This is a genomic window from Streptomyces coelicoflavus (assembly GCF_003112555.1).
Classification (GTDB): Bacteria; Actinomycetota; Actinomycetes; order Streptomycetales; family Streptomycetaceae; genus Streptomyces; species Streptomyces coelicoflavus.
The window spans coordinates 169094-224214 of sequence record NZ_BEWB01000010.1 but is presented as its reverse complement, the minus strand read 5'-3'; the positions used below and the strand labels follow the sequence as shown (position 1 = coordinate 224214).

Below are 55121 nucleotides of genomic sequence, written 5' to 3'. Positions count from 1 at the left end.
GACCCCCTGCGGCCGGGCGGGCTCGCGGCGGTCGTCTCGGCGGCGGGGGCGGCGGAACTGGCCGTGGCGACGTCCGGCTCCGCGGAACGGGGCGCGCACGTCGTCGACCCGCGCACCGGACTCTCGGCGGTGACCGACCTGTTGTCCGTGACGGTGGTGGCGCCCGGACTCACGTGGGCGGACTGCTGGGCGACGGCGGCGTTCGCGATGGGGGCGCGGGAGGGGCTGCGGTGGCTGGAGTCGCTGCCCGGCGTCGAGGGGCTGCTGATCACGGCGGGGGACGAGGTGCGGTGTACTGGAGGCTTGGCGGCGTGGCTGGGCTGACCCCGGCCGACGGGTGACCGGCGCCGCCGGGCAGACGTCCGTACGTGGGAGGAGCGCGGGATGGCGGAAGTGCGCGGTATCGAGGTCGTCGTGTGCGACGTGCTCGGCACCATGGTCAACGAACCGGGGGGACTGCGGGCCGCGTTGCGCGAGGCGGTGCCCGGCGCCGCCGGGGCGTCCGTCGACCGGTGGCTCACGGTGTGGCAGGAGCACGTCGAGCAGGAGACACGGCGCGTCAACGCCGGGGAACGGCCGTACGCCGACTCCGGGGTCATGGACCGCGAGGCGGCGGAGCGGGTCGCCGGGCACGCGGGGCTCACCGACGCGGACGCCGTCGCGCGGCTGGCCACCGCGGGGCGGCGCCTGGAGCCGTGGGACGACTCCGTCTCCGGACTCGCGCGGCTGGCCGAGCGCTTCCCGGTCGTGGGCCTGTCCAACGCCTCCCGCGCGACTCTCTTCCGCCTCAACGCACACGCCGGGCTGCGCTGGCACCAGGCCCTGTCAGCCGAGGACGCCCGCGCGTACAAGCCCGCGCCGGAGGTCTACCGGCTCGCCCTCACCGCGGCCGGCTGCCCGCCCGAGCGGGTGCTGATGGTCGCCGCCCACGCCTGGGACCTCCGCGGCGCCCGGGCCGTGGGGATGCGCACCGCCTACGTCGCACGCCCGGTCGGCGACCCGCCGAGGCCCACGGACGCCTTCGACTGGGCCGTGGACGGTCTGGACGAACTGGCCGCGGCGCTCACGGAGGGGTAGCGCCGCGCCCCCGCTCAGCCCCCGTTCTGGGCCAACCGCAGCAGATGATCCGCCAGGGCCTGCCCGCCCGCGGGCTCCCGGCTGATCAGCATCAGCGTGTCGTCGCCCGCGATCGTCCCCAGGATGTCGTGCAGCTCCGCCTGGTCGATCGCCGAGGCAAGGAACTGCGCCGCCCCCGGAGGGGTCCGCAGGACCACGAGGTTCGCCGACGCCTCCGCGGAGATCAGCAGCTCCGCGGAGAGCCGCCGCATCCGCTCCTCCTTGGCCGACTCCCCGAGCGGCGCCCGCGGGGTGCGGAAACCGCCCTCGCTGGGCACCGCGTAGATGAGGTCGCCGTCGGTGTTGCGGATCTTGACCGCGTTCAGCTCGTCCAGGTCCCGGGAGAGCGTCGCCTGGGTGACGGTGAGCCCGTCGTCGGCGAGCAGCTTCGCCAGCTGGCTCTGCGAGCGGACCGCCTGCCGGTTGAGGATGTCCACGATCCGGCGGTGGCGTGCGGTGCGGGTCTGCGGCAGGGCGGGCCCTGCCGTCTGCTCGTGCTCCTGCGCGTGGCTCATCGTCGTCTCATTCTCCGGATCGTCCGTCCCCGTGGGCCGTCTCGGCGGCCTGGTCAAGGATGCCGGGCAGCGCCCCGAGGAACGCCTCCACCACGTCGTCGCCGAGGTTCAGCGCGGGCATCAGCCGTACGACATCGGGCGCGGGCGCGTTCACCAGGATTCCGGCGTCCTGAGCCGCCTGCTGCACCTGGGCGGCGAGCGGCTCGGTGAGCACGATACCCAGGAGGAGTCCGGCGCCCCGGACGTGGGCGACCAGCGGGTGGCCCAGGCCCTCGACCCCGTCCCGGAGCTTCTCGCTCTGCCGCTTGACGTTGTCCAGCAGTCCCTCGTCGGCGATGGTGTCGAGGACGGCGAGTCCGGCGGCGCAGGCGACCGGGTTGCCGCCGAAGGTGGTGCCGTGGTGGCCGGGCCGGAGGAGGTCGGCGGCGCGGCCGAAGGCAACCGTCGCGCCCAGCGGCAGTCCGCCGCCGAGGCCCTTGGCGAGGGTGACGACGTCCGGCAGGACGCCCTCGTGGGCCTGGTACTCGAACCAGTGCCCGGTCCGGCCGACGCCGGTCTGCACCTCGTCCAGGACGAGCAGCGCACCGGTGGCGGCGGTGATGGCGCGGGCCGCCTTCAGGTAGCCGGGGGGCGGGACAACGACGCCGTTCTCGCCCTGGATCGGCTCGATGATCACCAGCGCCGTCTCCTCGGTGACCGCCGCGGCCAGCGCCTGCGGGTCGCCGTACGGCACGTGCGTGACGTCGCCGGGCAGCGGCAGGAACGGTTCCTGCTTGCCGGGCTGGCCGGTCAGGGCCAGGGCGCCCATGGTGCGGCCGTGGAAACCGCCCTCGGTGGCGACCATGTGCGGCCGTCCGGTCAGCCGGCCGATCTTGAAGGCGCCCTCGTTGGCCTCGGCGCCGGAGTTGCAGAAGTAGACCTTGCCGTCGCGGCCGAAGTGCTGGAGCAGCCGTTCGGCGAGGGCGACGGGCGGTTCGGCGATGAAGAGGTTGGAGACGTGGCCGAGGGAGGCGATCTGCCGGCTCACCGCTTCGACGACCGCCGGGTGGGCGTGCCCGAGCGCGTTGACCGCGATGCCGCCGACGAAGTCCAGGTACTCCTTGCCGTCGGCGTCCCAGAGCCGGGCGCCCTCGCCGCGCACCAGGGGCAGGCGCGGCGTGCCGTAGTTGTTCATGAGGGTGCCCTGCCACCGCTCGGTCAGCTCGGCGTTGCCCGCCGCTCCCGCGGCGGCCCCGGTGTTGCTCACGACTCCCCCTGTTCGTCCGGCACGACCATCGTGCCGATCCCCTCGTCGGTGAAGATCTCCAGCAGGATCGAGTGCTGGACCCGGCCGTCGATGACGCGGGCGGTGGTGACGCCGCCGCGCACGGCGTGCAGGCAGCCCTCCATCTTCGGCACCATGCCGCTGGAGAGGTCGGGCAGCAGTTTTTCCAGCTCGGACGCGGTGAGGCGGCTGATCACCTCGTCGGAGTTCGGCCAGTCCTCGTAGAGGCCCTCGACGTCGGTGAGGACCATGAGAGTCTCGGCGCCGAGCGCCGCAGCGAGTGCCGCAGCCGCCGTATCAGCATTGACGTTGTAGACATGGTGGTCGTCCTGGGAGCGGGCGATGGACGAGACGACCGGGATGCGGCCGTCGGCCAGCAGTGCCTCGATGGCGCCGGTGTCGATCTCGGTGATCTCGCCGACCCGGCCGATGTCGACGAGTTCGCCGTCGATCTCGGGCTGGTGCTTGGTGGCGGTGAGGGTGTGCGCGTCCTCGCCGGTGAGGCCGACGGCGAGCGGTCCGTGCTGGTTGAGCAGCCCGACCAGCTCCCGCTGCACCTGCCCGGCGAGCACCATCCGTACGACGTCCATGGCGTCCTCGGTGGTGACGCGCAGGCCGGCCTTGAACTCGCTGACGATGCCGTGCTTGTCGAGGGCGGCGCTGATCTGCGGTCCGCCGCCGTGCACGACGACGGGCTTGAGGCCGGCGTGGCGGAGGAAGACGACGTCCTGGGCGAAGGCGGCCTTGAGGTCCTCGTCGATCATGGCGTTGCCGCCGAACTTGATGACGACGGTCTTGCCGTGGTGCCGGGTCAGCCAGGGCAGCGCCTCGATGAGGATCTGGGCCTTGGGGAGCGCGGTGTGCTTCCGCGTGGGTGCGTTGCTCGTTCCGTTGCTCATGAGGAGTACGCGCTGTTCTCGTGGACGTAGTCGGCGGTGAGGTCGTTGGTCCAGATGGTGGCCGTGGCGTCGCCTGCGGCGAGGTCGGCGACGATGTGCACCTCGCGGTAGCGCATGTCGACCAGCTCGCGGTCCTCGCCGACGCCTCCGTTCTTGCAGACCCAGACGCCGTTGATGGCGACGTTCAACCGGTCGGGCTCGAAGGCCGCGTCGGTGGTGCCGATGGCGGAGAGCACGCGGCCCCAGTTGGGGTCCTCGCCGTGGATGGCGCACTTGAGCAGGTTGTTGCGGGCGATGGTGCGGCCCACCTGGACGGCCTCGTCCTCGGTCGCGGCGTTCACGACCTCGACCTTGATGTCCTTGCTGGCGCCCTCGGCGTCGCGGATGAGCTGCTGTCCGAGGTCGTCGCAGACCGTGCGGACGGCCTCGGCGAAGGCGTCGTACTCCGGGGTGACGCCGGAGGCGCCGGAGGCGAGCAGCAGCACGGTGTCGTTGGTGGACATGCAGCCGTCGGAGTCGACCCGGTCGAAGGTGACCTTGGTCGCGGCGCGCAGGGCGCGGTCCAGGGCCCCGGTCTCCAGGTCGGCGTCGGTGGTGATCACGACGAGCATGGTGGCGAGGCCGGGGGCGAGCATGCCCGCGCCCTTGGCCATGCCGCCGACGGTCCAGCCGTCCCTGCTGACGACCGAGGTCTTGTGCACGGTGTCGGTGGTCTTGATGGCGATGGCGGCCTTCTCGCCGCCGTGCTCGGAGAGCTGACCGGCGGCGGTCTCGACGCCCGGGAGCAGCTTGTCCATGGGCAGCAGCACCCCGATGAGCCCGGTGGAGCACACGGCGACCTCGCCCGCCCCGGTCCCGAGCACGTCGGCGACCTTCTCGGCCGTGGCGTGGGTGTCCTGGAAGCCCTTGGGGCCGGTGCAGGCGTTGGCGCCGCCGGAGTTGAGCACGACGGCGGTCAGCTCACCGCTCTTGAGCACCTGCTCGGACCACAGGACCGGCGCGGCCTTGACGCGGTTGGAGGTGAAGACGCCCGCGGCGGAGCGTCGGGGGCCGGTGTTGACCACGAGGGCCAGGTCGGGGTTGCCGCTCTCCTTGATCCCGGCGGTGATGCCCGCCGCCGTGAATCCCTTCGCTGCCGTCACGCTCACGGCGCAACTCCGATCGTCGTCAGTCCGGTGGTCTCGTCGAGACCGAGGGCGAGGTTCATGCTCTGGACGGCACCGCCCGCGGTGCCCTTGGCCAGGTTGTCGATGGCGCTGATCGCGATGATCCGGCCCGCGGCGGCGTCGTACGCGACCTGCACCTGGACGGCGTTGGAGCCGTACACGGAGGCGGTCGCGGGCCACTGTCCCTCGGGCAGCAGGTGCACGAAGGGCTCGTCGGCGAAGGCCTTCTCGTAGGCGGCGCGCACCGTCTCGGCGGTGACCCCGGGCTTCGCCTTCGCGGTGCAGGTGGCGAGGATGCCGCGCGGCATCGGGGCGAGGGTCGGGGTGAAGGAGACGGTGACGGGCTCCCCGGCGACCGCGCCGAGGTTCTGGATCATCTCGGGGGTGTGCCGGTGTCCGCCGCCGACGCCGTACGGCGACATGGAGCCCATGACCTCGCTGCCCAGCAGGTGCGGCTTGGCCGCCTTGCCCGCGCCGGACGTGCCGGAGGCGGCGACGATCACGGCCTCGGGCTCGGCCAGCGCCGCGGCGTACGCCGGGAAGAGGGCCAGGGACACCGCGGTGGGGTAGCAACCGGGTACCGCGATGCGCTTGGACCCCTCCAGCGCCGCGCGGGCACCCGGAAGTTCGGGGAGGCCGTAGGGCCAGGTACCGGCGTGCGGGGAGCCGTAGAACCGCTCCCAGTCACCAGCCTCCTTCAGCCGGAAGTCGGCGCCCATGTCGACGACGAGGACGTCCGGTCCGAGCTGCTCGGCGACGGCGGCGGACTGCCCGTGCGGCAGCGCGAGGAAGACGACGTCGTGCCCCGCGAGGACATCCGCCGTGGTCGGCTCCAGGACGCGGTCGGCCAGCGGCAGCAGGTGCGGCTGGAGCGCCCCCAGCCGCTGCCCCGCGTTGGAGTTGCCGGTCAGGGCGCCGATCTCGACCTCCGGGTGGGTCAGGAGCAGACGCAGCAGCTCACCGCCCGCATACCCGCTCGCTCCGGCCACCGCCGCACGTACCGCCATGGAAATACCCTCCTCCTAGAGAGCATGACTATACGTGTCGTTGCACGTTTATGCAACGCGCTGCGGCACGGCCCCGGGGTCCCGCCGCGGGCATCGGCTACCCTGCCCGCTTCCGAACCTTGAGGGCCGTGGGGGTGGACTGTGCGTTCGTGGATCGTCGGGCTGGTCGTGGGGCTGAGGTCGTGGCAGCGCGCCGCGCTCGTCGTGTCCCTGTGCGCCCTCGCACTCCCCCTGTGGTTCGCCGCGGGGAACACGGACCGGTACCGGCACGGACAGCCGGCCGTGACGGAGGGGTTCGTCGACTGCGAGTGGGACGGACCGTGCGAGGGCGCGTGGACGCTGGCGGACGGAGGCCGGGGCCGGGGCAGGATCGACGGCCTGGACTTCTACGCCGAGGAGGAGCTCGTCAAGAACATCCCGCTCTTCGGTGGCCGCGACTGGGCGGTCGCCGACCGCGGCACCCTGCTCCGCCACGCGGTGGCCCAGTACACGGTGGCTCCGGCCGGCGCGGCGCTCGTCATCTGGATCGCCCGGCGGCGCTCGAAGTACAACCAGGAGATGAGTGAGTTGATCAGGCGGTACCGCAGCCCTGCGCCTTGACGGCCTCCGCGATCCGCAGCGCCGCCTCGGCGGGCGTGAGGTGCGTGGTGTCGACGACCTCGGCCTCGGCGTGCAGCCAGGTGCGGGCGGCCTCGGCGTAGGGCTCGAGGTACTGGAGCCGGAACGGCGAGTTCGGCCCCAGTACGGTGTCCCCCGCGATGCGCCCCCGCAGGGTCTCCCGGTCGGCGTGGAGGACGAAGTGCCGTACGGGGACCCCGTGCGCGGCGAGGCCGCCCGCAATCTCCCTCCAGTACTCCTCGACCAGCACCGTCATCGGCATCACCAGGGTGCCCCCGGTGTAGTCGAGCACCCGGCGGGCGGTCTCGACGACGAGCGGCCGCCACGGCGCCCAGTGCTGGAAGTTGTCCGTGTCGGGCAGCCCCGGCGTGATGTCCATGAGCGTCTCGCCGACCTTCTCGGCGTCGAGCACACGGCTGTCCGGAAGCAGTTGCTGCACGAGTGCGGCGGTCGTCGTCTTGCCGGCCCCGTGGGTGCCGTTCAGCCATACGATCATGCGTCCCGAGGCTAGCGCCCGGACCGGCGACGCACACGGCTGTCGCCGGTCCGGGCCCCGGTCATCGCTGCCTGATCCGCAGGAAGGTCACCGAGTTCGCCGGGAAGGTGTACGTGAACTCGCTCGCCGCCCCAGAGAAGGTCGAGGTCACCGGGGTCACCGGTGCGTCCGTCTCGGTGTTGACCGCGTCCGGGCCGGCGGCCAGCGTGGTGACGCGGGCCCGGGGCGCGACCTCGGCGCCGCCGAGGTCGACGGCGGTGCGGGCGGCGGTGTCCTGGGCGTTGACGACCTTGACGATCAGCTCGCCGGTGCGGTCGTCGCGGGTGACGATCTGGCGGAACGGCTCGGCCGACTTGTCGTCGGTGAAGCTGCCCCATTCCTCGCCGTCGAGGTAGAGGGTGACCTGGCGGCCCCTGACCTTGACGTCGATGTCGTAGGCGCGGCCCGTCTCGATGGACCCGGCCTTGGACAGGAGCGTCGACTTGCCGCCGTCGGAGGCCTGCTCGACGGCGGACTGGGTGTTGTTCCAGCCGCCCAGGTTCCACCAGTAGTAGGTGCCGGTGTCCTTGACGCCGAAGGCGACGAGGAAGCCCTCCTTGCCGGACTTCTTCGTGGCCCTCACGTGCAGGTCGTAGTCGTGCCAGGCCGGGTCGCCCGCCGTGACCATGGTGTTCTCGGCGGCCGAGTCCGTCTGGACGTACTGGCCGTCCTGGACCGTCCAGCTGCCGGCGCCCGTGTGGGTCCACTGCGAGGCGTCGCCGGAGAAGTCGTCGGACAGGAGCGTCTCACCGTCGGCAGAGGTCACCCGCACGTCGTCGTACGCCGCGCCGGTCGCCCAGGTCGACAGGCCGACGGCGCCGGTGATGGGGCCGCTGACGGCGGGGGTGCCGGTGGCCGAGGAGGGGACGACGCGGTCGCCGGTGTTGTTCATGAACAGCTTCTGGACCTCGTAGTTGGCCGAGCCCCAGGACGCGTGGTTGTTGAACCAGATCAGGTCCGGGCTCCACTGCACGTAGTCCTCGTTGGACAGCAGCGGGGCGTAGGAGGCCAGCTTGACGACGTCGGCGTTGCGCTCCAGGCCGGTCATGAACGCGGCCTCGGCGAGGGCGTTCTTCCAGGCGTTGCCCTGGGAGGCGTACTCGCCGAGGAAGACCTTGGGGCCGTTCCGGTCGTAGGAGTCGTAGCGGTCGTTGTTCTGGAGGAACCACTGCGGGCTGTTGTAGTAGTGCTCGTCGACCATGTCGACGCCCGCGTCGCGGTTCAGCTGCCAGGCCGTGTCGAAGGTGGTGCCGGAGTCGTCGGGGCCGGAGTTGGAGACGACGGTGATGTCCGGGTACTCGGCCTCGATGGCGGCGCGGAACTGCTCGAAGCGGGCGAAGAACTCCTTGGGGAGGTTCTCCTCGTTGCCGACTTCCAGGTGGGTGAGGTGGAAGGGCTTGGGGTGGCCCATCTCGGCGCGCTTGCCGCCCCACTCGCTGGTGCGGGGGCCGTTGGCGAACTCGATGAGGTCCAGGGTGTCCTGGATGTGCCGCTTCAGCAGCGCGTCGTCGTCGACGGCCCGGTTCTGGCCGCAGCCGGTGACCAGGGCGGGGACGACGGGCAGCGGCATGGCGCCGATGTCCTCGGCGAAACGGAAGTACTCGTAGTAGCCGAGGCCGTAGCTCTGGTTGTAGCCCCAGAAGTTGGCGTTGGTGGCGCGCTCCTCGACCGGGCCGATCGTGTCCTTCCACTGGTAGGAGCGCTTGCGCTGCCAGCCGGAGTCCGCGCTGTAGTCCTCCATGGAGCCGGTGTTGACCAGGCAGCCGCCGGGGAAGCGCAGGAAGCCGGGGTCCAGGGCCTCGATCTTCTCGGCGAGGTCCTTGCGCAGGCCGTTCGGCTGGTGCCGGTAGGTGTCGCGCGGGAAGAGGGACACCATGTCGAGGGCCGCGGGGGCGGTGGTGGCGACGGCCAGGCGGCCGCGGTTGCTGGTGCGGGTCGCGGTGAAGGTGGCGGTGTACTTGCGCCACTTCCCCCTGGCGGCCACCTGGCGCACCTTCGCGAGCGGGCCCGCGGCGTCCCGCAGGGTGACGGCGAGGGTGGTGCCGTCGTCGGCGCGGGCCCAGACCGAGAAGTCGTACCTCTCGCCCTTCTCGACGTGGATGCCGGTGTTGTAGCCCGTGTTGGTCACGGTGGAGCCGGCGGCCAGGGAGAGGTAGTGGCGGTTGCGCTCGTTCAGCCGGCCGTCGTCGTTCAGCACCTCGGCCGGGCCGTCGGCCGTCCAGGCGGTGAGGGGTGTGTACGAGGCGTTGTCGGCGGTCGAGTACTCGAAGGACCGGTTCTGCACCAGCTCGGCGTACAGGCCGCCGTCGGCGGCGCGGTTGATGTCCTCGTAGAAGACGCCGTACATGGTGTCGTCGATCGCGGGGCCCCGGTCGGAGGGGTCGACGGTGATCGTGTAGTCGGCGACGGCCTCCGCGTGTGCCGGGGACGGCAGCAGGGCCGAGGCCGTCAGGAGGGCGGTGACGCTGAGACCGAGTCTCCAGCGGGTGCGTGACATGGATACTCCGCGGCTCTCACTAGGGGGCGTTCGAGTCGTAGCTGTTCGCGATGAGCTGTTCGGAATTAGCTGTTCGGGATATCGGACATTGGTCAGCACTTCGAACGGCAAGATAGGGAGGGGGACCAGGCGCGTCAATGGGTCGCGCGGCAACCCGTGGGCCGGAGTGGGAAAGCGAGTGGAAATGGGCGAGTTGTGGCCGGTGCCCGACGTACTGGCGTACCTCGCGGGGCACTGGCGCACCGAGCGGTCGGTGCGGGACCTGGCGAACGGCCTCGAGGGACGGTTCGAGGGGGTCACGGCGTTCGACGCGCTCGAGACCGGCGGGCTGATCGGCCGCGAGTCGGGCGCCTTCACCTGGCAGGGCGTGACGCGGCCCGCCGAGCGGACGCTGCGGTACGAACCGGGGAGCGGGCCGGGTCGCGCGGAGGTGCGCTTCGCGGACGGCCGCCCCTTCCACGGGCTGGATCTGACCTCGGGGCGTCATGTGGCCGATCACCCGTGCGCCGCCGACCTCTATCGCGGCGAGTTCACCGTGCGGGGCCCGGACCGCTGGCGGACGGTGTGGCGGGTGGGCGGACCGGCCAAGGACCTGCTGCTCACAACGGACTACCTCCGCCAGACGCCGGGTGCGTAGCCCCCTGGTCCGGCGCGCCCTCGAAGCGGAGGCTCCAACGGCCCGCGCGGCCGGTCACGGTGGTCGCCGACAGCGGGCGGACGTCCAGGTTCCAGTACGTTCCGGGCGGTGCCTTCAGCACGTAGACCAGCGCGGCCCGGATCACGGAGGGTTCGGCCACGGCGACGATGCGGTCGCCGTCGTCGCCGGGACGGGTGTCGAGCCAGCCGCCCACGCGGGTGATGAAGGCCAGCAGCGGCTCCCCGCCGTGCGGCGCCGACCGCGGATCGGCGAGCCAGGCGTCCACGGCCGCCGGTTCGCGGGCCATGGCCTCGCCGAGCGTCAGACCGCGCCACCGGCCCATGTCGCAGTCGCGCAGGGCGAGTTGGAGCAGCGGAGCGCAGCCGAGGGCGTCACCGGTGGCGCGGCTGCGGGGCGTGGGCGAGCAGTAGCGCAACTCGGCCGCCGCGAGCGGCCGGAGACGACCCGCGGCGTGCAGTACCTCGTCCCATCCGGCCTGGTCCAGCGGCCGCTCGTCGTCGAAGCGCTCCGCGAGCAGCGGTGAACTGCGTGCGGCCGCGACGAACGTGACCCGAAGCGCCATGCCGTGATGGTGGAGCGCGGAGGTGGGCAGGTCAAGGGGTGTTACCTGTGGGTCACCCAGGGTGTGCCCCGACTCACCGGCTGCTGGCCCGGGTCCGCGGCGTCCCGACCCGGGTCTCCGTCAGCCGCCCCACACCTCCAGGCAGGCGGTGCGCAGGCGGCGTACCCCCTCGGCGATCTCCCCGACGTTCGCGACCGCGGCGAAGCTCAGCCGGAAGTGGGCGGCCGGGGGTTCGGCGCTGAAGTACGGCCGGCCCGGGGTGATCGCGACGCCCGCGCGCAGGGCGGCCGCGGTCAGGGCGCTCTCGTCGGCGCCCTCCGGCAGGCGCGGCCACAGGTGGTAGCCGCCGGAGGGGACGTGCGCCAGGGAGACCTCGGGGAGACGCAGCCGCAGCGCGGAGGTCATCGCGTCCCGGCGGGCCTTCAACTCGGCGGAGACCGCGCGCAGGTGGCGCGGCCAGGCGGGCGAGCCGACGAGTTCCAGGGCCGCCTCCTGGAGCGGCCGGGGCACGAAGAAGGTGTCGACGACCTGGATGGCCCGCAGCCGCTCGAGCACCGGCCCGTGCGCGGCCAGGGCGCTCACCCGGAAGCTGGGCGAGGTGGCCTTGGTGAGCGAGCAGACGTGGACGACGACGCCGTCCGGGTCGTCGGCGGCGAGCGGGGCGGGCAGCGGGCCGGCGTCCTCGTGCACGAGCCGGCGCACGAAGTCGTCCTCCACGACGAAGGCACCGGCCGCCCGCGCGATGCGCAGCACCTCGCCGCGCCGCTCGGGGGCGAGCACGGCGCCGGTGGGGTTCTGGAACAGGGGCTGGCAGACGAAGACGCGGGCGCCGGTCGCCCGGAAGGCGTCGGCCAGCAGGGCGGGCCGCACACCGTCGGCGTCCACGGGGACGGGCACCGGGCGCAGGCCGGCCGCACGCGCGATGGCCAGCATGCCGGGGTAGGTCGGGGACTCGACGAGGACAGGGGTGCCGGGTGGGGCGAGGGCGCGCAGGGCGGTCGCCAGCGCGGACTGGCCGCCCGCGGTGATCAGCACCTCGGCCGCCGTGACGGCCCCGCCGATGCCCCGGGCGAACCACTCCCGCAGCTCCGGAAGCCCCTCCATCGGCGGCCGCCCCCAGGCTCCGGGGCGCCGCCCGGCCCGCGCCAGGGCGGCGGCCATGGCCCGCTCCGGTTGCAGGGAGGGGTGCAGATAGCCGCCGTTGAACTCCACGACACCGGGCGGCGGCGCGGCCAGCGAGACCAGTACGCCGGAGGCGTCCACGGAGCGCGGTACGAGGTCGGCGGCACCGTCGGCGCTCAGCGCGACCTCCTGCCAGGAGGTGTCCCCGGCGGGTACGGCCGAGGGGCGCGGCCGGGCGCGGAAGGCACCGGCGCCGGGCCGGGTGACGACCAGTCCCTCGGCGGCCAGCTGGGCCAGGGCGCGGGAGACCGTCACCGGGCTCACCCGGAACCGGTCGACGAGGGCGCGGCTGGACGGGAGCTTTCCGCCGGGTGAGTAGCGGTCCAGCTCGCGCCGCAACACGGCTGTCAGGTCAGCGACGCTGCTACGCTCTTGCATGAGAGCACAGAGTAGCGCTACCGCGCCTTCCCGGATAGCAGTCGGCGCCGCGGGCACCGACCCCGGCGGCAGGTCCTTCGGCACCGTCCAGGCCGCCCTCGGTGTCGTCGCGTTCTCCCTCACCTTCCCCGCCACCGCCTGGGGTCTGGAGGGCTTCGGGCCCTGGTCCCTGATCGCCGTGCGCAGCATCCTGGCCGCCGCGGTCGCCGGGGCCTGTCTGCTGGCCCTGCGGGTGGCACCGCCCGAGCGGCGGCACTGGCTCGGCCTGGCGGTGGTCGGCGCCGGGGTGGTGCTGGGCTTCCCGCTGCTGACCACGCTCGCGTTGCAGACGTCGACCACCGCGCATGCCGCCGTCGTGGTGGGCCTGCTCCCGCTGACCACCGCGCTGCTGTCCGCGCTGCGCATCGGCACCCGCCCCTCGCGCACCTTCTGGATCGCGGCCCTGGCGGGTGCCGCGGCGGTGATCGCCTTCACGGTGCAGCAGAGCGGCGGCGCGCTGACCTCGGCCGACGCCTACCTCTTCGCGGCGCTGCTGGTGTGCGCGGCCGGCTACACGGAGGGCGGCCGGCTGGCCCGGGTGATGCCGGGCTGGCAGGTCATCGGCTGGGCGCTGGTGCTGTGCCTGCCGGTGACCGTGCCGATGGCGGTGGTGGCGCTGTCGTACGAGCCGGTGCAGCTGACGGCGCACAGTGTGACCGGACTGCTGTGGGTGGCGATCGGCTCCCAGTTCCTCGGGCTGGTCGTCTGGTACCGGGGCATGGCGGCGATCGGCATCCCGAAGGCCAGCCAGTTGCAGCTGGCCCAGCCGCTGCTCACACTGGTGTGGTCGGTACTTCTCCTGGGCGAGCACCTGACGGTGGCCGCTCCGCTGACGGCCGCGGCGGTACTGGTGTGCATCGCGGTCACCCAGCGGGCCCGGGGCTGAGCGCGGCACACAGGTGAGGAGGCCTCACGGATGCATGCAACCAAGGGCGATCAGCTGGTCCAGCACGGCCGGGTGGTCGGTGAGCACGACAAGGTCGCGGAGATCGTCGAAGTCATGGGCGAAAAGGGCGGCCCCCCGTACCGGGTCCGGTTCGAGAACGGGCAGGAAGCCGTGTGCTCGCCCGGCCCCGACTCGGAGATCCGGCACCGGGAGGTCCAGCTCTGACGTCCGGCTCCGGCCCTGCCGTCACCGACGGTTCTCAGCGCGGGACGGCGGCCGGCTGCGTGTAGTGGTCGGCGGTCACCCGCGCCATGGCGCCGGCCCGGTCGTCGGCGACGTCCTTCGCGGAGAAGTAGACGTGTCCGCGGACCTCGGGGTACCGCGCGGCCAGCGCGAGGTGGCGGGAGAGTTCGGCCGGGTCCTGCCAGGCGGCGGGCTGGGCCGGGTCCCCGGACTTGTACAGCGCCTCACCCACGTACAGCCGGGTCCTGCTGCCCCTGGCCACGCCGGCCCACCAGGGCAGCAGCTTCGCGTAGTCGGCGCCGTCCAGGCCGATGTTCCAGTACAGCTGGGGCACGACGTAGTCGATCCATCCCTCGCGCACCCACGTGCGGGTGTCCGCGTACAGGTCGTCGTACGTCTGCACGCCCGCCCGGGTGTCCGAGCCGCGCGCGTCGGTGGCGGCGTTGCGCCACACGCCGAAGGGGCTGACGCCGAAGCGGGCGGCCGGGCGGACCTGCCTGACCCGCTGTGCGATCTCCCGCACCAGCCGGTCGACGTTGTCCCGCCGCCAGTCGGCCCTGGTGGCGAAGCCGGCGCCGAAGGTGCTGAAGGCCCCGCCGTCGGCGAAGTCCTGGCCGGCCACCGGATAGGGGTAGAAGTAGTCGTCGAAGTGGACCCCGTCCACCTCGTACCTCGCCACCGCGTCCATCATCGCGTCCTGCACGAAGGCCCGGACCTCGGGCAGCCCGGGGTTGTAGTAGAGCTGCCCGCCGTACGGCACCACCCAGCCGGGGTTCCTGCGTGCCGGGTGGGAGGAGACGAGGCGGTCCGGGTCGTCGTGAACGGCGACGCGGTACGGGTTGAACCAGGCGTGCAGTTGCAGGCCGCGCGCGTGGGCCTCCTTCACGGCCGTGCCCAGCGGGTCCCATCCGGGGTCGCGGCCCTGGCTGCCGGACAGGTACTGCGACCACGGCTCGTACGGCGAGGGCCACAGCGCGTCGGCCGACGGGCGCACCTGGAACATCACGGTGTTGAGGCGGTGCCGTACCGCGTTGTCGAGGTGTTCGATCAGCTCCGCGCGCTGCTCGGCGGCGCGCAGCCCCGCGCGGGTGGGCCAGTCCCGGTTGGCGACGGTGGCCAGCCACATCCCCCGCATCCCGGCGGCGGCGCTGTGCGAGGGCGCCGGCTTCGCGGACCCCGGGACCGCCGCCGACGCCTCGGGCGCCAGGGTGAACGCCGACAACGCCGCCACCGTGAAGGCACGGCGCGAGACACCGCCCATGGGTAGACCTCCTGAACGCTGCGGATCCGCGCGGTCACGGATCGTGTACGGGGCCTCAGGATGCACGACCCGGGAGACGGATCCGTGACCATTCGGGGGTAACGTGCTCGATCGGAGCAGGCGACGGGGACCCCGGCACGCCTGCTGCCAGCCGTGGAGTCAGCGAAAGGGACGATGTGACCGGCATCTCGGGAGATATCGCACGCGTCGGCGTGGTGGGCTGCGGTCAGATGGGGGCCGGCATCGCCGAGGTGTGCGCCCGCTCGGGTCTGGAGGTGATGGTCGCCGAGACCACCGGCGAGGCCCTGGAGATCGGCCGCACCCGGCTGTACAACTCGCTGGCCAAGGCCGCCGAGCGCGGGAAGATCTCCGAGGAGGAGCGGGACGCGACGCAGGCGCGCCTCAGCTTCACCACCGACCTCGGCGAGTTCGCCGACCGCGACCTGGTGATCGAGGCCGTCGTCGAGAACGAGCAGGTCAAGACCGAGATCTTCCAGGTGCTCGATCAGGTCGTGACCCGGCCGGACGCGATCCTGGCCTCCAACACCTCCTCGATCCCGCTGGTGAAGCTGGCGGTCGCCACCTCGCGGCCCGACCACGTCATCGGCATCCACTTCTTCAACCCGGCCCCGGTGCAGCAGCTCGTCGAGCTGATCCCGGCGCTCACCACCTCCGAGGGCACGCTCAGCCGGGCCCAGCTGTTCACCGAGAAGGTGCTCGGCAAGCACGCGATCCGCGCCCAGGACCGCTCCGGCTTCGTGGTCAACGCGCTGCTGATCCCGTACCTGCTCTCCGCGATCCGGATGTTCGAGTCGGGCATCGCCAGCCGCGAGGACATCGACAACGGCATGGAGATGGGCTGCGCCCACCCGATGGGCCCGCTGAAGCTGGCCGACCTGATCGGCCTGGACACGGTCGCCTCGGTGGCGTACTCGATGTACGAGGAGTACAAGGAGCCGCTGTACGCCGCTCCCCCGCTGCTCCAGCGCATGGTCGACGCGGGCCGCCTCGGCCGCAAGAGCGGCTCGGGCTTCTACGCCTACGGCTGATCGCGCCCGAGCCTGAGGTGGTGCAGGAGGAGCAGCGCGGCCGCCATGTTGGCGGCCGGGACCTCCCCGCGGGCGACGAGGTCGGGTACGAGCTTGAGGGGCACCCACTCCCGGCGGTCCGACTCGAAGTCGTCCACGGGGTGTCCCACGTACGTGCCCTCGTCGGCCCAGTAGACGTGGTGCCGGGCGTCGGTGAGTCCGTTGGACGGCTCCACACTCATCAGGTGGTGCAGCGGTCCGGGCCGCCAGCCGGTCTCCTCCTCGAGTTCCCTGGCCGCGGCCACCGCGACGTCCTCGCCGTCCTCGACGACGCCGGCCGCGAGTTCCCAGCCCCAGCTGTCGGTGATGAAACGGTGCCGCCACAGCAGCAGGACCTCGTCCGCCTCGTTCACGACGGTGGCCACGGCCACGGGGCGCATCCGTATCAGGAAGTGGTCGAGGTGCCGGCCGTCCGGCAGGACGACATCGGCCAGATTGACGCTGAACCAGCGATTTGAGTACACATTCTGTTCGCTCTGTTTCGTCCACTGCACGGTTCTGCCACCTTCCTCTGAGTTGGTGGCAATATCGCAGCAGTGGCTTGCGGACAGCAGGCGTACGCGGGCCGCTCAGGGCGCAGTGCGGGGCGCAGGGGGCGGCCGTCTACAGCGGGACGCGCAGCGCCCCGTCGATGAGTTCGGCGGCTTCGGCCGTGCCCGCGCAACCGCTGTTCACCAGGTGCTCGCGCACCGCGCGCAGCCGGTCGCGCAGCCGCTGGGACTCCATGCCCCGGGCCTGTTCGGCCATCCTCACCGCGGTGGCCACCGCCTTGTCGGCATGCCCCTGGCGCAGCTCGATGGTGCTGAGCATGGCGAGCCGGTGCACGCGCCCCCGGTCGTGCGCCGGGGTGTCGACGGCGGCCGCCGCGTGCTCCCCGGCCGCCGCGAGCTCACCGAGGCTCAGGAGCGCCTCCGCCACCTGGACGTTGACCAGTCCCGGCTGGACATAGCCGGTCTCGTCGGGCTCGTAGCCGCGCCGGATGCGCTCGGCGGCCTGCTCGGCCCGGCGGATGCAGGACAGCGCGCTGCCGCCGTCGCCCAGGTGCGCGTACGCCTTCGCCTGCATCGCGTACAGGTCGGAGGCGAGCGCCGGGGTGATGTGCCGGCCCGCGGCACGCAGCGCGGCCTCGGCGAAGGCGACGGCCTGCCGGTACTCCCGCATGTACAGCGCCTGGTTGACCAGCAGCGCGATGACGTAGGCGCCGAGCCCCCTGTCGCCGCTGGCCTTGGCGAGGCGCAGCGCCTGGTGGAAGTAGCGCTGGGCGAGGCCGTGCGCGTCGGAGTCGTACGCGCAGATCCCGGCGACGGCCACAAGACCCCCGGTGGCCCGGTGCAGCTGCCGTCCGGTCGCGTCGGTGTAGCTGCCGCGCAGCAGCGGCGCGGCCTCGGAGTTGAGGAAGCCGACGATGCGGGCGCGGGTCGCGATGCCGCCTGCCTTGCGGTACATCTGCTCGTAGTGCGTACGGGCGCAGCGCACCGTCTCCAGGTCGGCCGCGGTGACCCGGTGCCGTCCGCCGCGGGAGACGTCGGTGTCCTCGGGCGGGTTCTCCCACTCCCAGACCGGCAGCACGGCGGGCGTGCCGGTGAGGGCCGGGGCGCCGAGGAGGTGCGGGCGCTGCTGCTGGTCGGAGCGCCACAGGGCGGTCGCGCGCTCCACGAAGCCGGACAGCGAGCCGGTGTGCGGGGCGGCGGGTTCGCCGGGCACGCCGAGGCCGATGTCGTCGAGGGTGACCGGGCGGTGCAGGCGGGAGGCGAGGACCTCGCAGATCAGGTCGGGCACCTGGCCGCGCGGCCGCTGCCCCTTCAGCCATCGTGCGACGGCGGTGTGCTCGTACCTCAGTGCGAGCCCGCGTGCCCGTCCCGCCTGGTTGACGTGTGCGGCCAGTCCCGCGTGCGAGATCCCGGCCTCGTCGAGGATCGCGTCGAGCAGGGTGTTGGGCTGCATGGTGCCCCCCGGTGAATCGGTGCCGACAGCGTAGTGCGTCGGGGTTCACACGGGGTGTGAACGGAGTGCGCGCATCCGCAGCGTGTGCGCGCTGTCGCGGAGAGTTCCGGGCCGGTTGACTGAAGGGCCTCGAAAGAGGCCGGCCGGGCCGCCGGCTCCCCCTCGTACAGTGCGGCGGCCCGTATCCACGCCGTCCGCCCGGCTGCCTGCCCGACACTCCGTGGCGGGGCGGACGGCTCCGCCGGCTTCGCGGAGCGGCCGATCGCCGTTCGGTGTGCGGGTGCGCTGTCGGCTGCGGGTGCGTTGTGGCTGGTCGCGCCCACGCGGCGGAGCCGCACATGTCACAGCCCCGCGCCCCTGAAAAGCAAGGCACGTTGCGCTGACGTCCCTCAAGGGGCGCGGGGACCGCGCGACCGGCCACCGACTGCCCGCAGTCGCCGAACCGGCACAAACCCCACGCCCCTTGGGCGAACCGTCAGCTCCGGAGCGCTGCTCCGACCCGCTCGCCCGCGAGGGCGACCGCCGCATCCCGCGCGGCCGACGCCTCGTCGACCGTCAGCGTCCGGTCCCCCGCGCGGAAGCGCAACGCGTACGCGAGGGACTTGCGCCCCTCACCGAGCTGCTCCGCGTTGTCGTACACGTCGAACAGCCGGATGGACTCGAGGAGTTCACCCGCGCCCTCGCGCAGCGCCGCCTCGACGTCCGCCGCCGGTACGAACTCGTCGACCACGAGGGCGACATCCTGCGTCGCGACCGGGAAGGTCGAGATGCCCGGCGCCTGCGGGGTGTCCTCGCCGACCCGCTCCACGGCGTCGAGGTCCAGCTCCATCGCGCAGGTGCGCGCGGGCAGGCCCAGCGTCTTCAGGACCCGCGGGTGCAGCTCACCCGCGTGCCCGATCACGCGCTCCTCGCCGTCCACGGTGACCGTCAGCTCGGCGCAGCGGCCCGGGTGCCAGGGACCGTACTGGCCCTTGCGCGTGCCCAGTTCGGCGCCGGCCTCGCGGGCGACGGTCCGGGCGGACTCGACCGCGTCGGCCCAGTCGGCCGGGCGGCCCTTGCCCCACCAGCCGGCCTGCTCGCGGGCGCCGGCCAGGACCACGGCGACGTGCCGGGGCTGGTCGGGCAGCGCGGCGTCCAGCGCGGCGAGGTCGTCCTCGCCGGGGCGACGGTCGACGGGCAGGTTGCCGGCGACCCGCTGCTCGTCGCGCGGGTGGAAGACCAGGCCGGTCTCGAAGAGGGCCAGGTCGTGCGCGCCCCGGCCGTCGTTGCGCCGCAGCGCCGCGAGCAGGCCCGGCAGCAGCGAGGTGCGCAGCGCGGGCTCCTCGTCGCTGAGCGGGTTGACCAGCTTGACGACGCGGCGGGCCGGGTCGTCGGCGTCGAGGCCGAGCTGGTCGAAGACCTGCTCGCCGACGAACGGGTAGTTCAGCGCCTCGACGTACCCGGCACCGGCCAGGGCGCGCCCGACGCGGCGGTGCAGCCGCTGGCGAGCGGTGAGGCCGCGGCCGGCCGGGGGCCGGGGCAGCGTGGAGGGCAGGTTCTCGTAGCCCTCCAGGCGGATGACCTCTTCGGCGAGGTCGTTCGGGTCGGTGAGGTCGGGCCGCCAGGACGGCACGGTGACGATCAGCTCGTCCTGACCGTAGACGTCGCAGCCGACCTCCTGGAGGCGCCGTACGACGGTCTCGCGGCCGTACGCCACGCCCGCGACCTTGTCCGGGTGGTCGGCCGCCAGGGTGATCGTGTGCGGCACGGGCGGGGCGCTGATCTCGGTGACCCCGGACTCGGCGGTGCCGCCCGCGAGCAGCACGAGGAGGTCGACGGTGCGCTGCGCGGCAGCGGCGGCGGCCTGCGGGTCGACGCCGCGCTCGAAGCGGCGGGAGGCCTCGGAGGACAGCTTGTGCCGGCGGGCGGTGCGCGCGATGGACACCTGGTCGAAGTGGGCGGCCTCGATGACCACGTCACTCGTCGTGTTCCCACCGTTCTCGGCGGCGTCGTGGTCGGCGATCTCCGTGTTGGCGCCGCCCATGACCCCCGCGAGGCCGATCGGGCCGCGGTCGTCGGTGATGACCAGGTCCTCGGCGTGCAGCTTCCGCTCGGTGCCGTCGAGGGTGACGATCTTCTCGCCCTCCGCGGCCCGGCGTACGCCGATGGTGCCCTGGACCAGTGAGCGGTCGTAGGCGTGCAGGGGCTGGCCCAGCTCCATCATCACGTAGTTGGTGACGTCGACGGCGAGGGAGATCGGGCGCATGCCGACCTTCTGGAGCCGCCGCTGGAGCCAGATCGGGGAGCGCGCCTCGGCGCTGAGGCCGGTCACGGTGCGGGCGGTGAAGCGGTCGCAGCCGGTGGGGTCGGCGATCTTCACCGGGTAGCCGTAGGCGTTGGGACCGGGCACGTCGAGCAGGGCCGGGTCGCGCAGCGGCAGGCCGTAGGCGATGGCGGCCTCGCGGGCGACGCCGCGGATGGACAGGCAGTCGCCGCGGTTGGCGGTGACGGCGATGTCCAGCACCTCGTCGACCAGCTCGAGCAGCTCGATGGCGTCCTTGCCGACCTCGGTCTCCGGCGGCAGCACGATGATGCCGTGGGTGCCGTCGTCGCCCATGCCCAGCTCGTCGCTGGAGCAGATCATGCCGTGGGACGTCTTGCCGTACGTCTTGCGGGCGCTGATCGAGAAGCCGCCGGGCAGGGTGGCGCCGGGCAGGACCACGACGACCTTGTCGCCGACGGCGAAGTTCCGGGCACCGCAGACGATCTCCTGCGGCTCACCGGTGCCGTTGGCCTGCCCGACGTTCACCGTGCAGAAGCGGATCGGCTTCTTGAAGCCCTCCAGCTCCTCGATGGTCAGCACCTGGCCGACGACGAGGGGGCCCTTGAGGTCGGCGCCCAGGTGCTCGACGGTCTCGACCTCCAGACCGGCCGAAATCAGCTTGGCCTGCACGTCGCGGCCGGTCTCGGTGGCCGGCAGGTCGACGTACTCCCGCAGCCAGGAAAGCGGGACCCGCATCAGATCTCCATCCCGAACGGCCGGGTGAACCGGACGTCACCCTCGACCATGTCTCGCATGTCCTCGACGTTGTGGCGGAACATCAGCATCCGCTCGATGCCGAACCCGAAGGCGAAGCCGCTGTACTTCTCGGGGTCGACGCCGCAGGCGGTGAGCACCCGCGGGTTGACCATGCCGCAGCCGCCCAGCTCGATCCAGCCCTCGCTGGAGCAGGTGCGGCAGGGCCGGTCGGGGTTGCCGACGGACGCGCCCTTGCAGACGTAGCAGAGCATGTCCATCTCGGCGGACGGCTCGGTGAAGGGGAAGAAGTTCGGCCGCAGCCGGGTCTTCATCTCCGCGCCGAACAGCGACTGGACCATGTGGTCCAGGGTGCCCTTGAGGTCCGCCATGGTCAGGCCCTCGTCGACGGCGAGCAGCTCGACCTGGTGGAAGACGGGGGTGTGCGTGGCGTCCAGCTCGTCGGTGCGGTACACGCGGCCGGGGCAGATCACGTAGACCGGCAGCTCGCGGGTGAGCGCGGAGCGGATCTGCACGGGCGAGGTGTGGGTGCGCAGCACGACGCCGGACTCGGAGCCGCCGTCGGGGCCCTGGACGAAGAAGGTGTCGGCCTCGCCGCGGGCGGGGTGGTCCGGGCCGATGTTGAGGGCGTCGAAGTTGAACCACTCGGCCTCGGCCTCGGGGCCCTCGGCGACCTCGTAGCCCATGGCGACGAAGACGTCCTCGATGCGCTCGGAGAGCGTGGTGAGCGGGTGGCGGGCGCCGGCCGGTACGCGGTCGTAGGGCAGCGTGACGTCCACGGCCTCCTCGACCAGGACGCGCGCGTCGCGCTCGGCCTCCAGCTCCGCCTGGCGGGCCGCGAGCGCCTTGTTCACGGCGCCGCGGGCCATGCCGACGCGCTTGCCGGCCTCGGCCTTGGCCTGCGGGGGCAGGGCGCCGATCTCGCGGTTGGCCAGCGACAGCGGGGAGGTGCCGCCGGTGTGGGCGACCTTGGCCTCCTGGAGCGCGTCGAGGGAGTCCGCGGCGGCGAAGGCGGCGAGCGCCTCGTCCCGCATGCGCTCGATCTCTTCCGGTTTCAACGCCTCGACCTCGACAGGGTCGTACGACTTATTCGGTGCCGACATCTCTTCCCGTGCTTCCGATTGGCTGGCTGGGACGCCCCGTCTACGGTCCTCGGACGCGGCGGAGACGCTTCGTCTGCGCTTCGTCTGCGGATCTGGACGCAAAGGTGCCAAAGACCGAGTCTAACGGGGCTGTGGAACGCGGATTACGCCCGTGGGGGTCGTCGGCCGCCTCTGAGGAGTCTCAGGTGAGGTACGCCGGTGCCGCCACGGGCAACGTAAATCGGAACTCGGCGCCGCCGCCGGGGGCGCGGCCGACCGTGATGGTGCCGCCGTGGGCCTCGACGATGCCCTTGACGATGTACAGCCCGAGGCCGGTGCCGCCGCGCTTGCTGCCCCGCCAGAAGCGGGTGAAGACGCGGTTCATGGACTCCTCCGGGATGCCGGCCCCTTCGTCGCTCACCGTGACCGACGTGCCGGTGTCCTCCCCTTCGCGGGGGGACGCCGTGGGCGTGACGTCAATGGTGACGGTTCCCTCGCCGTGCCGCACGGCATTTTCCAGCAGGTTGCTGAGCACCTGGTCGACCTTGTCGGGGTCGGCCCACAGGTCCGGCAGCGGCTGCGCGAGCCGCAGCAGGAACCGGTCGGCCTCCTGTCCGGCGGCGACGTACGCCTGGATGTGCCGGCCGACGGCGGCACCGATGTCGACGGGCTGGCGGCGCACCTCGAGCCGGCCCGAGTCGATCCGGGAGATGTCGAGCAGCTCGGCGATGAGCCGGGTGACGCGGTCGGCGTCGGCGTCGACGGTCTCCAGCATCAGCCGCTTCTGGTCGTCGGTGAACCTCTCCCACTTGGCCAGCAGGGTCGCCGTGAAGCCCTTGACGGAGGTGAGCGGGGAGCGCAGTTCGTGGGCGACGGTGGCGATCAGCTCGGCGTGGCTGCGCTCGGTGCGGCGGCGGGCCTCGGTGTCGCGCAGGGTGACGACGACGCGGTGGACGGGGCCGAGGGGTTCGGTGCGCACGTAGCGTGCGGTGACCAGGACTTCGCGGCCGCCGGGGAGCAGCAGGTTGCGCTCGGGCTGGCGGACGCGGATGGCGAGGCCGCCGTAGGGGTCGGTGAGCTGCCACCAGCGGCGGCTCTCCAGGTCCTCCAGGGGCAGGGCGCTCTCCAGGGACCGCCCGAGGGCTTCGGCGGCGGGGGTGGCGGTGATGCGGGCGGCGGCCGCGTTGAAGCAGACCACCCGGCCGTGCTCGTCGGCGACGACGAGGCCGTCGGGCAGCTGGTCGGGATCGATGCCGAGGCCGGCGAGATCTCCGGGCGTGCGGGGCGCGGGCGGACGCGGCGCTCCCCGTGCACCCGGTGCGCTGCTCGTGCCGACGCTCATCCCCGTACCCCACCTCTCAACCGCGCAGGGGCCCTGAGCTGGTCACCCTACTAGCTCGTGGTGACGGAGCGGCACCCTCCGGCGGCGCGCTGTGCACGCGCCGACGCGTAGAGACATACGGCGGCGGCGGTCGCGAGGTTCAGACTCTCCGCCTTTCCGTGGATCGGGACGCGCAGCACGGCGTCGGTGAGGGCGCGGGTCTCCTCCGGGAGCCCCCAGGCCTCGTTGCCGAACACCCATGCCGTGGGCCCGCCCATGGTGCCGGCGTCCAGCTCGGTGTCGAGGTCGTCCTCGCCCGCACCGTCGGCGGCCAGCACCCGCACCCCTGCCTCCCGCAGCCCGGCGACGGCCCGCTCGACGGGGACGCCGACGGCGACCGGCAGGTGGAAGAGGGAGCCGACGGAGGCGCGTACGGCCTTGGGGTTGTACAGGTCGACGGAGGCGTCGGTGAGCACGACCGCCTCGGCCCCGGCGGCGTCGGCGCAGCGCAGCACGGTGCCCGCGTTGCCGGGGTCCCGGACGTGCGCGAGCACGGCGACCAGCTTGGGCCGGGCGGCGAGGATCTCCTCGAACGGCGTGTCCAGGAACCGGCAGACCCCGACGAGGCCCTGCGGGGTGACGGTGGTGGAGATGTCCTCGATCACCGAGTCGGCGGCGAGGTGCACACGCGCGCCGACGTCCCGTGCGGCCCCGACGATGTCGGCGTACCGCTCCGCGGCGTCCACGGTGGCGAACAGCTCGACCAGCGTCTCCCCGAACCCCGCCGCCTCCCGCACGGCCTGCGGCCCCTCGGCCAGAAACAGCCGCTCCTTCCCCCGGAAGTTCCGCTTCCCGAGACGCCGCGCGGCGGCGACCCGGGGGGATCGGGGAGAAATCAGCTCGGGGCTGACAGGACGCACTCTTGCTCACCTTCACATCTGAATCGTCGTGGACTGCAACGCGCCCGAAGGGGCGCGGGGAACTGCGCGACCAGCCACAACGCACCCGCAGCCGAAATCAATCCGAACACCGGCAACCGAAGGGACCCGCAGGCTCACAGCCTGCGGGTCCCTTCGACTACGGCTCAAGCCGGCGCAGCGTCACGCCGCCTTCGGCGCGTTCACGTCGCTCGGCAGCGCCTTCTGCGCGACCTCGACGAGCGCGGCGAACGCGTTCGGGTCGTTGACGGCCAGCTCGGCGAGGATCTTGCGGTCGACCTCGACGTTGGCGGCCTTCAGGCCCTGGATGAAGCGGTTGTACGTGATGCCGTTGGCGCGGGCAGCGGCGTTGATGCGCTGGATCCACAGCTGGCGGAAGTCACCCTTGCGCTTCTTGCGGTCGTTGTAGTTGTAGACCAGCGAGTGGGTGACCTGCTCCTTGGCCTTGCGGTACAGGCGCGAACGCTGACCGCGGTAGCCGGAGGCCTGCTCGAGGATCGCCCGGCGCTTCTTGTGGGCGTTGACTGCCCGCTTGACGCGTGCCACTTGTTAACTCCTTGTAGCGGGGCCGCGGTGGTCCTCACGCGGCCCGGTATCGAATGGGTCCCGGTCCTGCCGTACGGCGCTCAGTGGCGCCCGTACGTCACTTGCCGAGAAGCTTCTTGATCTTCGCGGCGTCGCCCGGGGCCATCTCGGCGTTGCCGGTGAGGCGACGCGTCACGCGGGACGACTTGTGCTCGAGCAGGTGGCGCTTGCCGGCGCGCTCACGGAGCACCTTGCCGGAGCCGGTGATCTTGAAGCGCTTGCTGGCACCGCTGTGCGACTTGTTCTTCGGCATAGCGCCGTTCTCTCCTCGTCGGTGGCGCTCCGGTGCCCGGTCGTGAAACCGGGCACGGGTGGAGCGTCGCTCTTGTATCGGTTGGTGTCCTGGGGACTGGCGGTCCCCCGGGGTCACGCTTCGGCGGGTGCCTCGGCCGGAGCCTCGGCCTCCTCGACGTCGGCCTCCGCGGCGTTCTGCGACTTGCCGGGGTTCGCCTTCGCGTCCGCCTTGCGCGCTTCCTGCGCCTGGCGGGCCTCGGCCATCGCCTCGGTCTTCTTCTTGTGCGGACCGAGAACCATGATCATGTTCCGGCCGTCCTGCTTCGGGTTCGACTCGATGAAGCCGAGGTCCTGGACGTCCTCCGCGAGACGCTGCAGCAGTCGGTAGCCGAGCTCCGGCCGGGACTGCTCGCGACCACGGAACATGATCGTGATCTTGACCTTGTCGCCCTGCTTGAGGAACCGGACGACGTGACCCTTCTTGGTGTCATAGTCGTGCGGGTCGATCTTCGGCCGGAGCTTCATCTCCTTGATGACCGTGTGCGCCTGGTTCTTGCGCGCCTCACGGGCCTTCATGGCCGACTCGTACTTGAACTTCCCGTAGTCCATGAGCTTGCACACGGGCGGACGGGCGTTCGCCGCGACCTCGACGAGGTCGAGGTCGTACTCCTGCGCAAGCTCCAGGGCCTTGGCAAGTGGGACAATCCCGACCTGCTCGCCGCTGGGACCGACAAGTCGCACCTCGGGAACGCGAATCCGGTCGTTGATGCGGGGCTCGGCGCTGATGGATCCTCCTCGGTAGCACCACGCGACGGTCTGGCGGACAGCCGCGTAACGTCTGTGTTCGATAGACCTAACCGCGCCGGCACACAAAAAATGCCCCGGACGATCACAGGCGGGGCTCCTCGAACTACTACCGGAGCACCGCCGCGCATGACCGCGGGGCGCGATTTCGGGCTGGTCACCGCCGCTGGGACGGGACCGCCTGACCGGTGACCCGCCGTCCGGAGGACGGCCAGGTGGGAGTTCGAAGCCTCCACTTGTGGGCCGGATCCGCTGCCGTGGGCGTGCGTGTCCGACCGGTCGTTACACAAGGTTAGCAGCTCGGCGGGGGAAGGGCTAACCGAGTCCGAGTGGGGTCCGCTCCCCCGCTGCGCCTATCGTGTGCGGCATGAGTGAGACCCCTCCTGAATCCCCGGCGAATCCCGACTTCGACGCCATGGCCCGCGACATCGCCGAGGTCCCGGCGGTCGAGGTGATCGTGACGGTCGCCGTGAACCTGATGAGCGCGGCCGCCGTGAAGCTGGGCCTGACCGAGGAGGGCGAGGACCACAAGGACCTGGACGAGGCCCGCAAGCTGGTGCACGCGCTGGCCGGCCTGCTGGACGCGACCGCGACCGAGATCAGCTCGTTCCACGCGGCGCCGCTGCGCGACGGCCTGAAGTCGCTCCAGCTGGCCTTCCGAGAGGCCTCGCTGGTCCCGGACGAGCCGGGCCAGGGTCCGGGCGAGAAGTACACGGGCGCGGTCTACGGCTGACCGCGGCCCGCCCCCACCCGGAGCTATCCCCGCACGTACAAGGGCTCGCCCGGCGGCGTCGCCCCGGCCGGCAGCAGTGCCAGGTCGAGGCCGCGCACCAGGCGGGCCCTCAGCGTGTCGTCGGCGGCCAGCCGCTCGGCGACGGCGCGGGCGGACTTGGCCGCGTCGGCGCCCGGGTCGAGGACCAGCGCGAGCGTGCCGTCGGCGCGTCCCGGCCCGAGGTGGGCGCGGAGCACGGCGGGCTCGTCGGCGAGGGCGGCGCGCACGGCGCCGGCCACGGCCGGGTCGGCGAGCGGGTCGGTCGTCGTACGCCCCTCGGCGAGCGCCAGCAGCACCGCTCCGGTCAGTTCGAACGCCACCGGACCGGCGAGGTCCAGTACGACGGTGTCCGCCTTCTCGTGCGCGGCGGCCTCCAGTGCCTGGTGCACGGGTACGGCGACGGGGCGGGCCTCGGGGTCCCAGCGGGCGAGCGACTCGGTGGACGTGAAGGCGGGCAGCGCGGTGCGGCCGCCGGCCTTCAGCGTCGGCACGGCCATGTCGCTGGTCTTCTCGCGGCGCAGCCCGTTCTCGTCCTCCTCCACCTCACCGAGTACGGCGACGACGGGTACGAGCAGCCGGGCGCCCTTGAGCGCCGTGAGCACCGGGGCCACGGCGGTGCGGTCCTCGGCCCAGGCGGCGAGCGCGGCGCTCAGCCGGGGGTCGGCGGTGCCGTCGTCGTCGGAGAAGGCGGAGTCGGGGATGTTCTTGTTGGCCACGGTGCCCGACCCTATCGGGATGCACATACACGGTGACGCCCGGCTGGCCGCGGCGATGGCGTCGGTGACGGTGCCGGACGGCGTCGAGGTCTCGGTGGCGGTGCTGGACCCGGACCTGGGCGCGGGCGCCCGCTACGGCACCGGCGCCTTCGACACGGCGAGCATCGTCAAGGTCGACATCCTGGCGGCGCTGCTGCTGCGGGCGCAGGACGCGGGGCGTTCGCTCACCGCGTCGGAGAGGTCCCGCGCCACCGCGATGATCGAGGACAGCGACAACGACTCGGCGTCGGCGCTGTGGCGGGCGATCGGGACGGCCGACGGACTGGACGCCGCGAACGAACGCTTCGGGCTGACCGGCACCGCGGGCGGCGAGGGTCCGCTGTGGGGCCTGACCCGGACCACCGCCGCCGACCAGGTCAGGCTGCTGCGGCAGGTGTTCGTGGCGGACGGGTCCGTGCTGAACGAGGCGTCACGGGCGTATGTGCGCGGGCTGATGGAGCGGATCGCCGACGGTCAGCGGTGGGGCGTGTCGGCGGCGGCCGACGGGACCGGCGGGGCGGGCGGCCCCGTGTGGGCCTTGAAGAACGGCTGGCTGCGGCGCAGCACCACCGGGCTGTGGGTCGTCAACAGCATCGGGCGGGTGGAGACCGGCGGCCGGGGCTGTCTGGTGGCGGTGGTCTCGCGGGGCAGCGGTACCCGGGCGGAGGGGATCGCCCTGACCGAGGCGGCGGCACGGGCGGCGGTGTCCGTGTGCACGGACGACGCCGCCTGAGGACGGATCCGGGCGCTCAGAAGCCGTCGGGGCGTTCGCGGCGGCCTCGCCACAGGACCACGGCCGCGACCACCAGGACGCCGCCCGCGCCGCCGGCCAGCGGGGCGGCCCAGGCGGAGGTGCCGTCGTCGGAGTCCGGGGCGTCGGGTCCCGGACCGAAGTACTCGTCGCCGTACGCCGCCGCCTTCAGGCCCTCGGGCTCGAGTCGCGCGGCCGCCTCGATGGCGGCGGCCGGGTCGACGAAGCCGAAGCCGCGGGAGTCGTCGCGGCCCTCGGCCGGGGCGTTGCGGGCGGTGTCCTCCAGGAGGGCCTTGACCTGGGCCGGGGTGAGGTCCGGGTGGGCGGCCTTCACCAGGGCCGCGGCCCCGGAAACGAAGGCGGAGGCGGCGCTGGTGCCCCAGCCCTCGTAGTAGCGGTGGTCGGGGTCGGCGATGATCACGTCGACGCCGGGGGCGCTGACCGTGGCGTACCAGCGGCGGGTGGAGAAGGAGGCGCGGGTGCCGTAGCGGTCGACGGCGGTCGCGGCGATCACGCCCGGGTAGGCGGCGGGGTAGGAGATGTGGTCGCCCTTCTCGCCGCCGTTGCCGGCCGAGGCGACGACGATCACGCCCTTCTTCAGGGCGTACTGGATCGCCTCGTCCTCCGCCGGTTCGGGGTGGGCGGAGGCGGAGTCGTCGCCGAGGGAGAGGTTGATGATGTCGGCGCCGTGGTCGGCGGCCCAGCGGATGCCATCGGCCAGCGCGTTGCCGCGGGTCTTGCGGGCCTTGGCGCGGGAGGGGTCGCCGTCCTCCAGGATCACGCGCAGAGGGAGGATCCTGGCCTCCGGTGCGATGCCCATGACGCCCTCGGCGTTGCCGGTGCCGTGTCCGTGACCGGCGATGATCCCGGCCATGGCGGTGCCGTGCCGGGCCCAGGACCGGTCGCCCTCGCTCGCGCCGAAGCCGACCAGGTCCTTGCCGGTGAGGACGTTGCCGGCCAGGTCGGGGTGGTCGGCCTCGACGCCGGTGTCCAGGACGGCGACGGTGACGCCCGCGCCCTTGGTGGTGCGCCACGCCTCCTGGGTGTGCATGGCGTCCAGTGCCCACTGCTGGGCGCGGATGCCGTCGGCGTGCGCGGCGGGCGCCGGGACGAGGACGAGGGCGGCGGCGAGGAAGAGGCTCAGGGCCCCTGTTCTGCGGCGGATGTCTGCGGGGGTCACGACGGGTGCTCCGTGGGCGCGCCGACGTTCTTGCGCAGGGCGCGTTCGACGCGGTCGGCGAGGCCCTGCGCCTCGTGGCCGAGGCCGGCCTGGGCGGGTGCCGAGGTGGCGCCGGACTCGGTGGCCTCCTCGGCCGGTTCGGGCTCGTCGACGGTACGGCCGTCGGCCCAGCCGGAGACGGCGTAGACGACGACGGGGGCGTCGGTGAGGACGGAAACGGTCCACGAGGCCCGCTGGGCCGCTCCGAAGCCCTCGGCGACGGTGTCCTTCGCCGCGTACGGCAGTGGCATGAGGTCGGACCGCCTGCCGAGGCCCTCCTTCTCGAACCGGCCCGCCAGCGAGGTCATGGCGGCGGCGTCGGCCTTGGTGAAGAGCAGGCCGACGGTGGTGACGTGGCTCTGGGTGGCGTCGGTGTAGGTGGCGCGCAGCAGGCGCGAGCAGCCGACCGGTTCGAAGACCTTGGCGAGCAGCCGGTCGAAGGCTCCCGCGCAGTCGCCGTCCGGGGCGACCGCCACCCGCGTCCAGGTGCGGTCGGCGCCGCCGGGGCCCGCGCCCCTGCCCTGGACGGTGGGCGGGAAGAGCTGGTCGACGGGCACGCTGTGCCACAGCTCCCCCGCCTCGGTGTACGCGCTGCGCGCGCCGTCCTCCCCGGAGTCCCCGGCGAGCCAGCTGCCCGTGACGGCGCCGGTGAGGAGTCCCACCCCGAGCACGAGGCAGACGGCCGCGGCGACGACCTGGGGGCGGCGCGGGCGCCCGCCGAGCGGACGGGGCCGGGCCGACGCGTCGTACCCCTCGGGCTCGCCGAAAAAGACGCGGGGCCGCACGTCGGCCGGGGGTGCCGGGTGGTCCGGGGGGCTCCAGGAGAAGGCGGGGTCGGGGGTGACGGGGGCCGGTCGCGGCGTGGGGAGTTCGGTTCGGGCCGCCGGTCGCGGTTCCGGGTCCTCCTCCGTGTCCGCCGGGATCGGGCGCAGGCGTGTGGTCGTCTCCGTCGGTGTCTCCGCGGGCGCGCCGGGACGGGGGGGCGGGGCCTGCGGTGCCCCGGTGCCGCGCGGGGCGTCACGGCCGACGGTCGGCGCGGTGTCGGGGAAGCGGGCGGAGGCCCGGGGCGGCGCGGGCGCGGGGTCGCCGGACCGGGGGTCGCCGAGCCGGAAACGCGGGTGTCGCGGCCGCACGCCGGTCCCCTCGGAGTCGCCGGGGGTGCCGTCCCGGCGGTCGTCCGGGGGGACGAACCCGTCCGTGCCGCCCGTACGCCGCGCCGCAGTGGCCGGGGAGGACTCTTCGGTGCGCCCTCGCGACTCGGGGTGCGCGGCCTCCGGGTCGCCGCCGTGCCGCGCCGGCGCCTTGCCCGGGTGGGGCGGCACGCCCGGGTGGGGCGGCACGCCCGGGTGGGGCGGGACACCGAGGCGGGGCGGCGTACCGAGGCGGGGCGGGGTGCCCGGACGCGGCGGTGCCTGCGGGCGGGACGGCGCCGCGGGGCGGGCGGCGGCACCAGCACCGGCACCGGCACTCGCTGCGTCGCCCGGCCCGGGCTCCGGGCGGGGCGGGGTCTCGGGGCGCGGCGGGGTCTCGGGGCGGGTCGCAGTGCCCGGGCGTACCGGCGTCTCAGGACGCGCCGCAGTGTCAGGGCGGGGCGGCGTCTCCGGGCGGGGAGAGGTCTCGACGCGGGGCGGCGTCTCGGGGCGGGGCGGAGTCCCGGGGTGCGGAGGGAGGGAGGCGCGGCGCGCTTCCGTGCTCATGCACCCCCCGTTTCCTCGGGCCCGGCCCGTTGCTCCGACACGGGCCGGAGACCTCGGTCCCGACCGTGGTCTCCTGCCCCGGCCCGGCGCGGAACGATCCGTCCCGGGCACGCATACCCGCTCGGGAGGACCACCATCCCGGCGCGGACTCCGGGCCCGGCCGCCGGGGTCGGGTCCGCCGTGCGTGCGCGTCACTCTACGGCGTGCCCCCGCCGGAGGGGGAACCAGTCCGCACGCCCGTGGCATTGGCCCGGATCGTCCCCCTACCCTGCGGTAATCCTGTCTGGCAGGCTGCCGTCATGACCGCACGCGCCGCCGACCGGGCCCGTTACGACCGGGCCACCGCCCATCTGGACGCCCCCGTGGCGATCGTGGACCTGGAGGCCTTCGACGCCAACGCGGACGACCTGGTCCGCCGCGCCGGCGGCAAGCCGGTCCGGGTCGCCAGCAAGTCCGTACGCTGTCGCGCGCTGCTGGAACGGGCCCTGGCCAGGGACGGTTTCGCGGGCGTCATGTCGTTCACGCTGGCCGAGTCACTGTGGCTGGCGCGCTCCGGTTTCGAGGACGTGCTGCTTGCCTATCCGTCGGCGGACCGCGCCGGATACGCCGAGCTGGCCGCCGACCCGAAGCTCGCCTCCGCCGTGACCGTGATGGTCGACGACCCGGCGCAACTGGACCTGGTGGACGCCGCGCGCGACGGCGGCCGGGAAGTCGTGCGGGTCTGCCTGGAGTTGGACACCTCGCTGCGGCTGCTCGGGGGCCGGGTACGGGTCGGGGCCCGGCGCTCGCCGCTGCACTCCCCCGCCGACGTCGCCGACCTGGCCCGCGCGGTGGCCCGCCGGCCGGGATTCGAGGTCGTCGGCATCATGGCGTACGAGGGGCATGTCGCCGGGGTGGGGGACGCGGTGGCGGGGCATCCGTTCCGGTCGCGCGCCGTGCGGCTGATGCAGGCCGCCGCCCGGCGGGAACTCGCCGAGCGGCGGGCCGCGGTGGTGCGGGCGGTCCGGGCCGTGGTGCCCGGCCTGGAGTTCGTCAACGGCGGCGGCACGGGCAGCGTGCAGCACACCGCCGCGGAGGACGCGGTCACCGAGATCGCGGCCGGTTCCGGGTTGTACGTGCCGCGGCTGTTCGACAACTACACGTCGTTCCGCGGCCGTCCCGCGGCGCTGTTCGCGCAGCCCGTCGTACGGCGGCCGGGGGTCGGGTCCGTGACCGTGCTCGGCGGCGGCTACCCGGCCTCGGGTGCGGCCGGCGCCGACCGGCTGCCGGTGCCGTACCTGCCCGAGGGACTGCGCTACGACCCCCAGGAGGGCGCCGGCGAGGTGCAGACGCCGCTGCTGGGCTCCCCCGCCGACGACCTGCTCATCGGCGACAAGGTGTGGTTCCGGCACGCCAAGGCCGGTGAGCTGTGCGAGCGGTTCGACGCGCTGCACCTGGTGGAGGGGGACGCGGTGACGGCGACGGTGCCGACGTACCGGGGTGAGGGGCACACCTTCCTGTGACGCGGGCGCCCCGGGGACGGGGTCAGTCCGTCGGGCCGATGCCGCTGCCCACGCCGCCTCCGGTGTCCGCGTCGCCGACGGGCCGGATGCCCTTGGTGATCCTGTCCATGTCGGCCGGCGGCGGACCGTCCTCGCCGGCGTCGAAGACGTAGCGGACGAGGATCGGGGACTCGGTGCCGACGGTGGAGGGGAACACCATCGACTGCACGTAGCCGCCGGGGCCCTCGGCGGTCCTCACCCGCCAGCGCACGTAGTACCCGGCGCGTCCGGCGACCGCGACGGGGCCGGACGCCACCTCCTCGTGGGACTCGATGCCGCCGAAGGGCTTGTTGCCGATCAGGTCCTGGTCGTAGGCGTCGTCGGCCGCGTCCTCGATGTCCTGCCGCGCGAGCACCTTGGGGGAGGTCTCGGCGGTCGCCGTGACGGTGCGGGAGAGAACGAGGCCGTGCCGGCACACGCTGCCGTCGGCGGGGCAGTCGTACGTGCCGTCCGTCGTCATCATGACGTCGTCCTGGGCGACGTGCTTGGGCAGGACCCAGCCGTCCGGCAGCGGGAAGGTGATGCCGTTGAGCTGGTCCTCGACCACGGCCGGGTCGTCGGCGGAGGGTTCGGAGGCGGTCGGTGAGGGAGAGGGCGGGTCGTTCACCGGCGAGGGGTCGGTGGCGGTCGCCGTGACCGGCGGGGTCTGCGCCCGCGGGCTGCCGCCGTCGTCCTGGCCCAGCACGAACACGCCGGTGACGATCGCGGCGACCAGTACGGCCGCGGCGGCGGTCAGCGCGAGCGCCTTCCCGCGTCCGCCGCCGGGTCCGGCTCCGGCTCCAGGTCCGGGTCCGGCTCCAGGTCCGGGTCCGGTCGACAGCGGCAGGGTCGCCGCCCGGCCGGGCGGCGCCTGATGGTGCACCGGCCCCTGCCCCGGGGCCTGGCCCGGGGCCGGCCCGTACCCGGTCGGCTCGGGGGCGCGCCGGTGCTCCGTCCAGGACGTGCCGTCCCACCAGCGTTCCAGGTGCGGGCCCGACGGGTCGCGGTACCAGCCGGGCGGCGGCGTCATGCTCATCCCGGCACTGTAGGACGCCGCGCGCGGTGTTCTACAGCGGTGTGACGTACGCCCCCGAGATCCCGCCGTCCACCAGGAAGTCGGTGGCGTTGACGAAGGAGGAGTCGTCGCTGGCCAGGAAGGCGACGGCGGCGGCGATCTCCTCGGCCTCGGCGAAGCGTCCGAGGGGGATGTGGACGAGGCGGCGCGCGGCCCGTTCCGGGTCCTTGGCGAACAGCTCCTGGAGGAGCGGGGTGTTGACCGGCCCGGGGCACAGCGCGTTGACGCGGATGCCCTCCCGCGCGAACTGCACCCCCAGTTCCCGGGACATGGCCAGGACGCCTCCCTTGGAGGCGGTGTACGAGATCTGCGAGGTGGCCGCGCCCATCCGGGCCACGAAGGACGCGGTGTTGATGATGGAGCCCCGGCCCTGGCGCCGCATGTACGGGATGGCTGCCTTGCAGCACAGGTAGACGGAGGTGAGGTTGACCTCCTGGACGCGCCGCCACGCGTCCAGGCCGGTCTCCAGGATGGAGTCGTCGTCGGGCGGCGAGATGCCGGCGTTGTTGAACGCCACGTCGACGCTGCCGTAGGTGTCGTACGCCGCCGCGAACAGCGCCTCGACCTGCTCGGCGTCGGTGACGTCGGCCTTGACGAACGTCCCGCCGGTCTCCTCGGCCGCCGCCTTGCCCCGGGTCTCGTCCACGTCGCCGCAGACGACGTGGGCGCCCTCGGAGGCCAGCCGGCGGACGGTGGCGAGGCCGATGCCGCTGCCCGCGCCCGTGACGACGGCGGTACGGCCGACGAGCCTGCGGCAGACGATGTCTTCGCTCACTGTGCGGGGCCCTCCGTGCTCGATGGGGTGGTGCTGATGAAGACGTTCTTGGTCTCGGTGAACGCGGTCAGCGCGTCCGGGCCGAGTTCGCGTCCGAGGCCGGACTGCTTGAACCCGCCGAACGGTGTCCAGTAGCGGACGCTCGCGTGCGAGTTGACGGACAGGTTCCCGGCACGGACCGCGCCCGACACGCGCAGGGCGCGGCCGACGTCCCGGGTCCACAGCGAGCCGGACAGGCCGTAGTCGGTGGCGTTGGCCAGGCGGATCGCGTCGGCCTCGTCCTCGAAGGGCAGGACGACGGCGACGGGCCCGAAGACCTCCTCGACGGCCACGGGCGCGTGCGCGTCGACGCCGGTGAGCACGGTCGGCGGGAACCAGTACCCGGGGCCGTCCTCGGGGGCCTTGCCGCGGATGCCGGTGGCGTCGTCCGGGACATGGGAGCGGACGCGTTCCAGCTGGGCGCGGGAGATCAGCGGGCCCATCCCGGTGCTCTCGTCGGCCGGGTCGCCGACGCGGACGGCCTCGATCGCGGGGGCGAGGAGGGCGAGGAAGCGGTCGTGCACGGACCGCTGGACGAGGATGCGGGTGCGGGCGCAGCAGTCCTGGCCCGCGTTGTCCAGGAAGGACATGGGCGTGGCGGCCGCGGCGGCCTCGAGGTCGGCGTCGGCGAAGACGATGTTGGGGCTCTTGCCGCCGAGTTCGAGGGTGACGGGCTTGAGGAGCGCCGCGCCCTTGGCGGCCACCCGCCGGCCCACGGCCGTGGAACCGGTGAAGACAATCTTGGCGACGCCCGGGTGCTCGACGAGCGCGTCGCCGGCGACCGGCCCGTGCCCGGGCAGCACCTGGAACAGGCCCTCGGGCAGGCCCGCGGCCAGGGCGAGCTCGGCCAGGCGCAGCGCGGTGAGCGGGGTCGTCTCGGCGGGCTTGAGGAGGACCGCGTTGCCCGCCGCGAGCGCCGGTGCGGTGGCCCAGGCCGCGATGGGCATCGGGAAGTTCCAGGGGGCGATGACGCCGACGACGCCGAGCGGTTCGAGGAGCGTGACGTCCAGGCCGCCGGCGACCGGGATCTGGCGCCCGGTGAGCCGCTCCACTCCCCCGGCGGCGTAGTCGAGCAGGTCGCGGACGTTGCCGGCCTCCCAGCGGGCGTTGCCGACGAGGTGCCCGGCCTGGCGGACCTCCAGGCGGGCCAGCTCCTCGAGGTGCTCGTCGACGCGGGCGGCGAAGCGGCGCAGCAGCCGGGCCCGGTCGCCGGGGGCGAGAGCGGCCCAGGTGGTCTGCGCCCGCGCGGCGCGTGCGACGGCGGCGTCCACGTCGGCCGCGCCGGCGGCGGGGACGGTGGCGACGAGCTCTTCGGTGGCGGGGTTGAGTACCCGTAGCTCTTCGGGGAGTTGCTCGGACAACCGGTGCCTCACATGCGTTCGAAGGAGCGGCGCAGTTCCCAGTCGGTGACGGCGGCGTCGAAGGCGTCCAGTTCGACGCGCGCCATGTTGCGGTAGTGGGCGACGACCTCGTCCCCGAAGGCTTCCTTGGCGAGGGTGCTGTTCTCCCACAGCTCGGCGGCCTCGCGCAGGGTGGTGGGGACGTGCTCGTAGTCGGCGGCGTACGCGTTGCCCGGGCAGGGCTCGGGCAGCTCCAGCCGCTGCTCGACGCCGTGCAGTCCGGCGGCGACCATGCCGGCCACCGCGAGGTAGGGGTTGACGTCGCCGCCGGGGAGCCGGTTCTCGAAGCGCAGTGAGCGGCCGTGGCCGACGACGCGCAGGGCGCAGGTGCGGTTGTCGTGTCCCCAGGCGACCGCGGTCGGGGCGAAGGAGCCGGGCTGGAAGCGCTTGTAGGAGTTGATGTGCGGGGCGTAGAGGAGGGAGAACTCGCGCAGCGCCACGAGCTGTCCGGCGAGGAAGTGCCGCATGACCTTGGACATGCCGCCCTTGTGCCCGCCCGCCATGACGCTTTCGCCGGTCTTGCGGGCGAGCGAGAGGTGGATGTGGCAGGAGTTGCCCTCCCGCTCGTTGTACTTGGCCATGAAGGTGAGGGACATGCCCTCCTGGGCGGCGATCTCCTTGGCGCCGGTCTTGTAGACGGCGTGCTGGTCGCAGGTGACCAGGGCCTCGTCGTAGCGGAAGGCGATCTCGTGCTGGCCGGGGTTGCACTCGCCCTTGGCGGACTCGACGGTGAGTCCGGCGCTGGCCATCTCGTTGCGGATGCGGCGCAGCAGGGGTTCGACGCGGCCGGTGCCGAGGACGGAGTAGTCGACGTTGTACTGGTTGGCCGGGGTCAGGCCGCGGTAGTTCGCGTCCCAGGCGTGTTCGTAGGTGTCCCGGAAGACGATGAACTCCAGCTCGGTGCCGGCCTGCGCGGTGTACCCGTGTCCGGCGAGCCGTTCCAGCTGGCGGCGCAGGATCTGGCGGGGCGCGGCGAGCACCGGGGAGCCGTCCTCCCAGGCGAGGTCGGCGACGGCCATCGCGGTGCCCTCGTTCCAGGGCAGCCGGCGCAGGGTGGCCATGTCGGCGTGCAGGGCGAAGTCGCCGTAGCCGCGGTCCCAGGAGGACATGGCGTAGCCGTCGACGGTGTTCATGTCGGCGTCGACGGCGAGGAGGTAGTTGCAGCCCTCGGTGCCGTGGGCCAGGACCTCGTCGAGGAAGAAGCGGGCGGCGAACCGCTTGCCCTGGAGGCGGCCCTGCATGTCGGGGAAGGCGAGGACGACGGTGTCGATGTCACCGGCGGCGACGAGGGCGTGCAGTTCCTCGACCCCGAGCGGGGGTGTGCGGTCTGCCACGGGGAGAGCCTCCTTCTGGCCGGGAGCCATAAGGTATTGCCGGGAACCTTTGGTTGGGAAGGGGGCGCGGCCGCGTGCGGGAGGAATCCGCCGGACGTGCCGGGAGCGTGACGGACCGGCTGGCGCCGGTGCTGCGCCCGGTGCGGACCGGCAACGGCTTCGAGGAGGCGCTGGAGCAGATCCTCCAGGTCGTCAGGCTGGGCCTGGTCGCGGCGGGCGAGCGGCTGCCGGCCGAGCGGGAGCTGGCGGAGCGGCTGGGGATCAGCCGGGTGACGCTGCGCGAGGTGCTGCGGGTGCTCCAGGACCAGGGGCTGGTGGAGGCGCGGCGCGGCCGGTACGGCGGGACGTTCGTGCTGCCGCGCGCCGACGCGGGCGGCGAGGACGAGCTGCGGCGCCGGGTGGCCGGGGTCGACATCGAGGACGTGCTGCGGTTCCGGGAGGTGCTGGAGCCGGGGGCGGCCGGGCTGTGCGCGGCGCACGGGCTGCCGGACGCGGGGGCGGCGCGGCTGCGGGAGGCGCTGGCGGGTACGCGCGACGCGCCGCTGGCGCAGTACCGGCGGCTGGACACGATGCTGCACCTCACCCTCGCGGAGCTGTGCGGCTCACCGGCGCTGGCGGCGCAGTACGCGGCGGTCCGGGCCACCCTCAACGACCTGCTGGACTGCATCCCGCTGCTGGTGCGCAACCTGGAGCACTCCCAGCGTCAGCACGCGGCGCTGGTGGAGGCGGTGCTGGACGGGGACGCGGACGGGGCGCGGGAGATCGCCCGGGAGCACTGCGCGGGGACGGCGGCGCTGCTGCGCGGGTTTCTGACGTGAACGCCTTGCCGTGGCGGCGCGCTGCGGCAAAGGTGTGGACGGCAAAGGTGTGGAAGCAGCCCTTTACCTGGTCCGATCTTCTGGAGGGTGGATGGCGGACAGGCCGCTGATCGGTGTCAGCACGTATCTGGAGTCCGGGGCGCGCTGGGGCGTGTGGGAGCTGGAGGCGGTGCTGTTGCCCGCCGGGTATCCGCGGCTGGTGCGGCGGGCGGGCGGTCTGGCCGCGATGCTCCCGCCGGACGAGCCCGAGCACGCCGCGGCGGCCGTGGCCCGCGTCGACGGGCTGGTGATCGCGGGCGGCCCGGACGTGGAGCCGGTCCGTTACGGCGCCGAGCCCGACCCGCGCACCGGCCCTCCCGCCCGGGCCAGGGACACCTGGGAGCTGGCGCTCATCGAGGCGGCGCTGGCCGCGCGTGTCCCGCTGCTGGGCGTCTGCCGGGGCATGCAGCTGCTCAACGTCGCCCTGGGCGGCACCCTGGTCCAGCACATCGAGGGGCACGCCGAGGCGGTGGGCGTGTTCGGCGGCCACCCGGTCAAGCCGGTGCCGGGGACGCTGTACGCGGGTGTGGTGCCGGAGGAGACGTTCGTCCCGACGTACCACCACCAGTCGGTGGACCGGCTCGGCACGGGCCTGGTCGCCTCGGCCCACGCCGCGGACGGCACCGTGGAGGCACTGGAACTGCCGGCCGCCCCCGGCTGGGTCCTCGGCGTCCAGTGGCACCCCGAGATGGGCGACGACGACCGCATCATGAAAGCCCTCGTGGAGGCGGCACGGGCGGGCTGAACCGGGCTCACGCCGGCATGCCTGGCGCACTGGCCGGAGCGCCGCGCCTACGCCCTGGTCAGGGACAGCAGCCGGCGGGCCGGGCCCGTGGGGCGGTGGCCGGTGGGCCAGACCGCTCGCAGGTCGCGGGCCAGGACGACGTCCGCCACGGGGACGCGCACCAGGCGCCGGGTGGTCAGTTCCTCGCCGACGGCCAGTTCGCTGAGGACGGAGGGCCCGGCGCCGCCCACCGCGGCCGCCTTCACCGCCGTGGTCGAGGACAGTTCGATCAGCGGGCGGGCCAGACCGCCCAGCGCCGCGTCCAGGACCTGCCGGGTGCCCGAGCCCTCCTCGCGCAGGATCAGCGGGGTCGCCGCCAGCTCCGCCGCCGCCAGCGGATGCCTGCGGCGGGCCCAGGGGTGGCCCGGCGCGGTGACGACGATGAGCCGGTCGTGGCCGATGACCGCGGAGTCGAGGCCGGTCGGCACGCTCACCCCCTCGACGAAGCCGAGGTCGGCGTCGTCGGCCAGCAGGCGTTCCGCGACCGCCGCCGAGTTGCCCGCGAGCAGGGACACCGCGGTGTCCGGCAACTGGGCGCGCAGCGCGACCAGCCAGCCCGGCAACAGGTACTCGGCGATCGTCATGCTCGCGGCGACCCGGAGCCGCGAGTCCCGCCGGTCCCGCAGTGCCTGCGCACCCGCGTCGAACGCCTCGGCGGCCTCCACGATCCGCCGCGCCCAGTCCGTGACCAGCGCGCCGGCGTCGGTGAGCCGGGAGCCGCGCGGAGAGCGGTCCACCAGGGCGACGCCCAGCTGCCGTTCCATCGAGCGGATGCGGCTGCTGGCGGCCGGCTGGGTGATGCCCAGTTCACGCGCCGCACCGCCGAGGCTGCCCAGACGCGCCACCGCCAGCAGCAGCTCCATCGCCCCGAGGTCGGGCACCCGGTGCGCCAGCGAGCCCGTCAGGGACCGTCCCCGGTCGTCGCGCGCGCCCTGCGTGGCGCCCACGCCGCCCACGCTGCCGCCGCCCGAGCCGCTCTCCGCCCCGTTCCCCGCGCTCCTGCTCATAACCCCAGCTTATGCCCTCATAGGAATGTGGTCCCTGGTCAGGGGTTTCCCCGGCCGGGACCGTGGAGTCATGGTCACCGCAGCCCCGCCCCGCTCGCCTTCCCCTGCTCCCGCCTCCCCCACCGCCGGCCCGGCCGTCCGGCGGGTACCGGCCGTCCGCCATCTCGGACCCAACTGGTACGCCTGCGTCATGGGGACCGCCATCGTCGGCACGGCGGGAGCCACGCTGCCCGGGCACGTGCCGGGTCTGCGCGCCGTCTGCACCGCGGTCTGGGCCCTGTCCCTGGTCCTGCTGGCGGTCCTGCTGGCCGCCCGGTCCCTGCACTGGCTGCACCACCGCGACCAGGCCCGCGCCCATCTCCTCGACCCGGCCGCGGCCCCGTTCTACGGCTGTCTGTCGATGGCCCTGCTGGCGGTCGGCGGCGGCGCCCTGACCCTCGGCCGGGACTGGATCGGCACCCCGGCCGCGGTCGCCGTGGACACCGTGCTGTTCACCGCAGGCACCGTGGTCGGGCTCGCGGCGGCGGTCGCCGTGCCGTACCTGATGGCCGTACGCCACCGCATCGAGCCCGGCTCGGCCGGCCCGGTCTGGCTGCTGCCGCTCGTCGCGCCGATGGTGTCCGCGGCCGTCGGCCCGCTGCTGGTGCCGCACCTGCCGCCGGGACAGCCCCGCGAGACGCTGCTGCTCGCCTGTGTCGCGATGTTCGGGGTGAGTCTGTTCGCGACCCTCATGACGCTGCCGGTGATCTTCGGCCGGCTGCTCACCGGGGGACCGCTGCCGCTCGCGCTCACCCCGTCGCTCTTCCTCGTCCTGGGGCCGCTCGGGCAGTCGACGACCGCCGTGGGGAAGTTCGCGGACGTGGCGCCGGGCATCGTGGCGGCGCCGTACGCCGAGGGCTTCGCGGTCTTCGCCGTGCTGTACGGGGTGCCCGTCATGGGCTTCGCGCTGATGTGGCTGGCCCTCGCCGCCGCCCACGTCGTCCGGGCCCGCCGGGCGGGCATGCGCTTCTCGATGACGTGGTGGTCGTTCACCTTCCCGGTGGGCACCTGCGTCACCGGCGCCGGGGCGCTGGCCCGCGAGACGGGGCTCGTGGTCTACGACGGGCTCACCGTCGCCCTGTACGTCCTCCTCGTCGCCGCCTGGGCGGTGGCCGCCGTGCAGACCGCGCGGGGCCTGCTCAGCGGAGCGCTGCTCGCAGGGCCGCGGCCAGCACCCGGGGCGCCTCGGCCAGTGACGGCCCGTACCACGTGAGGTACCGCCCGTCGACGAGGGCGCAGGGCAGGCCGGGGAAGGCCTCGGGGCCGTCGTCGGCGGTGAAGCGGTACGGCTCGTCCGGCAGGACCACGACGTCCGGGCGGGCCGCCCTCAGCTCGTCCACCGGGATCCTCGGGTAGCGCTCGGAGTGCGCGGCGTACAGGTGGTCGACGCCGAGGCGGGCCAGGACGTCGCCCGCGAAGGTGTCGCGGCCCAGCACCATCCAGGGCCTGCGCCAGATCGGCACGACGGCCGTGGCACGCCGCTCCAAGGCGGGCGGGCCGGTCCAGGCGGCCTCCGCCTCGTCCAGCCAGAGGGGCCGGGAGGGCGCGCCGCAGGCGGTGAGCGTCCGGTCCAGCTCGGTGAAGGCCTGCGGAACGGTGCGCACCTCGGTCACGAGCACCTCGGCGCCCGCCGCGCGCAGGGCGTCGAGGTCGGGGGCGCGGTTCTCCTCCTCGTTGGCGATCACCAGGTCGGGGGCCAGGGAGAGGATCCGGTCGGTCTTCGGGTTCTTGGTGCCGCCCACGCGTACGACGTCGAGACCGGCCGGGTGGGTGCACCAGTCGGTCGCGCCGACCAGGGCGCCGGGCACCGTACGCGCCACCGCCTCGGTCAGCGACGGCACCAGCGAGACCACCCTCACCGGGGCGCCCTCACCGGCGGGGCCCTTCCCGGACCGCCTCGATGTGCTCGGCGACGGCGACGACGATCAGCCGGGTGTCGGGCACCGTGGCCCGCCAGCGGTGCCGCACCCCGCCGGTGAGGTACAGGGTGTCGCCCCGTCCGAGCCGGTAGGCGCGGCCCTCGGCCTCGATCTCCACGGCGCCCTCGGTGACGTACATCAACTGGTCGTTGCGGTACTGCAGTTCCCGGCCGGCGTCGTGGTCGCCGGTGAACTCGGAGGCGTGCATCTGGTGGTGCCCGCGCACCAGGGAACGCACCCTGGGCGCCAGCTCGGGGTCGGGGTCCTCGGCGCGGACCACGTCGACGCTGCACGCGGGGTCGGCGGCGGCGAGCAGCTCCACGGCGGTGGTGCGCAGGGCGTCGGCCACCTTCTCCAGGGAGGTCTGGCTGGGCCGCGCCCGGTCGTTCTCGATCTGGCTCAGGAAGGGCACGGACAGGCCGCTGCGCTCGGCCACCACGGCGAGGGTGAGTTCGAGGTCGCGGCGCCGCCGCCGTACGGCCGCGCCCACCCGGAGGTGCTGATCTTTGTGGTCGCCCATCGCTCCGGCTCCCTCCTTCACCCGTCGTCGTACCGTCACCGCGTCCCGTGCGGGGCGCCGTCCTCCTGATGAGTTCTCTGCACCCTACGCATGTTCGGCAAACCGTTTCATGCGGCCGTCACATCGATGTCACGGTGCGGTGGCCGCGACCTCACAGTTCTCGCCATCGACGGGCCGGTCCGCGCGCCGTCGCGCACGCCCTACCCGTTCAAGGCGTGGGCCGCCTTCCATGTTCCCGCCTGCCGCTCGCGCTCCGGTCGGGGGCTGCTCAGGCCGGGGGTTGGCGCTCCGTGGTTGGCCGAATTCCTACCGTGTCCGGGCCGGGAACGGCCCGAGGGGCGGGTCCGGCGGCGTCTCGGGGAGATGCCGCCGGACCCGCCCCTCGGGTGACCGTCGCGGAGTGCGCGCTACTGCGGGGTCATCCGGCCGACCATGTCCGGGTGCTCCTTCAGCCAGGCCGCGACTGCTTCCTCCTCGTGGCCCTGACCGCGGTCCTTGATCTCAGCCTCCAGGCTGCCCAGCTCGTCCTCGCTCATCTTGAAGTTCTTGATCCACTTCGTGAGCTGCGGGTACTGCTCGGGGAACTTCTTGCTGGAGATGGTGCGGATCGTGTTGCCCTCGCCGAAGGCCTTCTTCGGGTCCTTCAGCTTGGTCAGCTCGTAGTCGCTGTAGGCCCAGTGCGGCGACCACAGGGTGACCGCGACCGGCTCCTTCTTGGCGAGGGCGCGCTTGAGCTCGGCCAGCATGGCGGGCGTGGAGCCGTCGACGACCTTGTACTCGTCCTCGAGGCCGTAGCCCGGCAGGACCTCGTTCTTCAGCAGCTGCATCTCACCGGTGCCGGGCTCGATGCCGATGATCCTCCCGTCGAAGAGGTCGCTCTTGCCCTTGAGGTCCGCGAGGGACTTGACGTCCTTCACGTACGAGGGGACGGCGATCTCCAGGGAGGTCGGCTCGTACCAGGTGCCCAGGTCGACGAGGTTGTCCTTGTGCTTGTTCCAGTAGTTGCTCTGGGCGTAGGGCAGCCAGGCGTCGAAGTTGAGGTCGATGCCGCCGGAGGCCAGGCCGGTGTAGACCGGGCCGACGTCCATCTGCTTCAGGTTCATCTTGTAGCCGCGGCGCTCGAGGACGTTCTTCCACAGGTAGGTGACGGCGACGTCCTCCTCCCACGGGAACCAGGCCACGTCGAGGGCGCGCTCGGCCTCGGCGGGGGTGCCGCCGGAGGCGTTCTCGACCGGGGCGAGCTTGTCGACGACACCCGGGTTGGCCTTGAGCCAGGTGCGGACGGCGTCCTGCTGCTGCCCCTTGCCGGCCTTGTTGATCTCGGCCTCGAGGCTGGTGAGCTGCTTCTCCGTCATGGAGAAGTCCTTGAGCCACTGGGTGACGACGGGGTTGTCGTCCGAGAAGCCCTTGCGGGACAGCGTGTGCACGCCGTCGCCCTTGCCCCAGGCGCCCTTGGGGTCCTTCAGCTTCTTCAGGTCGTAGTCGTTGTACGCCCAGTGCGGGGACCACAGGGTGACGACGATCGGTTCCTTCTTGCTGTAGGCCCGCTTCAGCTCGGCCAGCATCGCCGGCGTGGAGCTGTCGACGACCTTGTACTCCTTGTCGAGGCCGTACTCCTTGAGGATCTTGCTCTTGAGCAGGTTCATCTCACCGGCGCTGGGCTCGATGCCGGTGATCTTGCCGCCGAAGAGGTCGGCCTTGCCCTTGAGGTCCTCGAGGGAGTCGACGTCCTTCATGTACGCCGGGACGGTCAGCTCCAGCGAGGTCTCGTCGTACCAGGAGCCGAGGTCCTCGAGCTGCTTGCCGTACTTCTTCCAGTACTGCTCGTGGGTGGTGGGCAGCCACGAGTCGGTCTGGAAGTCGATGTTGCCCTGGGCGAGCGCGGTGTAGAGCGGGCCGGCCTCGAACTGCTTGGCCTCGACCTCGAAGCCGCGCTGTTCGAGGATCTCCCTCCACAGGAACGTGGAGGCGACGCCCTCGTCCCAGGGGATGTAGCCGATGGAGACCTTCTTGCCGTTGCCGACGTTCTTGCCGCCGCCGGCCGTGTCGACGTCGTCGGAGTTGCCGCCGAACATGCCCATGCCGCCGGCCACCAGGCCGAGGATCACGATGCCGATCACGGCGACCTGCGGCTGGGGGCGGTAGGACCAGATCTTCAGGCCCTTGGCGGCGCGTGCCTTGGCGGCGGCGCGGCGGCCCAGCGGGGAGACGTGGGTGCCGAGCGCGCTGGTCATGCGGTCGAGGTAGATCGCCAGGATCACGATGGCGAGACCGGCCTCGGCGCCGAGGCCGACGTTGAGCTGCCCGATGGACTCCATGACGTCGCCGCCGAGGCCGCCGGTGCCGACCATGCCGGCGATCGCGGCCATGGACAGGCCGAGCATGATGACCTGGTTGACGCCCGCCATCACCGTGGGCAGCGCCAGCGGGAGCTGGACGCGCAGCAGCGTGTTGCGGGGCGTGGTGCCGAACGCCTCGGCGGCCTCGACCAGTTCCTTGTCGACCTGGCGGATGCCCAGCTCGGTCATGCGGACGCCGGGGGCGAGCGCGAAGATCAGGGTGGCCACGATGCCCGGGGCGGAGCCGGTCCCGAAGAACAGGATCGCGGGGATCAGGTAGATCATCGCGGGCAGCGTCTGCATGAAGTCCAGGACCGGCCGCACGAACGCGCTCACCCGGTCCGAGCGGGCCGCCCAGATGCCCACCGGCACCGCGACGACCAGGGCGATGATCGTGGCGACCAGCAGGAGCGCCAGGGTGACCATCGCGTTCTCCCACAGTTCGAGGGAGTCGATGAAGGCGAACCCGGCGAAGGAGAGGATGCCCGCGAAGGTGCCGCGCAGCCAGAAGGCGATCACGGCGAAGATACCGGCGAGCAGCAGCGGCTCGGGGGCCTGGAGGACGGCGTTGATGCCGTCGTAGGCGCCGGTGAAGATGTCCTTGAGGAAGGTGAAGAGCCAGGAGACGTTGTCGAGCAGCCAGTCGACGCTGCTGTTGACCCAGTCGCCGAGGGGGATCCTAGGCACGGCTGATCACCTTCTTGCCGCCCTTGTCCCGCGGGGACTGGCAGACGCCGGGTTCGACGTCCTCGTCGCCGAGGAAGCCGATGAGGCGCTGGGCCGGGACGACGCCGACGAGCCGGCGCTCGCCGTCGAGCACGGCCACCGCGTGGGGCACGCGGGCGCTGATGGCGCACAGCTCCGAGAACGGCGTGTCGGGCGTGGCGGTCTCGCAGTCGCAGTCGGCCTCGTCGCCGCGCACGTCGGTCTCCATGACGGCTCCGGCGGTCAGCACGCGGGAGCGGTCGACGTCCTTGGTGAAGGAGGCGACGTAGTCGTTGGCGGGACGTATCAGGATGTCCTGCGCGGTGCCTATCTGCACGATCCGGCCGTCCCGCATGACGGCGATGCGGTCGCCCAGGCGCATGGCCTCGTTGAGGTCGTGGGTGATGAAGACGATGGTCTTCTTCAGGGTCTTCTGGAGGTCGAGCAGCTGGTCCTGCATGTCGCGGCGGATCAGCGGGTCGAGGGCGCTGAAGGACTCGTCCATCAGCAGCAGGTCGGCGTCGGTGGCGAGCGCGCGGGCCAGGCCGACACGCTGCTGCATGCCGCCGGACAGCTCGTCCGGCCAGGACTTCTCCCAGCCGGCCAGGCCGCACAGGGCGAGCGCCTCGTCGGCGCGGCGTTCGCGCTCGGCGCGGGGCACGCCCTGCACTTCAAGTCCGTAGGCAGCGTTGTCACGGACGCTGCGGTGGGGGAAGAGCGCGAAGTGCTGGAAGACCATGCTGATCTTCATGGAACGGACCATGCGCAGCTCGCGGTCGCTGAGCTCGGTGAGGTCCTGGCCCCCGAAGCGGACGTGCCCGGCGGTCGGCTCCGACAGACCGTTGAGCATGCGCAGCAGCGTGGACTTGCCTGATCCGGACAGCCCCATGACCACGAAGATCTCGCCGGGCTCCACGGTGAAGGACGCGTCGATGACGGCGGCGGTGGTGCCGTCGGCGCGCAGTTCCTCGCGGATGTCCTTCTGGTCCTCCCGGACCTCTCCCTGGTTCTTGCGGACGTCCCCCTGGCGCAGTCGTTCGACCGCCTGGTCCGGTTTCCTGCCGAAGACCTTGTACAGGTTCTCGGCCTCTAGTCTGGCTGACACGCTTACCTCTTGGGTCGGGGGCAGGGGCAGGGCCCAAAGCTCCCCTAACAGTTGAATGCATCAACCAGCTTCGGCCCGGCTGCGCGCCTGCCCCGATGCTTATGCGCCAAACATTCAAGTGAGCCAGTTCACACGCCCTCCCCCGTCCGCGCACACGACCTGCGGCATGATTGCGAGGCGTGACCGGACGACTGATGCTTCTCGACACCGCTTCCCTCTACTTCCGCGCCTACTTCGGTGTACCGGACTCGGTGAAGGCGCCCGACGGCACGCCGGTGAACGCCGTGCGCGGCCTGCTGGACTTCATCGACCGCCTGGTGAAGGACCACCGCCCCGACCACCTGGTGGCCTGCATGGACGCCGACTGGCGCCCGCACTGGCGGGTGGAGCTGATCCCCTCCTACAAGGCGCACCGGGTGGCCGAGGAGCGTCCGGCGGGCCCCGACGAGGAGGAGGTGCCCGACACGCTGTCCCCGCAGGTGCCGGTCATCGAGTCCGTACTCGACGCGCTGGGCATCGCCCGCGTGGGCGTGCCCGGGTACGAGGCGGACGACGTCATCGGCACCTACACCGCGCGGGCCACCGGCCCGGTCGACATCGTCACCGGCGACCGGGACCTCTACCAGCTCGTCGACGACGCCCGCGGGGTGCGCGTGCTCTACCCGGTCAAGGGCGTCGGCACGCTCAACCTCGTCGACGAGGCCGCGCTGCGCGAGAAGTACGGCGTCGACGGGAGCGGCTACGCCGATCTGGCGCTGCTGCGGGGCGACCCCAGCGACGGCCTGCCCGGCGTGCCCGGCATCGGCGAGAAGACGGCCGCCAAGCTGCTCGCCGAGTTCGGTGACCTGGCCGGGATCCGGGCCGCCGTCGACGACCCGAAGGCGAAGCTCACGCCCTCGCAGCGCAAGCGGCTCACCGAGGCCGGACCGTATCTCGAGGTCGCCCCGAAGGTCGTACGGGTGGCGGGCGACGTCCCGCTGCCGGGCACCGGCACCGCGCTGCCCCGCGGCCCGCGCGACCCCGGGGCACTGGACGCGCTGGCCGCCCGCTGGGGGCTCGGCGGATCACTGCAACGGCTGCTGACCACGCTCACCGTCTGAACCGTGCGGCGTGGGCACCCGTTCCTCGAGCGTCGCGCAGGACCGGGATGCTAGCTTAGGCATACCTAACTCGGGGAATCGCACGCAGGGAACAGGGAGGCCGTCATGGCAGACCGTCCGGCACGCAAGCCGCGCAAGCCGCACACCGCGCAGGTCGTCCGCACCGAGCGGCTGACCCCGCACATGCAGCGTGTGGTGCTCGGCGGCGAGGGACTGGCCGCGTTCTCGGCGGACACCTGCACCGACCACTACGTGAAGCTGCTCTTCCCCGCCGGGGGCGCGACCTACCCGGAGCCCTTCGACATGGAGCGGATCCGCGAGGACTTTCCCCGCGAGCAGTGGCCGGTGACCCGGACGTACACCGTCCGCCACTGGGACGCCGAGCACCGGGAGATGACGCTGGACTTCGTCGTCCACGGCGACGAGGGGCTCGCCGGGCCCTGGGCGAAGCGGGTGCGGCCGGGCGAGACGATCCACTTCATGGGCCCCGGCGGCGCCTACGCCCCCGACCCCGCCGCCGACTGGCACCTGCTCGCCGGTGACGAGAGCGCGCTGCCCGCGATCGCCCGCTCCCTGGAGGCGCTGCCCGACGGCGCCCGCGCGTTCGCCTTCGTCGAGGTCGAGGGGCCCGAGGAGGAGCAGAAGATCGACTCCGACGTGGACGTCGTCTGGCTGCACCGCGCGGGACGCCCGGTCGGGCAGGCCCTGGTCGAGGCCGTGCGCGCGCTGGAGTTCCCCGAGGGCAGGCTGCACGCGTTCGTCCACGGCGAGGCTGCCTGCGTGAAGGAACTGCGCCGGTACCTGCGCGTGGAGCGCGAGATCCCCCGCGAGGACCTGTCGATCTCCGGCTACTGGCGGCTCGGCCACAACGAGGACGGCTGGCAGGCCTCCAAGCGCGAGTGGAACGCCCGCGTCGAGGCCGAGCAGGAGGGCCCCACGGCGGCGTAACGCCTCCGGGTCAGTCGCCGCGCACGCGCGCGTGCAGGTGCATGTCGTGCCAGCCGTCGGGGTGGAGCACGGCACGGCGCTTGGTGCCCTCCAGGGCGAAGCCGGTCTTCTGAGCGACCCGGCACGAGGCCTCGTTGGCCACGGCGTGCAGGAGTTCCAGGCGCTGGAAGCCGATCTCGTCCAGGGCCCAGTGGGCGAGGGTCCGCGTGGCCCGTGCGGCGACGCCGCGGCCACGGGCACCCGCCGTCGTCCAGTAGGCGACCTCGGCCACCCCCTCGCCGAGCACCCACTCGCGCAGTGCGACCCGGCCGAGCAGCCGGTCGTCCGCCGCGTCCGCGACCGCCCACTGGACGCCGCGCTCCTGCTCCCAGGCATGCTGCCACTCGCTGATCCAGCCCCGCACCTCCTCCTCGGAGTCGGCGGCGCGGACGTGCCACTGGTGCATCACCGGGTCCTGGAAGGCCGCGTGCACGGCGGGGGCGTCCTCGGTGCGCCACGGGCGCAGCAGCAGCCCGTCGCCGGAGGGGAGGGTGGGTTGCGGGGTGCGGGAAAGGGTGCCGGCGGCGAGGACCGGGCGGGTCAGATAGGGCATGGGCGGCATCCTGCCAACGGAGGCGGCAGGCGGCCCAGCGGTTTTCCGGGCCCACCCGGACGGCTCGGCCCACCGCCGCGGGGCGCCGCCTCGTACGCTGGCAGGTGATGAGACGCCGTACCCCTCCCCCGCCCTCGCCCCTGCCGCAGCGCGACGGCATCGACGCGGTGCGGGTGCGGCTGCCCGCCGACGGGCCGTGGTCCACGGTGCGCGAGCACCTGAGGGAGCGGCTGTCGGGCGCGGGCGCCGGTGTGGTGGACGGCATGTTCGACGCCGGGTCGTTCGTCGGGGCCGACGGGCGCCCCGTGGCGGGCGACGCGCCGTACGAGCCGGGCATGTTCGTGTGGTTCCACCGCGAGCCGCCCGCCGAGGTGCCGGTGCCCTTCCCGCTGGAGGTCGTGTACCGCGACGAGCACATCGTCGTCGTGGACAAGCCGCACTTCCTGGCCACCACCCCGCGCGGCGGCCACGTCACGCAGACCGCGCTGGCGCGGCTGCGCCGGGACCTGGCCGTCCCGGCGCTGGGCGCCGCGCACCGGCTCGACCGGCTCACGGCGGGGCTGGTCCTGTTCACCGTGCGCCCGGAGGAACGCGGCGCGTACCAGCGGCTGTTCGCCGACCGGCGGGTGGGCAAGGAGTACGAGGCGGTCGCGCCGTACGACCCCTCGCTCGTCCTGCCCCGGACGGTGCGCAGCCGGATCCTGAAGGAGCGCGGGGTGCTCGCCGCCCGTGAGGTGGACGGCGAGCCGAACGCGGTGACCCGTGTCGAGCTGATCGCCCGCCGGCCGGACCGCGGGCTCGGCCGGTACCGGCTGGTCCCCGGCACCGGCCAGACCCATCAGCTGCGCGTGCACATGAGCGCGCTCGGCGTCCCGATCCTCGGCGACCCCCTGTATCCCGAGGTGGCCGCCCCCGTGCCGGCCGGTGACTTCCGGCGCCCGCTGCAACTGCTCGCGCGGGAGCTGGCGTTCACCGACCCGGTCACGGGGCGCGAGCACCGTTTCCGCAGCGGCCGGTCGCTCGGCGCCTGGTCGGCGTACGAGGACTGGGCGGCGTAGCGGACCGGTCCCGGCGTCAGTAGCCGCGCCACCAGCGCAGGAACCGCTGCCAGGCACCGCGGAGCCGGCCGTTCTCCGGGTCCGGCGCCTGCTGGGGCGCGGCGGCCGTCACCGACACGGGCTGCGGCGGGTGGGACGGCAGTCGCGGCTGGGTCCGCTGTTCCGGTTTCGGCATGCCGACGTGCCACGGGGCGCGCCGTTCGGGGGCGGGGGCGTGGCTGGGCTGCTGCCTGATGTCCTGCTGTGCCCGGGGCTCGAACCGCACCGGCAGTTCCACCAGGTGCCGCGACGCGATGGACGACCGCCACCGCAGTTCGTCCTCGTCGCAGTCGAGCTGGATGTCGGGCAGCCGCATCAGCAGCGCGTCGATGCCGGCGTCGGCGATGGCGCGGCCGATGTCCTGCCCGGGGCATTCGTGCGGGCCGCCGCCGAACGCGAGGTGGGCGCGGTTGCCCATCATGTCCGCGCTCAGGTCCGGGCGGATGCGCGGATCGACGTTGCCCGGCGCGATGCCGAGGAGCAGGCCGTCGCCGGCGCGGATGCGCTGGCCGCCGAGTTCCGTCTCCTGTTTGGCGAAGTAGGCGAAGACGGTGCTGAACGGCGGCTCGTCCCACAGGGACTGCTCGACCGCCTGGGGCACCGTCATCTGCCCGCCGCTGAGCTGGGCGCGGAAGCCCGGGTCGGTGAGGACGACGCGCATCACGTTGGCGATCAGGTTGACGGTCGCCTCGTAGGCGGCCAGCAGGACCACCCGCAGGTGTTCGCGGACCTCGTCGTCGCTGAGTCCCGCCGGGTGGGTGACGAGACGTCCGGCGATGTCGTCGGCCGGGTCGGCGCGGCGGGCGGCGGTGAGCCGTCCCAGTGCCTCCATGACGTAGGCGTGGCTGGCGATCGCCGTGTCGGTGCCCTTGAGGGTGTCGCGGGCCGCCTCCACCAGCCGGTCGTTGTACTCCTCGGGCATGCCGAGCAGATGGCACATCACGCCCATCGGCAGGTGCTCGGCGAACTGGCTGACGAGGTCGGCGCGGCCCTCCTCGCTGAACCGGTTGACGACGCGCTGGGTGTAGCGCTTGATGTGCCGGCGCAGCTCCCGGAAGTCGAGGTCGGACATGGCGCTGGTGACCGCGCCGCGCAGCCGTTTGTGCTCGTCGCCCTCGGCGTGGGAGCAGATGGGCTGCCAGGCGATGTGCGGCATCAGCGGGTGGTCGGGCTTGACCGTGCCCTCGTTGAGCGGGGTCCAGATCCGGCTGTCGCGGCAGAACTGGGAGGGGGTGCTGACCATGTGCAGGTTCTCGGCGTGCCCGAGGACCACCCACATGGGTACGTCGTCGTGGAGCAGTGCGGGCGCCACCGGTCCGTGCCGCTCGCGCAGTCTCTCGTAGAGCTCCTCCAGGTCGTCGGCCTCGTGCAGCCGGTGCAGTCCGCCCGGCCCGAGGCCGTGCGCGGGGCAGCCGGGGGGTGGTTCGAGCAGGGGTTCGCCCGTTCCGGTCGGGGAGTGGCGTTCAGGCGTCACAGTGTCGCTCCGCAGCAAAAGGGGTGGGTCACGTCTAAGGGCTGTCGGTGGGGCGCGCGGTCAGGTGAGCGCGCCCTTCATGGCGAGCGCGTGCAGGAAGCGCATCAGGGTCATCAGGACGTCCCGGCTGGAGGCCCGGCGCCGCACGTCGCAGTCGAGGATGGGGATCTCCTCGGGCAGGTCGAGCGCGGTGCGCAGTTCCGCGACGGGGTACCGGGGCGCGTCGGGGAAGGTGTTGACGGCGACCACGAAGGGCACACCGCGTTCCTCCAGGCGTCCCATGACGTCGAAGCTGACCTCCAAGCGGCGGGTGTCGACCAGGACGACGGCGCCGAGGGCGCCCTCGAACAGGCCGTTCCACAGGAACCAGAAGCGTTCCTGGCCGGGCGTGCCGAAGAGGTAGAGCACCAGTTCGTCGGTGATGGTGATGCGGCCGAAGTCCATGGCGACGGTGGTGGCCGTCTTGGAGGCGGAGCCGTAGTTGTCGTCGACGCCGATGCCGGCCTGGGTCATGGTCTCCTCGGTGGTCAGCGGTCTGATCTCGCTGACCGAGCCGACCATGGTGGTCTTGCCGACGCCGAAGCCGCCCACGATGACGATCTTCACGGCGGCCTCGGCGGTGTGGGGCAGCCGGTCCTCGGTCCGTGGGCCCGGGATGGTGTCAGAGTTTTTGAAGTCCATGCATCACCGCTTCGAGGAGGTTTCGGTCGGCGACCTTCTGGCGGACGATCGGGGCGCGGGCCTGCACCAGTTCCTTCGCCAGCAGGTCGGTGAGCAGCACGGTCACCACGCTGAACGGCAGGCTCAGGTAGGCCGACAGCTCGGCCACGGACAGGGGCGCCGCGCACAGCCGCAGCAGGGCCGCCTCTTCCGGGGTGGCGGACACCGGGGGGTCGGCGCGGGCCACGATCAGGGTGACGAGGTCGATGTCGGCGCGTTCGCCGCCGCCCTCGCCGCCGATGACGAAGAGCCGCTCGGGGTTGGGGAGCTCGTCTTCCTTGGCGGTTGCGCGGGGCGGGGCCGGCGCGGCGGGCCGGTCCGGCCCGGGGGATCGCCTCTGGCGCCTGGGAGGAGTCATACGGTCTGCCCGTTGCGGCGTGCCGGACTGGTGAGGTGGGGGCCGATCCGGGCGACCAGGTCGGCCATGCTCAGGCCCATCCGGCCGGGTTCGCAGCGGACGTCGGAGAGCACGGCGAGATAGGCGTTGGGTCCGGCGGCCATCAGGTAGAAGTAGCCGCCGTTCATCTCGATGAGCACCATCTTCATGTCGCCGTCGCTGGTGGGGATCTCCTGGCTGACGGCGCTCGCCAGGCTCTGCAGGCCGGCGCAGGCGGCGGCGACGCGGTCGGCGGCGTCCGGGTCCCCGGAGTAGCGGGCGATGCGCAGGCCGTCGGCGGAGAGCACCACGATCATCTCGATGCCCGGGACGCCGTCGTAGAGGTCCCGGAGCATCCAGTCGAACTTGCCTTGCTGCTCGATCACTTGAGGTTCCCCTCGTCGTCTGCCGGGGCGTGGGCCGGCTCGCTGCTGCTGGACTGCTGGTGGGCCTGCGTGCTGCCCGGGTGCTGCTTGAGCCCCTCCCAGAAGGCGCCGATGAAGTGGCCCGGCGGGAGGCCGCCCTGGTCCTTGTCCCGGTCGGGCTCCGGCTCCGCGGGCGCCGGGATGCCGTTGCGGGCGCGCTCGGCGGCCTGGCGGGCCTCTCGTTCGGCGTCCTCCCGCTCCCACGCGGCCTGCTCGGCGAGGCGCTGGCTGAGCGGCATCTTGACCCGGCTGCGGCGCTGCGGGAGGCCGCCCGCCGTCCACTCGGTCACCTCGGGAACGTCGTCCTCCAGGGAGACCGTGGCGGGAATCCGGGGGCTGGTGGGGCGGCGCTTCTTGGGCTTGCGCTGCGGTCCGGGCAGGGCGTCGGGGCCCGGGGTGGGAATGGAGGTGGCGCCGATGCCGTGGGCGAGGCCGACGCCGGGCTCGGTGGTCATCATCTTGCTGGGCACGATGAGGATGGCGCGGACCCCGCCGTACGCGGAGGCGCGCAGCGAGACGTCCATGCCGAACTGCGTGCACAGCCGGCCGACCACGGACAGACCGAGGCGCGGGTGCTGGGCGAGGTCCTGCACGTCGGTGCCGCGCTTGGCCTGCTCGAGCAGGCCCTCGATGCGGGCGCGGGACTCCTCGCTGAGGCTGACCCCGGCGTCCTCGATCTCGATGCACACCCCGCTCTGCACCTCGGTCGCGGTGACGTGCACCTTGGCGGCGGGCGGCGAGTAGCGGGTGGCGTTGTCGAGGAGTTCGGCCGCGGCGTGGATGACCGGTTCGACGGCGGTGCCCTTGATGTTGACCTTGGCGATGGAGGCCAGGTTGATCCGGCGGTACTCGAGGATCCGGGACATGGCGCCGCGCAGCACGCTGTAGAGGGCGACCGGCTGGGGCCACTGGCGTCCGGGCCGGCCGCCGCCGATCACGGAGATGGAGTCGGCGAGGCGGCCGATCAGCGAGGTGCCGTGGTCGATGCGCAGGAGGTCGTCGAAGACCTCGGGGTTGCGCCCGTGGTCCTCCTCCATCTCGCGGAGTTCCTTGTTCTGCTGGTGGACGATCGCCTGGACGCGGCGGGCGATGTCGACGAAGGAGCGCTCGGCGGACTCGCGCATGGAGTCCTCGTGGTCGACGATCTCGCAGACCATGCGGATCAGCTTGCGCTGGGGCTCGCCGAGTTCGGGGTAGGAGGGGTCCACCTCGCCGAGGCGGTTCATCACCTCGCGGGGCGTGGCGCCCCGGCGCATGAAGTGCAGGACGTTCGGGATGACTTCGGCGCCGAGCCGGACCATCTCCTCGTGGTGGCTCGCGGCCCGGTGCTCCAGATACGCGGTGTGACGGGCGTACTCGGCGCGCTGGGTCCGCAGCATGCGGCCGCGGCGTACGGCTTCGGCGGCCGCGGTGAGCACCAGGAGGGTGGCGACGGCACCGCACAGGCCGACGGCGAGCCGGGCCGGTTCCGTCACGAGGGCGACGGCGGCCCCGGTGGCCGCGGCCATCAGTATGGCCGGCAGCAACAGCGTTCGCGCGTAGGGAAGTTCACGGCGACCTGGAGGGGAATCAACACTCACCATGTAGGCCCTCTGAAAACGAATCGGCGGGGATGGGGAAGCTTTCGGCTGGGTATGCCTGGGAGTTGTCGGGATCTTCGGCGCATTGGGAACAAGCGCGCGATTACACCTCAACTCGGTGCGCTGCGGGCGAGCTTAGTCCGGGGGGATCATCGTCGTGTCATATTCGGCAAGCACCTGAAACGGGCTCGGGGACTGGAGTATGGTCGGGCCCATTTGCACGCCGGGGAGTCGTTCGAACACACGGAGTAATGCCTTCAGGGTGTGCGAAGACCACTCACCGTGATGAGGGAAAGCGGTGCCGAAGCGGCCCGGAACGCGCGCAGGCCCGGCGGGGGTTCCCGCCGGGCCTGTGGGGT

The 55121-nt window shown here is 72.9% G+C and carries 53 protein-coding genes (1 of these 53 cut by a window edge); 16 read left to right on the top strand and 37 right to left on the bottom strand.

All coding sequences use genetic code 11. The features are described 5' to 3' along the window. Together Sco07f_RS24865 and Sco07f_RS24860 are read left to right on the top strand one after the other, a co-directional pair. A protein-coding gene (locus tag Sco07f_RS24865; RefSeq protein ID WP_108989327.1) for an FAD:protein FMN transferase crosses the window boundary here: on the top strand, window positions 1-324 show its final stretch. The gene continues 417 nt to the left of window position 1, outside the view; only the last 324 of its 741 coding nucleotides appear in the window; the start codon falls outside the window, past its left edge; the stop codon is at window positions 322-324. Window positions 325-384: 60 nt separating this feature from the next. Then, complete coding sequence (locus tag Sco07f_RS24860) at window positions 385-1077, top strand: haloacid dehalogenase type II (protein WP_108989244.1); 693 nt, start codon at window positions 385-387, stop codon at window positions 1075-1077. Window positions 1078-1091: 14 nt separating this feature from the next. Here the strand turns inward: Sco07f_RS24860 and Sco07f_RS24855 are convergent, their stop codons facing one another. Genes Sco07f_RS24855 through argC form a run of 5 tightly spaced genes read right to left on the bottom strand, consistent with a single transcriptional unit; the run spans window position 1092 to window position 5967 of the window. After that, window positions 1092-1631 (bottom strand): arginine repressor, encoded by a 540-nt coding sequence (locus Sco07f_RS24855; protein WP_007447727.1) that lies wholly within the window; start codon window positions 1629-1631, stop codon window positions 1092-1094. Between the two features lie 7 nt (window positions 1632-1638). Then, window positions 1639-2877, bottom strand: a complete 1239-nt coding sequence (locus tag Sco07f_RS24850; protein WP_108989243.1) for an acetylornithine transaminase — start codon at window positions 2875-2877, stop codon at window positions 1639-1641. After that, window positions 2874-3794, bottom strand: coding sequence for an acetylglutamate kinase (argB, locus tag Sco07f_RS24845; protein ID WP_087791901.1), 921 nt, complete (start codon window positions 3792-3794; stop codon window positions 2874-2876). The genes Sco07f_RS24850 and argB overlap by 4 nt, the downstream gene beginning before the upstream one ends. Continuing rightward, on the bottom strand, window positions 3791-4942 hold the full coding sequence (argJ, locus tag Sco07f_RS24840) for a bifunctional glutamate N-acetyltransferase/amino-acid acetyltransferase ArgJ (RefSeq protein ID WP_087791899.1): 1152 nt from the start codon (window positions 4940-4942) through the stop codon (window positions 3791-3793). Before argJ ends, argB begins: the two co-directional genes overlap by 4 nt. Beyond that, window positions 4939-5967 carry an N-acetyl-gamma-glutamyl-phosphate reductase gene (gene argC / locus Sco07f_RS24835; RefSeq protein ID WP_108989242.1) on the bottom strand — a complete coding sequence of 343 codons (1029 nt, stop codon included), beginning with the start codon at window positions 5965-5967 and terminating at the stop codon, window positions 4939-4941. Before argC ends, argJ begins: the two co-directional genes overlap by 4 nt. A gap of 141 nt (window positions 5968-6108) precedes the next feature. Between argC and Sco07f_RS24830 the strand changes: the two genes are divergently transcribed. Then, window positions 6109-6567 carry a hypothetical protein gene (locus tag Sco07f_RS24830; RefSeq protein WP_244942144.1) on the top strand — a complete coding sequence of 153 codons (459 nt, stop codon included), beginning with the start codon at window positions 6109-6111 and terminating at the stop codon, window positions 6565-6567. On the opposite strand, the gene Sco07f_RS24825 is transcribed toward Sco07f_RS24830, so the two are convergent. Both Sco07f_RS24825 and Sco07f_RS24820 read right to left on the bottom strand, forming a co-directional pair. Continuing rightward, a complete protein-coding gene (locus Sco07f_RS24825) occupies window positions 6539-7081 on the bottom strand; it encodes a P-loop nucleotide/nucleoside kinase family protein (protein ID WP_087791895.1) in 543 nt (180 codons plus the stop codon). The two genes, Sco07f_RS24830 and Sco07f_RS24825, sit on opposite strands and share 29 nt — an antisense overlap. A 61-nt stretch (window positions 7082-7142) precedes the next feature. Then, complete coding sequence (locus Sco07f_RS24820; RefSeq protein ID WP_108989241.1) at window positions 7143-9617, bottom strand: alpha-L-arabinofuranosidase family protein; 2475 nt, start codon at window positions 9615-9617, stop codon at window positions 7143-7145. 184 nt (window positions 9618-9801) lie between these two features. Here Sco07f_RS24820 and Sco07f_RS24815 point away from each other — a divergent pair, with 184 nt between their 5' ends. Beyond that, the gene (locus tag Sco07f_RS24815) at window positions 9802-10254 is read left to right on the top strand and encodes a DUF6314 family protein (RefSeq protein WP_007447754.1); all 453 of its coding nucleotides are present in this window, start codon (window positions 9802-9804) and stop codon (window positions 10252-10254) included. Here the strand turns inward: Sco07f_RS24815 and Sco07f_RS24810 are convergent. Both Sco07f_RS24810 and Sco07f_RS24805 read right to left on the bottom strand, forming a co-directional pair. After that, a complete protein-coding gene (locus tag Sco07f_RS24810; RefSeq protein ID WP_108989240.1) occupies window positions 10217-10837 on the bottom strand; it encodes a histidine phosphatase family protein in 621 nt (206 codons plus the stop codon). The two genes, Sco07f_RS24815 and Sco07f_RS24810, sit on opposite strands and share 38 nt — an antisense overlap. A 120-nt stretch (window positions 10838-10957) precedes the next feature. Beyond that, window positions 10958-12397 (bottom strand): aminotransferase-like domain-containing protein, encoded by a 1440-nt coding sequence (locus tag Sco07f_RS24805; protein ID WP_167468212.1) that lies wholly within the window; start codon window positions 12395-12397, stop codon window positions 10958-10960. On the opposite strand from Sco07f_RS24805, the gene Sco07f_RS24800 reads away from it, so the two are divergent. Then, on the top strand, window positions 12396-13322 hold the full coding sequence (locus tag Sco07f_RS24800) for a DMT family transporter (protein WP_108989238.1): 927 nt from the start codon (window positions 12396-12398) through the stop codon (window positions 13320-13322). The two genes, Sco07f_RS24805 and Sco07f_RS24800, sit on opposite strands and share 2 nt — an antisense overlap. A gap of 30 nt (window positions 13323-13352) precedes the next feature. Continuing rightward, the gene (locus Sco07f_RS24795) at window positions 13353-13547 is read left to right on the top strand and encodes a DUF1918 domain-containing protein (protein WP_007447756.1); all 195 of its coding nucleotides are present in this window, start codon (window positions 13353-13355) and stop codon (window positions 13545-13547) included. Window positions 13548-13581: 34 nt separating this feature from the next. On the opposite strand, the gene Sco07f_RS24790 is transcribed toward Sco07f_RS24795, so the two are convergent. Further along, window positions 13582-14826 carry a glycoside hydrolase family 10-like protein gene (locus tag Sco07f_RS24790; RefSeq protein WP_108989237.1) on the bottom strand — a complete coding sequence of 415 codons (1245 nt, stop codon included), beginning with the start codon at window positions 14824-14826 and terminating at the stop codon, window positions 13582-13584. A 176-nt stretch (window positions 14827-15002) separates the two neighbouring features. On the opposite strand from Sco07f_RS24790, the gene Sco07f_RS24785 reads away from it, so the two are divergent. Beyond that, entirely contained in the window at window positions 15003-15875 is an 873-nt protein-coding gene (locus tag Sco07f_RS24785) for a 3-hydroxybutyryl-CoA dehydrogenase (RefSeq protein ID WP_007447757.1), read from the top strand. On the opposite strand, the gene Sco07f_RS24780 is transcribed toward Sco07f_RS24785, so the two are convergent. From Sco07f_RS24780 to infC, 9 genes are all read right to left on the bottom strand, one after another. Continuing rightward, a complete protein-coding gene (locus Sco07f_RS24780) occupies window positions 15866-16408 on the bottom strand; it encodes an NUDIX hydrolase (RefSeq protein WP_007447746.1) in 543 nt (180 codons plus the stop codon). The genes Sco07f_RS24785 and Sco07f_RS24780 overlap by 10 nt on opposite strands. Window positions 16409-16517: 109 nt before the next feature. After that, window positions 16518-17858 (bottom strand): NsdA family TPR-like regulatory protein, encoded by a 1341-nt coding sequence (locus Sco07f_RS24775; RefSeq protein ID WP_108989236.1) that lies wholly within the window; start codon window positions 17856-17858, stop codon window positions 16518-16520. A 475-nt stretch (window positions 17859-18333) separates the two neighbouring features. Further along, complete coding sequence (gene pheT / locus Sco07f_RS24770) at window positions 18334-20856, bottom strand: phenylalanine--tRNA ligase subunit beta (RefSeq protein WP_108989235.1); 2523 nt, start codon at window positions 20854-20856, stop codon at window positions 18334-18336. Then, complete coding sequence (pheS, locus tag Sco07f_RS24765; protein WP_108989234.1) at window positions 20856-21977, bottom strand: phenylalanine--tRNA ligase subunit alpha; 1122 nt, start codon at window positions 21975-21977, stop codon at window positions 20856-20858. Before pheS ends, pheT begins: the two co-directional genes overlap by 1 nt. 181 nt (window positions 21978-22158) lie before the next feature. Next, a complete protein-coding gene (locus Sco07f_RS24760) occupies window positions 22159-23298 on the bottom strand; it encodes a sensor histidine kinase (RefSeq protein WP_007447714.1) in 1140 nt (379 codons plus the stop codon). A 50-nt stretch (window positions 23299-23348) separates the two neighbouring features. Further along, on the bottom strand, window positions 23349-24197 hold the full coding sequence (locus Sco07f_RS24755; RefSeq protein WP_108989233.1) for a TrmH family RNA methyltransferase: 849 nt from the start codon (window positions 24195-24197) through the stop codon (window positions 23349-23351). A gap of 180 nt (window positions 24198-24377) precedes the next feature. Next, window positions 24378-24761, bottom strand: coding sequence for a 50S ribosomal protein L20 (gene rplT / locus Sco07f_RS24750; protein WP_003977226.1), 384 nt, complete (start codon window positions 24759-24761; stop codon window positions 24378-24380). A gap of 97 nt (window positions 24762-24858) precedes the next feature. Then, on the bottom strand, window positions 24859-25053 hold the full coding sequence (rpmI, locus tag Sco07f_RS24745; RefSeq protein ID WP_003977225.1) for a 50S ribosomal protein L35: 195 nt from the start codon (window positions 25051-25053) through the stop codon (window positions 24859-24861). A 113-nt stretch (window positions 25054-25166) separates the two neighbouring features. Continuing rightward, window positions 25167-25820 (bottom strand): translation initiation factor IF-3, encoded by a 654-nt coding sequence (gene infC, locus Sco07f_RS24740; protein ID WP_063739965.1) that lies wholly within the window; start codon window positions 25818-25820, stop codon window positions 25167-25169. A 385-nt stretch (window positions 25821-26205) separates the two neighbouring features. Here infC and Sco07f_RS24735 point away from each other — a divergent pair, with 385 nt between their 5' ends. Then, window positions 26206-26571, top strand: a complete 366-nt coding sequence (locus tag Sco07f_RS24735; RefSeq protein WP_007447718.1) for a DUF1844 domain-containing protein — start codon at window positions 26206-26208, stop codon at window positions 26569-26571. A gap of 23 nt (window positions 26572-26594) precedes the next feature. Here Sco07f_RS24735 and Sco07f_RS24730 read toward each other — a convergent pair whose 3' ends face one another. Further along, window positions 26595-27311: an SseB family protein gene (locus Sco07f_RS24730; protein WP_401568027.1), complete on the bottom strand. Its 717-nt coding sequence runs from the start codon at window positions 27309-27311 to the stop codon at window positions 26595-26597. Here Sco07f_RS24730 and Sco07f_RS24725 point away from each other — a divergent pair. Then, window positions 27205-28098 carry a serine hydrolase gene (locus Sco07f_RS24725; protein ID WP_439959696.1) on the top strand — a complete coding sequence of 298 codons (894 nt, stop codon included), beginning with the start codon at window positions 27205-27207 and terminating at the stop codon, window positions 28096-28098. The genes Sco07f_RS24730 and Sco07f_RS24725 overlap by 107 nt on opposite strands. Window positions 28099-28114: 16 nt before the next feature. On the opposite strand, the gene mycP is transcribed toward Sco07f_RS24725, so the two are convergent. Both mycP and Sco07f_RS40790 read right to left on the bottom strand, forming a co-directional pair. Next, window positions 28115-29296, bottom strand: coding sequence for a type VII secretion-associated serine protease mycosin (mycP, locus tag Sco07f_RS24720; RefSeq protein WP_108989231.1), 1182 nt, complete (start codon window positions 29294-29296; stop codon window positions 28115-28117). Further along, window positions 29293-30657, bottom strand: coding sequence for a hypothetical protein (locus Sco07f_RS40790; protein ID WP_369695780.1), 1365 nt, complete (start codon window positions 30655-30657; stop codon window positions 29293-29295). Before Sco07f_RS40790 ends, mycP begins: the two co-directional genes overlap by 4 nt. 674 nt (window positions 30658-31331) lie before the next feature. Here Sco07f_RS40790 and Sco07f_RS24710 point away from each other — a divergent pair. Next, window positions 31332-32534: an amino acid deaminase/aldolase gene (locus tag Sco07f_RS24710; protein WP_007388958.1), complete on the top strand. Its 1203-nt coding sequence runs from the start codon at window positions 31332-31334 to the stop codon at window positions 32532-32534. Window positions 32535-32556: 22 nt separating this feature from the next. On the opposite strand, the gene Sco07f_RS24705 is transcribed toward Sco07f_RS24710, so the two are convergent. Genes Sco07f_RS24705 through glnA4 form a run of 4 tightly spaced genes read right to left on the bottom strand, consistent with a single transcriptional unit; the run spans window position 32557 to window position 37175 of the window. Next, window positions 32557-33582, bottom strand: coding sequence for a DUF2510 domain-containing protein (locus Sco07f_RS24705; RefSeq protein WP_108989230.1), 1026 nt, complete (start codon window positions 33580-33582; stop codon window positions 32557-32559). A gap of 37 nt (window positions 33583-33619) precedes the next feature. Beyond that, window positions 33620-34402 (bottom strand): 3-oxoacyl-ACP reductase, encoded by a 783-nt coding sequence (locus Sco07f_RS24700; protein ID WP_108989229.1) that lies wholly within the window; start codon window positions 34400-34402, stop codon window positions 33620-33622. Continuing rightward, window positions 34399-35802, bottom strand: a complete 1404-nt coding sequence (locus tag Sco07f_RS24695) for an aldehyde dehydrogenase family protein (protein ID WP_108989228.1) — start codon at window positions 35800-35802, stop codon at window positions 34399-34401. Before Sco07f_RS24695 ends, Sco07f_RS24700 begins: the two co-directional genes overlap by 4 nt. 8 nt (window positions 35803-35810) lie before the next feature. Continuing rightward, a complete protein-coding gene (glnA4, locus tag Sco07f_RS24690) occupies window positions 35811-37175 on the bottom strand; it encodes a gamma-glutamylethanolamide synthetase GlnA4 (protein ID WP_108989227.1) in 1365 nt (454 codons plus the stop codon). 107 nt (window positions 37176-37282) lie between these two features. On the opposite strand from glnA4, the gene Sco07f_RS24685 reads away from it, so the two are divergent. Both Sco07f_RS24685 and Sco07f_RS24680 read left to right on the top strand, forming a co-directional pair. Further along, window positions 37283-37993, top strand: a complete 711-nt coding sequence (locus Sco07f_RS24685; RefSeq protein ID WP_108989226.1) for a FadR/GntR family transcriptional regulator — start codon at window positions 37283-37285, stop codon at window positions 37991-37993. Between the two features lie 91 nt (window positions 37994-38084). Next, a complete protein-coding gene (locus Sco07f_RS24680) occupies window positions 38085-38777 on the top strand; it encodes a gamma-glutamyl-gamma-aminobutyrate hydrolase family protein (RefSeq protein WP_108989225.1) in 693 nt (230 codons plus the stop codon). Window positions 38778-38824: 47 nt separating this feature from the next. Here Sco07f_RS24680 and Sco07f_RS24675 read toward each other — a convergent pair whose 3' ends face one another. Then, window positions 38825-39679 (bottom strand): LysR substrate-binding domain-containing protein, encoded by an 855-nt coding sequence (locus Sco07f_RS24675; RefSeq protein ID WP_228126329.1) that lies wholly within the window; start codon window positions 39677-39679, stop codon window positions 38825-38827. Window positions 39680-39893: 214 nt separating this feature from the next. Here Sco07f_RS24675 and Sco07f_RS24670 point away from each other — a divergent pair, with 214 nt between their 5' ends. Continuing rightward, window positions 39894-41075, top strand: a complete 1182-nt coding sequence (locus tag Sco07f_RS24670) for a TDT family transporter (protein WP_108989223.1) — start codon at window positions 39894-39896, stop codon at window positions 41073-41075. On the opposite strand, the gene Sco07f_RS24665 is transcribed toward Sco07f_RS24670, so the two are convergent. The 4 genes from Sco07f_RS24665 to Sco07f_RS24650 all read right to left on the bottom strand — a co-directional run bounded on the left by Sco07f_RS24665 (window position 41002) and on the right by Sco07f_RS24650 (window position 46450). Continuing rightward, window positions 41002-41721 carry a helical backbone metal receptor gene (locus Sco07f_RS24665; RefSeq protein WP_108989222.1) on the bottom strand — a complete coding sequence of 240 codons (720 nt, stop codon included), beginning with the start codon at window positions 41719-41721 and terminating at the stop codon, window positions 41002-41004. The genes Sco07f_RS24670 and Sco07f_RS24665 overlap by 74 nt on opposite strands. 10 nt (window positions 41722-41731) lie before the next feature. Continuing rightward, window positions 41732-42301 (bottom strand): helix-turn-helix domain-containing protein, encoded by a 570-nt coding sequence (locus Sco07f_RS24660; RefSeq protein ID WP_054103187.1) that lies wholly within the window; start codon window positions 42299-42301, stop codon window positions 41732-41734. A 407-nt stretch (window positions 42302-42708) separates the two neighbouring features. Continuing rightward, on the bottom strand, window positions 42709-45327 hold the full coding sequence (locus tag Sco07f_RS24655; RefSeq protein WP_108989221.1) for an ABC transporter permease/substrate binding protein: 2619 nt from the start codon (window positions 45325-45327) through the stop codon (window positions 42709-42711). Next, the gene (locus Sco07f_RS24650) at window positions 45320-46450 is read right to left on the bottom strand and encodes a quaternary amine ABC transporter ATP-binding protein (RefSeq protein WP_108989220.1); all 1131 of its coding nucleotides are present in this window, start codon (window positions 46448-46450) and stop codon (window positions 45320-45322) included. The genes Sco07f_RS24655 and Sco07f_RS24650 overlap by 8 nt, the downstream gene beginning before the upstream one ends. Before the next feature lie 194 nt (window positions 46451-46644). On the opposite strand from Sco07f_RS24650, the gene Sco07f_RS24645 reads away from it, so the two are divergent. Then, the gene (locus Sco07f_RS24645) at window positions 46645-47550 is read left to right on the top strand and encodes a 5'-3' exonuclease (RefSeq protein ID WP_108989219.1); all 906 of its coding nucleotides are present in this window, start codon (window positions 46645-46647) and stop codon (window positions 47548-47550) included. Window positions 47551-47655: 105 nt separating this feature from the next. Beyond that, on the top strand, window positions 47656-48498 hold the full coding sequence (locus tag Sco07f_RS24640) for a siderophore-interacting protein (protein WP_108989218.1): 843 nt from the start codon (window positions 47656-47658) through the stop codon (window positions 48496-48498). A 10-nt stretch (window positions 48499-48508) separates the two neighbouring features. Here Sco07f_RS24640 and Sco07f_RS24635 read toward each other — a convergent pair whose 3' ends face one another. Continuing rightward, window positions 48509-49090, bottom strand: coding sequence for a GNAT family N-acetyltransferase (locus tag Sco07f_RS24635; RefSeq protein WP_007447806.1), 582 nt, complete (start codon window positions 49088-49090; stop codon window positions 48509-48511). A gap of 107 nt (window positions 49091-49197) precedes the next feature. Here Sco07f_RS24635 and Sco07f_RS24630 point away from each other — a divergent pair, with 107 nt between their 5' ends. Beyond that, window positions 49198-50148: an RluA family pseudouridine synthase gene (locus Sco07f_RS24630; protein WP_108989217.1), complete on the top strand. Its 951-nt coding sequence runs from the start codon at window positions 49198-49200 to the stop codon at window positions 50146-50148. A gap of 16 nt (window positions 50149-50164) precedes the next feature. On the opposite strand, the gene Sco07f_RS24625 is transcribed toward Sco07f_RS24630, so the two are convergent. From Sco07f_RS24625 to Sco07f_RS24605, 5 genes are read right to left on the bottom strand one after another with little or no spacing between them, the layout of a single operon-like run. Then, complete coding sequence (locus Sco07f_RS24625; RefSeq protein WP_108989216.1) at window positions 50165-51661, bottom strand: cytochrome P450; 1497 nt, start codon at window positions 51659-51661, stop codon at window positions 50165-50167. Window positions 51662-51721: 60 nt separating this feature from the next. Then, the gene (locus tag Sco07f_RS24620; protein ID WP_054103193.1) at window positions 51722-52342 is read right to left on the bottom strand and encodes a GTP-binding protein; all 621 of its coding nucleotides are present in this window, start codon (window positions 52340-52342) and stop codon (window positions 51722-51724) included. Further along, window positions 52323-52739: a DUF742 domain-containing protein gene (locus Sco07f_RS24615; protein ID WP_087791846.1), complete on the bottom strand. Its 417-nt coding sequence runs from the start codon at window positions 52737-52739 to the stop codon at window positions 52323-52325. Before Sco07f_RS24615 ends, Sco07f_RS24620 begins: the two co-directional genes overlap by 20 nt. Beyond that, entirely contained in the window at window positions 52736-53113 is a 378-nt protein-coding gene (locus Sco07f_RS24610; RefSeq protein ID WP_167308645.1) for a roadblock/LC7 domain-containing protein, read from the bottom strand. Before Sco07f_RS24610 ends, Sco07f_RS24615 begins: the two co-directional genes overlap by 4 nt. 26 nt (window positions 53114-53139) lie before the next feature. Then, on the bottom strand, window positions 53140-54765 hold the full coding sequence (locus tag Sco07f_RS24605) for a sensor histidine kinase (protein WP_054103194.1): 1626 nt from the start codon (window positions 54763-54765) through the stop codon (window positions 53140-53142). Between the last annotated feature and the right edge of the window lie 356 nt (window positions 54766-55121).

What these genes read in the sequence shown, in the direction of transcription:
- pheS (WP_108989234.1), bottom strand. Translation starts at nt 21,977, where the DNA reads ATGTCGGCACCGAATAAGTCGTACGACCCTGTCGAGGTCGAGGCGTTG.
- argC (WP_108989242.1), bottom strand. Translation starts at nt 5,967, where the DNA reads ATGGCGGTACGTGCGGCGGTGGCCGGAGCGAGCGGGTATGCGGGCGGT.
- Sco07f_RS24775 (WP_108989236.1), bottom strand. Translation starts at nt 17,858, where the DNA reads ATGCAGCCCAACACCCTGCTCGACGCGATCCTCGACGAGGCCGGGATC.
- Sco07f_RS24620 (WP_054103193.1), bottom strand. Translation starts at nt 52,342, where the DNA reads ATGGACTTCAAAAACTCTGACACCATCCCGGGCCCACGGACCGAGGAC.
- pheT (WP_108989235.1), bottom strand. Translation starts at nt 20,856, where the DNA reads ATGCGGGTCCCGCTTTCCTGGCTGCGGGAGTACGTCGACCTGCCGGCC.
- Sco07f_RS24790 (WP_108989237.1), bottom strand. Translation starts at nt 14,826, where the DNA reads ATGGGCGGTGTCTCGCGCCGTGCCTTCACGGTGGCGGCGTTGTCGGCG.
- Sco07f_RS24605 (WP_054103194.1), bottom strand. Translation starts at nt 54,765, where the DNA reads ATGGTGAGTGTTGATTCCCCTCCAGGTCGCCGTGAACTTCCCTACGCG.
- Sco07f_RS24610 (WP_167308645.1), bottom strand. Translation starts at nt 53,113, where the DNA reads ATGCTCCGGGACCTCTACGACGGCGTCCCGGGCATCGAGATGATCGTG.
- Sco07f_RS24795 (WP_007447756.1), top strand. Translation starts at nt 13,353, where the DNA reads ATGCATGCAACCAAGGGCGATCAGCTGGTCCAGCACGGCCGGGTGGTC.
- Sco07f_RS24710 (WP_007388958.1), top strand. Translation starts at nt 31,332, where the DNA reads ATGACCGCACGCGCCGCCGACCGGGCCCGTTACGACCGGGCCACCGCC.
- Sco07f_RS24675 (WP_228126329.1), bottom strand. Translation starts at nt 39,679, where the DNA reads ATGGAGCTGCTGCTGGCGGTGGCGCGTCTGGGCAGCCTCGGCGGTGCG.
- Sco07f_RS24635 (WP_007447806.1), bottom strand. Translation starts at nt 49,090, where the DNA reads ATGCCCTATCTGACCCGCCCGGTCCTCGCCGCCGGCACCCTTTCCCGC.
- Sco07f_RS24855 (WP_007447727.1), bottom strand. Translation starts at nt 1,631, where the DNA reads ATGAGCCACGCGCAGGAGCACGAGCAGACGGCAGGGCCCGCCCTGCCG.
- Sco07f_RS24800 (WP_108989238.1), top strand. Translation starts at nt 12,396, where the DNA reads ATGAGAGCACAGAGTAGCGCTACCGCGCCTTCCCGGATAGCAGTCGGC.
- Sco07f_RS24825 (WP_087791895.1), bottom strand. Translation starts at nt 7,081, where the DNA reads ATGATCGTATGGCTGAACGGCACCCACGGGGCCGGCAAGACGACGACC.
- Sco07f_RS24810 (WP_108989240.1), bottom strand. Translation starts at nt 10,837, where the DNA reads ATGGCGCTTCGGGTCACGTTCGTCGCGGCCGCACGCAGTTCACCGCTG.
- Sco07f_RS24860 (WP_108989244.1), top strand. Translation starts at nt 385, where the DNA reads ATGGCGGAAGTGCGCGGTATCGAGGTCGTCGTGTGCGACGTGCTCGGC.
- Sco07f_RS24630 (WP_108989217.1), top strand. Translation starts at nt 49,198, where the DNA reads ATGAGACGCCGTACCCCTCCCCCGCCCTCGCCCCTGCCGCAGCGCGAC.
- Sco07f_RS24645 (WP_108989219.1), top strand. Translation starts at nt 46,645, where the DNA reads ATGCTTCTCGACACCGCTTCCCTCTACTTCCGCGCCTACTTCGGTGTA.
- Sco07f_RS24680 (WP_108989225.1), top strand. Translation starts at nt 38,085, where the DNA reads ATGGCGGACAGGCCGCTGATCGGTGTCAGCACGTATCTGGAGTCCGGG.
- Sco07f_RS24805 (WP_167468212.1), bottom strand. Translation starts at nt 12,397, where the DNA reads ATGCAAGAGCGTAGCAGCGTCGCTGACCTGACAGCCGTGTTGCGGCGC.
- argB (WP_087791901.1), bottom strand. Translation starts at nt 3,794, where the DNA reads ATGAGCAACGGAACGAGCAACGCACCCACGCGGAAGCACACCGCGCTC.
- Sco07f_RS24660 (WP_054103187.1), bottom strand. Translation starts at nt 42,301, where the DNA reads ATGGGCGACCACAAAGATCAGCACCTCCGGGTGGGCGCGGCCGTACGG.
- rpmI (WP_003977225.1), bottom strand. Translation starts at nt 25,053, where the DNA reads ATGCCGAAGAACAAGTCGCACAGCGGTGCCAGCAAGCGCTTCAAGATC.
- Sco07f_RS24640 (WP_108989218.1), top strand. Translation starts at nt 47,656, where the DNA reads ATGGCAGACCGTCCGGCACGCAAGCCGCGCAAGCCGCACACCGCGCAG.
- Sco07f_RS24760 (WP_007447714.1), bottom strand. Translation starts at nt 23,298, where the DNA reads ATGAGCGTCGGCACGAGCAGCGCACCGGGTGCACGGGGAGCGCCGCGT.
- Sco07f_RS24670 (WP_108989223.1), top strand. Translation starts at nt 39,894, where the DNA reads ATGGTCACCGCAGCCCCGCCCCGCTCGCCTTCCCCTGCTCCCGCCTCC.
- Sco07f_RS24615 (WP_087791846.1), bottom strand. Translation starts at nt 52,739, where the DNA reads ATGACTCCTCCCAGGCGCCAGAGGCGATCCCCCGGGCCGGACCGGCCC.
- Sco07f_RS24815 (WP_007447754.1), top strand. Translation starts at nt 9,802, where the DNA reads ATGGGCGAGTTGTGGCCGGTGCCCGACGTACTGGCGTACCTCGCGGGG.
- Sco07f_RS24735 (WP_007447718.1), top strand. Translation starts at nt 26,206, where the DNA reads ATGAGTGAGACCCCTCCTGAATCCCCGGCGAATCCCGACTTCGACGCC.
- Sco07f_RS24705 (WP_108989230.1), bottom strand. Translation starts at nt 33,582, where the DNA reads ATGACGCCGCCGCCCGGCTGGTACCGCGACCCGTCGGGCCCGCACCTG.
- Sco07f_RS24820 (WP_108989241.1), bottom strand. Translation starts at nt 9,617, where the DNA reads ATGTCACGCACCCGCTGGAGACTCGGTCTCAGCGTCACCGCCCTCCTG.